Genomic DNA, 46,020 nt, shown 5'->3' on the forward strand with positions numbered 1-46,020 from the left:
AGATTCCTTTTCGGTAGTTGGCATTTGACTTGGTTCGCCAACAATTTATAGATTTTTATAAGAATTTTAAACCAGGATGGATGATGTCAGCATATAACAAGTTAGTAAGAGATCGTGTTCCAGAGAAAATCTTAATGTCTGGAAAAACATATACAGCACAAAAATTAACAGGACAAGCATACATACAAGCTTTGGCGAAAATTGGAACAGAAGAAATTCGTGAATTTGCTTCTATGAAAGAGCGTGAACATGCGCTTGATTCTCTTGCGGATGCACTGGAAGTAATCATATCATTAGCGCGTGCAGAAGGTGCAACAATTGAAGATGTAGAACGTCTTCGTAAGCAGAAAGAGATAGAGCGCGGTGGGTTTGAAAGAGGTATTTACTTGTTGGATGTTTCAGAAGAATAGATTTGTAGGGAAAGCATAGCATTACTCATTAACGCTATGCTTTTTTGTTGCAATTAAACTAATAATGAAGAAGATAGCTGTTAATACCCAGCCGATTGTAATAGAAGTAGTAGTATGAACTGCATAAGAAACTTGTAAACAAAGTAATGATGCTAGAAACCAAATGAGTGCAATGTGTACATATTTTTTTGATATATTCATATTGTATAACTCCTTTTATATACTAAAGTGAATTTTAATATAATTTAGAAAATTAAGCTATATGAGTAGAGGATTTATAGTAAATTCGGTATACTAAATAATAGGAAAAATGAGGAGGAAATGACAATGGCACATCATACGAAAGAAACGATGGAATTGATTAAGGAGCTTGTCTCTATTCCAAGTCCATCTGGAAATACAGAGAAAATTATTCGTTTTATTGAAAACTATGTAAGTGAGTGGAATGTAGAAACGAAGCGTAACAATAAAGGTGCTCTTATTTTAACGGTAAAAGGGAAAAATGATGCACAGCATCGTTTATTAACAGCACACGTTGATACGTTAGGTGCGATGGTAAAAGAAATTAAGCCAGATGGTCGTCTCAGTCTTTCTATGATTGGCGGATTTCGCTGGAACTCTGTAGAAGGGGAATATTGCGAAATTGAAACATCAAGTGGTAAGACGTATACAGGAACGATTTTAATGCATCAAACATCTGTACATGTATATAAAGATGCAGGTGAAGCGAAACGCGATGAGAAAAATATTGAGGTTCGTATTGATGAGCGCGTATTTTCAGCTGATGAAGTACGTGAATTAGGGATTGAAGTAGGAGACTTCGTTTCATTTGATCCACGCGTTCAAATTACAGAGAGTGGATACATAAAATCACGTCATTTAGATGACAAAGTAAGTGTTGCAATTCTATTAAAATTAATTAAGAGATTACAAGATGAAAACGTAACATTACCATATACAACTCATTTCTTAATCTCTAATAATGAAGAGATTGGATACGGTGGTAACTCTAACATTCCAGAAGAAACGGTTGAATATTTAGCGGTTGATATGGGAGCGCTAGGTGATGGACAAGCATCTGACGAGTATACAGTATCTATTTGTGCAAAAGACTCTAGTGGTCCGTATCATTATGCACTACGTAAACATTTAGTAGAGCTTGCGAAAACGAACAATATTGAATATAAAGTAGATATTTATCCGTACTATGGATCGGATGCATCAGCTGCGATTCGAGCTGGATTTGATGTGAAGCATGCATTAATTGGAGCAGGTATTGATTCTTCTCATGCATTTGAGCGTACACATGAAAGTTCGATTGCTCATACAGAAGCGTTAGTATATGCGTATGTAATGTCTCATTTAATTGAAGAATAATTTCGTAGAAAATAAAGAGGGCTGATTGAAAATGTTATTTTTAATCAGCTTTTCATTTGGTGGGTAATGAATCGCTTTTTGAATTTTTATATTTATTCTTCCTTATATATTCATATTTAATAATTCAGGCAGGAAACGTATTTACTACAGTGGTAGAATGTTATAAACTATTATAGGAGTTATTTTCCAATTGGTATTTTTTATATTAGTTTGATTAAGAGAATTGTATAACGTGAGATTTTGAGAGGAGATTTAATTTTTATGAAGTACAAGGCAATCGCTGCTGGTATGTTAGCAGCAAGTTTACTAGCTTATCCAGTTAGTAGTTTAGCAGAAACAAAGAAGTTTTCAGATGTTCGAGACGACTCATTTGCAAAAGACGCAATTTACTATTTAGTAGAGCGAGATGTAATTAGCGGTATGACAAGTGATACGTTTGCGCCAAAAGGTCTTTTAACACGTGCGGAAGCAGCGACAATTATAGCGAAAGCAATTGGATTAAAAGTGGATCCAGCTGGGAAACCATCTTTTAATGATTCAAAAAATCATTGGGCAACTCAGTATATTGCAGCAATTGAAAAAGAAAATATTATTGCAGGCCGAGGAGCAGGCGTATTTGATCCTGATGGAAAAGTAACGCGTGCTGAAATGGCTTCTATGCTTGTGAAGGCTTATAAACTACAAGGGTTAGTACAATCCCCAATTACGAATAAATTTACTGATTTGGAAGGTCATTTCGGTAAAGAAGCAGCAAATATTTTAGTAGCGTTAGAGATTTCTGCTGGTACTGGTAAGATGATTTGGAGCCCAGATCTTTATATACCGCGTGAACAAGCAGCGCAAATGACGTATAAAGCGGACAAGCTAAAGAAACATAATGATAATACGAGCAAACCAGAGGAAACAAAGAAAGAAATGTATATAGATCGTAAGTTCATTACATATCATCAACCATCATTATCATCAGGAATTACTGACTTGCAGCATGATCCACAAAAAGTTGTAGTAAAAGAAGAGCGAGATGGATGGATTAAAATTGTAACGAGCAAAGGTGAGAAGTGGACACCTTTAAAAGAAAAAACAGAAGTTATTAATGAAGGATTTACAACATATGCAGAAGCGTCACATTCTTCTAAAGTACTAGGGAAATATGGAGCACAAACAGTAACGGTTATTGAAGAAAAAGATAGCTGGATTCGTATCCGTACAAATAGTGGTTTCCAATGGGTTGATAAAAATCAATTAAACCCAGTAAAACAAGAGAACTTCTTAGAAGGTAAAGCAATTATTATTGATCCAGGTCACGGTGGAATTGACTCGGGTAATGTTGGGTATTACGAGAAAGAAAGTGAAATCGTATTAGACACATCTTTACGATTACAAAAACTATTTGAGAAAAAGACACCATTTACTGTTAAGTTAACACGTACGAACGATACACGCCCAGGAGTAGATTCTAGTGATTCTTTAAGAAAAAGAGTAGAATTTGCTAATGAAAATAATGGTGATATTTTCGTAAGTATTCACGGTAACGGTTCTACAGGTAAAGATGGACACGGTACAGAAACATTCTATTATGCAGCAGCACCGACAAAATCAACGAATCCACATACGGAAGACAGTCGCTTATTAGCAGAAAAAATTCAAAAGCGCCTTGTAGCAGCTCTTGGAACAAAAGATCGTGGTGTGAAAAAGGATAATTGGTACGTAGTAAAATATAATACAATGCCAGCTGTATTAGCAGAATTAGCATTTGTAGATAATAAGGATGATGCAAATAAACTCGCTACACCAGCACAGAAGCAAAGTGCAGCAGAAGCGATTTATCAAGGTATTTTAGATTATTACGAAGCAAAGGGTAATAACGTATCTTCTTTCCGTTAATACATTAAAAGAGATTGCCAATAGGCAGTCTCTTTTATTTATTAACGTTTCTCTTTATTTCAGGCATGTGATATCATTTAATTTTATACAAAAAAGTATTGTAATTATAACGATATAGAGGATGATCATAGATTGAATAATCATAGGAAAACACCTGCATGTATATATACGTATGCATTTCGTGAGGAGGAGCGTGCTTTATGTTACTTGGAAATGCGCTCGTTCTTTGGAATGGAGTCCCACGTTAATATTTTGAAAAGTGATGTCAAAATTGACCCGAGTAGAAGTCCTTTTATGAAAGAACGCGTTGAGGTTATGTATGAAGGAGACGACTTAGAAAGTATTTTGGAACAAGTAAAGGAAATTGAATTAGGAGAAATGACGTTTAAAGTTATCTTCGTGAAAATCAATGATCTTGAGGGAGAAAATAAAATAGAGTATGCGGAAAGACGTATCATTGAACGACGTATTGGGGATTGTATTGATGCGGAAGCAGATGTGCGCAATCCAGAGCGTACTTTTGGTATTGTTCCATTAGGCGGACGTTGGTATTTTGGACATTATGTAGAGAGTAAACCAGTTTGGTACCATCATATAAAAAAACCACGTAGCTATTCGACATCTCTTAGCACACGCGTTGCAAGATCCGTTGCAAATATTGCGGTGCCAAATCCAGAGGGAGTAAGAGCGATTGATCCGTGCTGCGGCATTGGAACGGTTGTAGTAGAAGCTCTTTCGATGGGAATTAACATCGTTGGTAGAGATATAAGCCCGCTCGTTGCGATTGGAGCGAGAGAAAATATTGCGCACTTCGGATTCGATGGGACGATAACGAAAGGTCCGATCGAGGAGATTACGGAGAACTATGACGTCGCAATTATCGACATGCCATATGACTTATTTACGCACGCAACACCAGAAAATCAGCTCTCCATTCTTTCAAGCGCACGCCGCATTGCTAAAAAGGTAGTTGTTGTCACAATGGAAACAATGGACGATATGATTCATGAAGCAGGATTTGAAATTATAGATCGTTGCACTACAAAAAAAGGAACATTTTCTAGACAAATTCTTGTTTGTGAATAAGGAAGAAAGGTCACCCGTTTGGGTGACCTTTTTTATGGTGGTTTGATGTGTGATTGGTTGGTGGAATGGAGGAGGGATTTGGCGAAATTTGTCGGTAAGTCGATATTCCATGTCGAATCGTCGATAAATTTAAAAAATCGCCGATATATTGTGTGGAATCGCTGATATATTCCGAGAATCGTCGATATCGTTACATTAGTATATTACTGTTCTTTTAATTTCTCTTGTTGTGCAAGTAGTAAATTGCGCAAGATGTGTCCGCGGTAATTTTCTAGTTTGCGTCCTTCATGATAACGCACGCCTAATTTTTTTAGTTCAGCTACGTACCAGCCTTTTGTTCCGTAATACATTGGATCACTTCCTTTTTGCTTTTGAACAGTATATGTTGGGGATGGAAGTAACTTTCCATTGAAAATAATAAGCCTGGCTGTATCAAGTGGTTCCATAAAATGGATTCTGGATTGTGTATAAAAAAATAGACAGTACTGTATGCTTTTTCAAACAATATATACAAATTTATCCCGCATTAACGGGCAGTAAGACCCCCCACCTCAAAAGTCAGCGGAAGCAAAGAAGTTAGGTGGGGATCAACTGCCCGTAAAAGCCCGATTGGTTCAACTAATAATCAGTGGGAGATGAACAAAATCCCCACTGATTAACGTTTCACTTTATACCCTATGCGTTGGCATGATATTTGCAATGAAAAGAGTATCAACATATAGGGGAGAGATAGAAATGAAGGTTAGTAAAGTGTATACGACAATTGATGCGCACGTAGCTGGAGAGCCACTTCGAATTATTACGGGTGGTGTGCCAGAAATAAAAGGAGACACGCAGCTAGAAAGACGTGCATACTGCATGGAACATTTGGATCATCTTCGCGAAGTTCTTATGTATGAACCGAGAGGACATCACGGTATGTACGGTTGTATCATTACTCCGCCTGCCAGTGCTCACGCTGACTTTGGCGTATTATTTATGCACAATGAAGGATGGAGTACGATGTGTGGACACGGCATTATCGCTGTTATTACAGTTGGAATTGAGACAGGTATGTTTGAAGTGACAGGTGAGAAACAAAAGTTCATTATTGATAGCCCTGCTGGGGAAGTCATTGCGTACGCAACATATAGGGGGAGTGAAGTAGAGTCCGTATCATTTGAAAATGTTCCTTCATTTGTATACAAAAAAGACGTTCCTATTAAAATAGATGACTATGAATTTCAAGTAGATATCGCATTTGGCGGAGCATTCTACGCTGTTGTGGATAGTAAAGAATTTGGTTTGAAAGTTGATTTTAAAGACTTAGCTGCTATTCAAGCGTGGGGCGGTAAAATTAAGCACTACATCGAGAGCAAAATGGAAGTAAAGCATCCACTTGAAGAAGGGTTAAAAGGAATATACGGCGTTATTTTCTCAGATGAACCGAAAGGGGAAGACGCAACGTTACGAAATGTAACAATCTTCGCTGATGGGCAAGTAGACCGTTCTCCTTGCGGCACAGGAACTTCCGCAAGAATCGCAACTCTTTTTGCAAAAGATGCTTTACAAAAGGGAGAAATTTTCGTCCACGAATGTATTACTGACGGGAAATTCGAGGGAGAAGTATTGTCGGTAACAGCGGTACATACATATGAAGCTGTCGTTCCGAAAGTAACGGGACATGCATTTATTACAGGATTTCATCAGTTCGTTGTAGACCCGAGAGATGATTTGAATCGGGGATTTTTGTTAGGATAGAAGGAGGAGGTGGAAAGATATGCTAGTCATAAGCGCGAACGAACAAAGAAACTTAGTAAATATGAACGAAGTCATTACATACGCGGCGCTTGCTTTACAAGAGTTTTCCGCAGAAAGAACGATCACACCAATACGTACTTCATTACCATTTGCGAATGAGCAAAATACGGCATTAATTATGCCTTCCGTAGCGGAAGGACTTGAAGCACTTGGCTTAAAAGTAGTAACAGTAGTCCCCGAGAACAAAAAGATAGGAAAGAAAACGATAAACGGGATTGTGATACTATCAGACTTTCAAACGGGAGAACCGCTCGCACTGTTAGAAGGATCGTACTTAACGATGGTTCGAACAGGAGCCTTATCAGGAGTAGCGACAAAACATTTAGCTCGTCATAACGCAAAAACGTTATGTATTATCGGGACAGGAGAACAGGCGAAGGGAATTGCCGAAGCTGTATTTGCGGTAAGAGATATTGAAAAAGTCATTTTATACAATCGAACAGAAGAAAAGGCGTATGCATTCTCGCAATATATACAAGAGAAATTCAATAAACCTGCGTACGTTTACACAAGTGCAAATGAAGCAATAAGCGAAGCAGACATCATCGTCACAACTACGAACGCATCCACACCAGTCTTCTCAAAAAAACTACAAAAAGGCGTCCACATAAACGCCGTCGGCTCATTTAGGCCGAACATGCAAGAACTACCATCACACGTCATCGCGGGCGCAAATAAAGTAGTAGTTGAATCAAAAGAAGCAGTATTAGAAGAAACAGGAGACCTTCAAGTTCCGATACAGGAAGGTTTATTCAAAGCAAACGACATCCACGCCGAACTTGGTCAAATCATAAGCGGAGAAAAAGCAGGCCGCGAAAGTGATGAAGAGATTACTATTTTTAAATCGGTTGGTTTGGCGGTAGTGGATATTATTGTTGCGAAGTATTTGTATGAGAGAGCGGTGGAGCGCGGCGTGGGGAATAGGATTGAGTTTTGAGAGAGACTGCCTTTTGGTGGTCTTTTTAATTTTGGGTTGAGGGGTAATAACATTTGGTCCTTTCCAAGAAAAATAAAGAGTTGCATCAAAGTTATTTTAGGTGTTATGAAGAACTGAGTCATTTATTTCTACAGGTTTCTAAATTTTATAACTGCTGTACAGTATCGCCATAACCACTACTAGCATTTCCATCGTCTTAAAAAAGATTTATAGTTATATTATAAATCTTCTTAAGGAGAGGGTATATTGAATAAGAAAAACAGGATGAATATTGCTATTTTAACAATTTTATTATTAATAATAGGCTACATATCTTATACAATGTACAGCAAAAATATTACGCAAGATAAAGCTTCGAAAGTAGCAATAAATCACATGAAGGATAAAGAAAATATAGATCTTGTAGTTACTAAAGCTGAGATTTTACATGGAGTTCGTGAGGGTTTTATTGATGTAGAAGGTTATTCTAAAAATGATAAGAAGAAGGTAATCCGTGTTACAATAAACAAAACGCAAAACTATTTAGTCTCTGGTTGGGGATTTAAGAACCAAAGGTAATAAGTTAGATTACTCCAATAGAACTACCACTGGCATCTGTTTTATGAAGCCATTGGTAGCTAATCCGCTGATTTTCCTATTAAGATTAGGATCTCAAACGGTGTCCTTTGTTAGACCGCCGTGCATTTCATTATTAGAGGTGTAGCTGTTTACCATTCCCGCCATTCTTCTGTTATATCTTCTTCCGATTCTAAGCCAGCTATTCGTGCTGCTGTATCGATAAATTCATAGAGATCTTCTCTTTCCATTGTTTCGATAAAATGGTCATGTTCGATATTTAGTTCATTTAATTTAAGAACTACCTCTTTAACAACTTGCATTACTTCGACTTCGTTTGGGTTCTCTCCTAATTGCTCTAGATGGTTAATGTAAGTGTCAAGGGCCGTATTTGTTGCACTTATATTTTCTTCAGTGAAAAATTCCCCGTCTTCATCATACTCAACCCATGATGTTGTTGGTTTGGTTTTTTTCAATTCATCAAATGTCATGATAACCTCCTAAAAAGTGTTTTTTATCTTTAATCCCATTCTACATTTTCGATCATATATAACAATCATTTAAGAGGAATTTTTTAGGATACTAGTTTTTTAACTTATTTTGCTCTTCGCATCAATATAGTTTATCGCAAGAATGCATAAATAGATTTCAAACCTTCTAGTTTTACAAAAAAGTTTGACTTTATATAGAGGTAGTGGTAATTTAAAACTTATAAGAAAACTCGGAATTAATTCCGAGTTTTCTTATGGGTATAACTAGTTTGAGGGGGCCGAAAGATGAAACGGAAATTATTTGCATTACCATTTGTCCTAATACTACTTATTGCATTAGCGGCTTGTTCTGGAGGAAAAGATTCTTCGAAGCAAGCGGGCACTAGTAAATCAGGGACTCCGAAAGATGGAGGAACGTTAACGATTGGTGTTAGCGATAACCCAGAGACGATGAATCCGCTTTATGCGAATGATCGTGTGTCGTTAACTGTGCAGCAAGCTTTATATGCACCGCTGTATCATATGGAAGACGGTAAGAAAAAGTTTGTTCTTGCTGAAAGCTTTACGCCTTCAGAGGATCAATTAACGTGGACATTGAAGTTAAAAGATAATTTGAAATGGCATGATGGTAAGAAAATTACATCAGACGACATAGCATTTACATTCCAATCTATTTTAGATGAGAAGCAAAATAGTTCAAGTCGTGAAAACTTTGTTTTTAAAGGAAAACCGCTTGAGGTGAAAAAAGTAGACGAGTTAACAGTTCAATTCGTTTTACCACAAGTAAGCGCATCTTTTGAAGGTGTGATGAATGATTTTTTCCCAATTCCGAAACATGTATTTGAAGGGGAAGCAGATTTAGCGAAGAGTAAGAAAAACTTACAGCCTGTAGGATCAGGTCCATTTAAGTTTAAAGAGTATAAATCAGATGAGTACGTTGCATTAGATCGATTCGATGATTATGTAGGTGGTAAAGCGAAGTTAGACTCTATCGTATACCGCGTTGTAAAAGACCGTAATACAGCAAATGTTTCACTACAAAATGGTCAAATCAACATGAAGATGATTGAGCCGCAAGACTTTAAGAAATTAGATAGCACTGGGAACTTCTCAATGGTGACATTCCCAGAAGGTAGATTATTCTACTTATCTTATAACATGAATACAGATTTGATGAAGAAAAAAGAAGTGCGCCAAGCAATTGCGCATGCGTTAGATAAGAAAGAAATGATTAACTCTGCATTCGTTTCTAGTCAATTTGCAGAACCAGCAAATTCAATTTTAACGCCGGATGCTATGTATTATGCAAAAGACATTAAAGATTATAAGTATGATAAGAAAGAAGCGAAAGATTTATTAGCGAAAGCTGGCGTGAAAGATAAAGAAAAAGTACGCGTGATGTATGTAACGAATAATAAAATTATGGAAAGCTTAGCGCTTTATACACAACAAAAATTACAAGAAGTTGGCTTAGAAGTTGAACTGAATGCATTAGATGCTAGTGCAGCAAGTGAAAAAAGCTTAGATAAAGAGAATAAAGAATTCGATATTACATTCGGTGGTTACATAATGGGACCTGAGCCAGATTCATATAAGAGCTTACAACTATGCACGTTATAAAAACGCTGATTTTGATAAGTTATGGGAAGAAGCTGCAGTTGAAACAGATAAAACAAAACGAGCAGAACTATACCATAAAATTCAAGAGACAGCTAGAGAAGATTTACCTTATCTACCAATTGCGTATCCGAAAGCGGTTATTGCAGTAGATAAAAAGTTTGATGGATTAAAAGAAGCAAAAGCAATTCCTGTCACAATGTTTGAAGATTTATCTAAGATTTATGAAGTGAAATAAGAAACAAACAGTAAAGAAGCTGGTGGAAATCAGCTTCTTTAGCTTGAGGGGGGAAGTTTTTGTATAAAGTAATTGCGAAGAGGCTTTTAAATGCAATTCCGCTTTTATTTGTTATTTCTATTATCTCTTTTTTATTAATAAAACTAGCACCGGGTGATCCTGTTCGAAACTTTGTCACGCCGAATATGAGTCCAATTGATGTTGAGCGTATTCGTAGAAGTTTAGGGCTCGATCAACCAATTTATATGCAGTATATTTTATGGTTAAAAAATATTGTAACAGGGAACTTTGGTTATTCACTTCAAAACCATCGTCCAGTTTTAGATCTTATTGTAGAAAGGTTACCTGCGACAATCGGCTTAATGGGATCGTCTTTACTCGTCTCATTTGTAATTGCAATCCCGCTTGGACTACTTACAGGTGTGAAAAAGAATTCTATCTTTGATCGCATTGTAAACTTTATTTCTTATGTGGGAATCTCAATGCCAGTCTTTTGGTTCGCTTTACTATTAATCTATTTATTCTCTTTAAAGTTGAACCTTCTTCCAAGTATGGGTATGCGTACAGTCGGTCAAGATTCCTTCTTGGATATTGTGCAGCACGGTATTTTACCTTGTATGGTGCTTGCGTTCCAAAACGTTTCTGTTTATATGAGATATATTCGTTCCAGTACAATTCAACAATTAGAAGAAGACTATGTACAAATTCAATATGCGTACGGTGCTTCGAAGAAAACCGTTTTATTTAATCACGTACTTCGAAATGTATTAATACCAATCATTACAATTTTCGGATTATCTATTCCAAGTTTAGTAGGCGGAGCGTTCATTACGGAAACAGTATTCTCATGGCCGGGTCTTGGTTCACTTGGGGTAAATGCTATTTTTAGATTTGATTATCCAATTATTATGGCAATTACATTACTATCGTCCTTCATGTTAATTCTCGGTAACTTAATTGCTGATATTTTATATGGCGTAGTAGATCCGCGCATTCGAATGAGGGGGTGATTTGGAATGAATAATAGGAGATTTCAAACGATAAAAAGTAGTTTTACGAAAAATAAGTTTGTACTAATGGGAGTTATTATACTGGCGGTTTTAACGATTGCATCGATATTTGCATTTGTATCACCGTATGATCCTAGTAAAATGTCGATTCCAGATCGTTTACAAGAACCGAGTATGAGTCATCCTTTCGGAACGGATGATTACGGAAGGGATTATTTAACGAGGGCGTTATATGGCGGAAGAGTTTCACTTGCGGTCGGTTTTCTAGCGATGGTTGTTTCTATTACAATCGGTACCGCAGTTGGAACAATTAGCGGATATTTTGGCGGAAAGTTAGACAACTTTTTAATGCGAATTGTTGAAGTACTTATGTCAATTCCATCATTTTTCTTAATGCTGTTATTAAATGCTTATTTAAAACCAGGGATTACGACGTTAGTTCTTATTATTGGATTACTAACATGGATGGACACCGCTCGTATTGTAAGGGCAGAAACGCTATCCGTAAAAGAGCGGGAGTATGTTTTATATGCAAAAGTATCAGGACAAAAATCACTCACAATTATTGTAAGACATATCATTCCAAACATTTTATCAACCATTATTATCGCTGCGACATTAACAATTGCGACATCGATTTTAATGGAATCATCACTTAGCTTCTTAGGGTTAGGTATTAGAGAACCAGATTCTTCTTGGGGCAGCATGCTAAACAATGCGCAAGGATATATTGGTGAAGCTTGGTATTTAACACTCTTCCCAGGATTCCTTATTCTTTTAACGGTACTTAGCTTTAACGTAATTGGTGAAGCATTGAAGAAAGCTTTCGCGCCAAAAGGAGCTGGAAATGAAAACTAAAGTGTTACGTGAAAGGAGTGAGAAGCGTGTCTGAAAAACTATTAGAAGTGAATAATTTAAAGACTTCTTTTTTCATAGAAAGCGGAGAAGTAGAAGCTGTTCGAGGCGTTACATTTCGCTTAAATAAAGGAGAAGTAGTTGGTATCGTTGGGGAATCTGGAAGCGGGAAGAGTGTAATGGCGAAGTCTGTTATGTCTCTCGTTACGTCACCAGGAAAAGTGAAAGAAGGGGAAATCCTTTTTCATAATGAAAACATCCTTTCTAAATCTGAGAAAGAATTGCGTTCTATTAGAGGAAATCAAATTTCACTTATATCCCAAGATCCAATGTCGGCGCTAAATCCAGTCGTGAAAATTGGAAAGCAAATGACGGAAGTAATTATACGGCATCAAAAAGTAAAAAAGAAAGAAGCAGAGCGAATTGCGATCAACTTGTTAAAACAAGTCGGTCTTTCGTCACCAGAAGAAAGGATAAAACAATATCCGCATGAACTAAGCGGCGGTATGAAGCAGCGGGTTATGATTGCGATGGCGATGTCTTGTAATCCAGACCTTCTCATTGCGGACGAACCGACGACAGCGCTTGATGTAACGATACAAGCACAAATACTAGATTTAATGAAAAACTTAAAAAACGAAACGAACATGGCGTTACTTCTTATTACGCATGACTTAGGAATAGTCGCACAAAACTGTACACGCGTTATCGTTATGTATGGCGGGCTTATTATGGAAGAAGGACCTGTACTTGATATTTTCCAATCACCGAATCATCCGTATACGAAAGGGTTACTAAACTCTTTGCCAAAAATATCGAACGGCGTAAAAGAAAGACTCGCGCCCATTCAAGGTGTAACACCAAACTTATTAAACCCGCCAAAAGGTTGCCCGTTCGCAGAGCGTTGCCCGCATGCGATGGACATTTGTGAAAAAGAACGTCCGCCATATTTTGAAATTGGAAATGAAAGACGCTCTATGTGCTGGTTAAACGATAAGACAGTAGGTGATTCCCATGCATGAAGAAAACTTAATTGAAGTTCGGAACTTAAAAAAGTATTTTCCTATTAAAAAAGGACTATTCGGCAGAAAAACGGAGCAATTAAAAGCGGTGGATGACTTAAGCTTCACAATTAAAAAGGGTGAGACATTCGGGTTAGTAGGAGAATCGGGCTGCGGAAAATCAACGACAGGAAGAAGTATCATTCGTTTACACGACGTTACTTCAGGTAACGTTTTATTCGACGGAAAAGATATCGCAAGTTTAAAAGAAAGTGAACTAAAAGAATATCGAAAACGAATGCAAATCATTTTCCAAGATCCATACGCATCATTAAACCCGTCGATGAATGTATTCCAAATTATTAGTGAGCCAATGAACATTCACGGATCTTATGAAAAAGAAGAACAAAAAGAAATCATCTTAGACCTGCTCAAAAAGGTAGGCTTAAAAGAAGAACACTTATACCGCTACCCGCACGAATTTAGCGGAGGCCAGCGCCAGCGCATCAGCATTGCGCGTGCACTATCTGTAAAACCAGATTTTATTTTATGTGACGAACCAATCTCAGCACTAGATGTCTCAGTCCAAGCACAAGTCGTAAACATGCTGCAAGACATACAAGAAGAAACAGGCGTCACATACTTATTCATCGCATATGACTTATCTATGGTAAGACACATATCAGACCGAATCGGGGTCATGTACTTAGGAAACATAGTAGAAATTGCCGACAGCGAAGACTTATATACAAAACCGGCACATCCATACACACAAGCACTACTCTCATCCATGCCAGAACCAGATCCAACAAACATAGGCAAAGAACGGATCATCCTAGAGGGAGAAGTACCGAGCCCACTAAACTCACCGTCCGGCTGCAAATTCAGAACGCGCTGCAAATTCGCCACTGAAAAATGCGCGCAGGAAGTACCGAAGATGGTAGAGATTGCGAAAGGACATGAGGTGGCTTGTCATTTGTTTTAGAGTGGGGGAAAGCACTGGGGGGACCTGGTGCTTTTTTCTTTTGTAGGGGGCGTGGATGCTGGTGTGGGATTGGTTGGTAGTTTTGGCGCTAGTTTTTGCGAAATTTGTCGGTAAGTCGATATGTTGTGTCGAATCGCCGATATATTCGGAGTTGCGGTCGATATAATTGAATAATCGCTGATATATTTTTGTAAAGAGTGGGATTGGGATTGGTTGTAGATTAATGGTCAGCGACTGTCTATATTTGCATCTCCTATCATATAATTCCCTTTATTTTCTAACTATAATTTTAATGACGAACTTTTTTTGTTGGGAAAGTACGTAAAGTAAGACAGCGTATTAAAAATCATCGTGATGAAGTATATCGTATTGATGTATGTATTGTAGAAGATCCGATGGAAAGAGAAATTTACGAAACATATATGATTAACGAATTTCAAGCAAAGTATAATGTGGATAAAGTATTTTATAAATAACACCAACGTAAAACATGATCTTGGTACTACATCAAAATCATGTTTTTTATATGCAATAAAAACAATTGATTACTCTTAATCATTCGACAAGATGCAACAATTTAAGATTGTATTTTTTGCTATGATAAGTAAGGAATTTACATATCGTGTTATTGGGGGATAAAAAGAGATGTTGAAAAAATTTACTACATGTATTTTAGGTGGCGCTTTAGTATTCAATTTATCTGGTTGCGGCAATACATCCGACAAAACTTCTTCAGAATCTAAAGAAACTAATTCTAAACAAGAAGAAAAGAAAGTGCAAACAACTGATGAGGCGAAAACGAAAGAGAATACAAAGCAGAAAAATACAGAACAAACAAAAGAGAAATCAAAAATAAAAGAAAAAGAGTATACTGTAAACAAGGATTTTCATACACCTAAATTTGATGTAACTGTAAAAAGAGTTGTAGAAAGAGATAAGGTTGGTAAAGAAAGTATAGGATTCCAAAAACCTGAAGATGGACATGTCTTTATTGTTGTAGAAGCAGAAGGGAAAAATATCACAAGCGAACCGATGAAATTAGCCTTTTTACCATCAGTGGATTTAGTGGATGAAAATGATAATGCTTACCAAAGTGATGTGTGGGCAGCTAGTAGTTATGATGTTGAAAAAGGTGAGACATCTAGTATTACTAAGGAATTAAAACCAGGGGAAGTAAAGAGACAAAATAAAGTTTATGTGATTAATAAAGAAAAATTTGATACAGGAAAATGGTATGTAGTTGTTAACAATGAGTATAAGGAACAAATTAAATAGTGTTTATTTATGAAGAGGAGAGGGCTCCTCTTTTTTGTTATAAGTTAACATAGAATTTTATTTTAACATGATATCAGAGAACGTTTATTGAATAGTGAATTAAAATTAAATAAACCGAAGAAAGAGTAATCTTATTTATACTAGAAAAATAGCAAAGGAGAGTAAAAAATGAAAATTTGGGAATTAAAGAGTTCATTTGATGGCTATGAATCCTTTCAATTATTGAATTTAGAAGAAGATTCTAAAAAGTATTTTGAAGGAAAAATTGACTCGGCAGCAAAAGCATCTAATTCATGGGGAGAAATACGTATTAAATGTGTAGAAGAAGGAAATCAAAGTGATTTGCCTCATTTTTGGGGAGAAGTTGGTACACCAATGGTTAGTCGGAAAGCTAAAAAATTCTTAGAGTCTATACTTGGTGATAATGTAGAATTTCTTCCCCTAATTCATGATGTGACGGGAGAAGTGTATTATATAATTAACGTTTTAAATGCAATAGATGCTATTGACTATGAGAAAGCTATACTAAAGAAACTACGTTCTGGCTTAGTAATAGATTTCAAAAAATACGCATTCTTACCTAATATGGTTAAGAACCAAACAATATTTAAAGTTTACTTAAATGAAATATTACATATTCCTTCCGTTTTTGTATCAGATGAATTTAGAAATACAGTGTTAGAAAGTGATTTAAAAGGTTTTGAATTTATAACGGTATGGGATTCAGAAGCAAACATGTAAAAGAAAGTCCTAAAATAATTGATAGGAGTTCGTGATATGGATGCAAAGGTTTTAGAAGTTCTAAGAATGTTAAACAATTATGAGGGAAATGAAAAAGAAATTTTTGAATTGATTCAAGCTGAAGTAATGGTGAAATTTATATGTGGAAAAATCTGATTTTAGAAATTGAAAAAATAGAGAAAAGTTTTAATGATAAACTGAATACACCAGCAACAGATAGTGAGGTTCAGAAATTAAGAGAACGCATGAAAGAGAGTTTTAATGTTGACCTGCCGAGTGAATATGAGGAGTTTCTTAAAAATGTAAATGGATTAGATTTTAACGGGCTAGTATTTTATGGAGTTGACTCTTATTTGTTAGATACAGAAAGGGACGAATCAATTTGCGGGCTTATAGAAACCAATGATATTTGGTATGAAAATGAATTTCAAAAAGAGTATCTTTTCTTTGGCGATTCAAATATTGCGTGGTTTTGTAAAAGCTTATCAGACGGTACTTATTTAGAACTTGATAAACCATCAGGTACGGTAATGAACACATATAATGATTTTAATACAATGCTTGAGGAAGCGTTAAAAATAACCCTTCTTTAATAGAAATAGAGAACCTGGTGGGTACCATCATGAGAGTATGATGGGAGGCGGAAAAATAAAACCTGGAACTGAGTCACTACCTAATCGTTTTGGTGTATATATTGCTGAAATCGAAGTTAATGGGGTTCTAAAGGAATCACCATCGACCTTTTTCCAAAAACATTGGGATAGAACTAAAGTAATGGAAGCCATTCATGAGGCTTTTAATAATAAAAGACATCGACATGGCAATGTATATTCTGGTAAGACTTCTGAGGGAATGGAAATTAGGTTTGTTCTTATTAATGATAAAATTATAACTGTTTATCCAAAGTACTAAAGATGGTGAGGTACCAAAAATGAAATATGATTATAAAATAACAAAATATGAAGATGTAGATTCTTTAAAAATAGAATTACCTAAAGAAATAGAAATTGTAGCCACATTTTTAGAAGATGATATCCAAGGAATTCCTATTAAATGGTGGTTACAACAAATCGATGAAGTATTAAACAATATAAAAGAATATAATGAATTTCAAGGTAATCTATGTGCAGTTCAAGTGAAAAAAGAAGAAACTCTACTAGTCGATTTATATTCTAATTATGATCCTAATATATGTAAAATAGAAACAACTGAACTTAGAGATTTAATTGAGATATGGGGACAAGCAAAAAAATGTATAAAAATAACAATTAAATAATTAATTTTTATAAAAACGTTTAAATTAAGACCCTTCTTAAGTGTGGGCTAGATAGCTCACGCCTTTTATTTTGGGTGACTATAACATTTATTTTTTAAATTTATAATCATGTTATTTATTACGGACAAACTTTAGAGGATGGAAAAACGGTAAAAGTAAAAAGCCTACATATGCGGATGATAGTATAAGACCTTCTCAATTTAAAATAGCTTATGAGATTAATGGAGAAATTAAAAAAGTTAGGATAAAAAATCAATCTGGAGGATAAGTATGGAAACTGAAAAAATGGAAATAGTTTATCAAGAAATAGGTACAAAAATAGATGAAATTATACCAGGGGAATGGAACGAAATTTATCTATATGCTGAATTATTAGAGGATTCAACAGAAGCGTACTTCTTCTTTACTACTCCTAAAAAAGATGGTTTTATTTATTCGAATAATATTCCAAAAGTATATGATGTAGATGAAGAGATTTATGATGACTTATTATTCGAACTATATGATGCATTAGAAAAATTACGTGAAGAATTTAAGGGAAATGAACAAGAATTATGGACAAACTTAACATTAATTCTACATGATTCAGGAAAATTCAAAATAGAATATGATTATACAGATGTGTTATCCCCTGAACATAATCCTACAGAAAGGGAGATAATATGGAAATACAAATATTTTGGTATTACTCCCGATAATGAAATTGATAAAAAGTTTTTAGATAATTATCTTAAAAATATAGAAGATAAATAAAAATATTGATAATTGTATTATGTTATCCTCTATGAATTATCATTCATAGAGGATTTTTTATTAAATTCAATAGTTAAAAATGAATAATTCGCATACTTAATTATGAGAGGGAGTAGATAGGAACAGAATATAGTCCCGTTCGGAACAATGACGTTTGAGGGTTTACTTCATATCTTTGACCTCTTTATTTTCAATGTCTTGAATGTATACTTTTGTTGTGTATTTTGGGGATATTAGGGGAATTGGTGGGGAGTCAACTTTTACCTTCAAATTAGAAATACACTTATTAGACACTCTAAGTAATAAATTTTTTCCACTTTAATGAGGAGGGAGAATTTTTGGTTTGTAAAATAACAATAGAACTACGTGTTTTTTCGTCATACAAAAACCTCTACATATAAGTAGAGGTTTTTAAATTATATCTTAATGAATTATGCTTTTTTAGATAAAGCAAATCGAGTTCAGATAAACGAAGAACATAGAATACATAATTTTAACTAGATTTATTATTAACTAAACTATCCCCACCACCAAGCTCCGCCTCAATCTGCGAAGTCTTCGATGACTCATCCATACGCCAATACGTAATAAAGCTGATTGCGATACATCCAGCTACGTAGAAGTAGAATAGTGATTCCATACCGATACTCTTTAGCCATAGTGCGATGAACTCGGCGGTTCCACCGAATATTGCAACGGTTAATGCATATGGTAAACCTACGCCTAGTGCGCGGATTTCAGTTGGGAAGAGTTCTGCTTTTACAATTGCGTTAATCGAAGTGTAGCCGGTAACGATAATGAGACCGACCATCATAAGTAAGAATGCTACGATTGGTTCTGTCGTTTTTTCCATGAAGAAGAAGATCGGTGCTGTTAGTAACGTTCCGAGAATACCGAAAGCCATTAATAGTGGGCGGCGTCCAATTTTATCAGATAGTAGCCCCGCAATCGGTTGAAGTACGACGAAAATAAGTAGTGCGACAAAGTTAATCCAGCTTACAACTTCTTTCGGAAGGTCGACTGTGTTTACCATGAATTTTTGTAAATATGTTGTGTACGTATAGAAAGCGACAGTGCCTCCTAAAGTTAGGCCGACTACTGTTAATACTGCTTTCGGGTGTTTCATAAGAGCGCGAACGGTTCCTGCGCTTTCGCGTTTTTGTGATTTTATGTTTGCGAATTGCTCCGATTCATCCATCGTACGACGAAGCCATAATACAGCTACTGCACCCATCGCTCCAATAATGAATGGAATACGCCATCCCCAAGCTTTCATATCTGGTTCGCTTAGCAATTGCTGAAGAACAATTTGAACGCCTAACGCAACCATTTGTCCAGCAACGAGCGTTACATATTGGAAACTTGAATAAAAGCCTCGGCGACCACTACTAGCCATTTCAGATAAATACGTTGCGGAAGTTCCGTACTCTCCGCCAAGTGATAATCCTTGCAGTAAACGAGCAAGAACTAAAATAATAGGCGCCATAATACCGATGCTTTCGTAACTAGGGGTACAGGCGATAATTAAGGAACCACCGGCCATAACCGTAATGGAAAGCGTTAATGCTGCTCGGCGTCCGTGCCGATCTGCATAGCGTCCCATTAATAAACTTCCGATAGGGCGCATTAAAAATCCAACTGCGAAAATAGCTGCTGTGTTCAGTAACTGACTCGTTGGATCTCCTTTAGGAAAGAACTCTGCTGAAAAATAAACAGCAAAAGCAGAGTAAACGTACCAGTCGTACCATTCAATTAAATTGCCGACAGAACCTTTAAAGATATTGCCGGCGACTCGATTAGATTTTGCTTTAGCCATAATCATTCCTCCTCTTGCTTATAAATAAAATGATAATTATGAAAGCGTGTTCATTGTAGTTGAATTGTACTTTCTTCGTTACGAAATCTCAATATTATGACAATTTTATTCTTTTTGTACTTTATGTACATGGATATTTTAATAGTTGCTTCATTTTCAGTTTTGTCATAATAATAGAAAAAGGAGATTGATAGTTTTGAATATTTTATCAAAGGATATGAAGCATGAAGAAATCACGCAAAGTGTCATTACAAACGAAAATAGTAAGCTTAATTATCGCGTTAATTTTATTTGTCGTTCTCCTATTAGCGGGAATATTTGTGTACATTCAGTCCGTTGATACGAAGCGCCAAGTAGAACAGTTAGCACTGCAAACAGCGAAGTCGCTTTCTTTTATGCCAGCTATAAAAGAAGCTTTTCAAAATAATGAGCATAAAAGTACGATCCAATCCATTGCGGAACAAGTTCGTGAGCAAGCTGGTGCCGATACTGTCATTATAGAAGATCGCTTTGGGGTTATGTACTCCCATTCTAATTCGGAGTTAATTGGCACAAAGAGTAACAATCCATATAACTATGAAGCACTCACTTTTGGTGGCTATTATACGCTTGAAGGAAATGGTACAAGTGGTCCAGCTTTAATGGCGAAAGCACCTATTATTGTTCATAACGGAGACTATGATCAAGTAGTAGGCGTTGTGACAGTAGAGTTTTTAATAAAAGGCATTGAATCTAACATATTGAGTAGAACGAAAGAAATTATCCTCTTCTCCTTAGCGGTGTTATTAGCCGGCATTGTAGGTGGCATCCTTTTAGCGCGTAGCATTCGTAAGGATACACTCGGTTTAGAGCCGAATGAAATAGCAGCGTTATACCGAGAACGAAGCGCGATACTACTATCTATAAAAGAAGGAATTATCGCCATTGATCAAAATGGTTTTATAACGATGATGAATACGTCGGCAGAAGAAATGCTACATGTAAATGGTGATTATATGCAGCAACACATTTCAAAAGTTTTACCAGAATTTCATATGGAGAGAGTACTAGAAAACGATCAAGAAATCGCATTTCAAGATAAAGTGTTTATTTTAAACATGACGCCAATACTCGAAAATAACAGTACGGTAGGCGTTGTATGTAGTTTTAGAGATAAAACAGAACTGCAAAACTTAGTGAATACGATATCTGAGGTAAGAAAGTATTCCGAGGACTTACGCGCTCAAACACATGAATTTACAAATAAGCTTTTCGTCTTATCAGGATTACTTCAGTTAGGGCACTACAAAGAAGCGATTGAATTTATTCAACAAGAATCTAACATTCATCAAAGCCAAAACCATATTTTATTTCATCAAATTCATGATGCGAAAGTACAAGCCATTTTATTAGGGAAAATCGGAACAGCGTCTGAGAAGAAAATTGATTTTCATATTGAAGGAGATAGTGCGCTTCATCCGCTACCAGACCATATAAAAGTTTCGCACCTTATTACGATTCTTGGAAACATAATCGACAATGCGTTTGATGCGGTGAGTGGGCAAGAGGAGAAGAATGTTTCCTTCTTTGTTACGGATATTGGACATGACATTGTGTTTGAAGTGATAGATAGCGGGATAGGGATACCAGAAGAAAAAATTACGACCATTTTTCAAAAGGGATTTTCAACGAAAGGAAATGATCGTGGTTACGGGCTAGCGAACGTAAAAGAAATGGTAGATGTACTAGAGGGAACAATTGAGATTCAAAATGAGAAAAATGGGGGAGCTATTTTTACAATTTACCTTCCGAAAACATTGAGAGAAAGTATATGACAAACAGGGGGATGGGCATATGTTGAAGGTTGCAATTGCAGAAGATGATTTCCGCGTCGCGCAAATTCAGGAAGAGTTTTTATTAAAAATAAAGGATATAAAAGTGATTGGAAAAGCATTAAACGCAAAAGAAACGATGGAACTACTACAAAGGGAAGAAATCGATTTACTTCTATTAGATAATTACTTACCAGATGGAATCGGTACGGACTTATTGCCGAAAATCCATGCCGATTTTCCAAACGTTGACGTCATTATGGTAACAGCGGCAAATGAAAACCATATGCTGGAAAAAGCAATTCGAAACGGCGTAAGCAACTACCTTATAAAACCGGTTACGTTAGAAAAATTTGTTCGCACAATTGAAGACTATAAAAGAAAGAAACAACTATTACATAGTAACAATGAAGTAAATCAAGCACTCATCGATAACTTCTTCGGCATTTCACAAACACAAGACATAAAAAACTTACCGACAGGTGTTGATCCGTTAACACTGCAAAAAGTGAAAGGAATTATAAAAGGATTCGAAGAGGGCATTACAATAGAAGAAATGGGTGAACAAATGGGTGCCTCCCGAACAACCGCAAGAAGATATTTAGAATACTTAGTAGCGACAAACGAATGTACAGTAGAGTACACATATGGCATTATCGGGCGACCAGAACGAAAATATCGAATAGGACGAGGACTATGAAAAAACGATTATTACTATGTATATGGATTATGGCAGGAGTAATAGCTGGTTGTTCCTCGGAAAAATCCCATACGAATAAAGTGAACATCGACAAAGTAGAAATCGTTGCGCCAAACGTTCAAGGAGCAGGATGGGACTTAACAGCGCGAGCGATGCAAAAAACGCTGATGGAAGAAAAAATCTTCACAAAACCAATCACAGTCACAAACAAAGTAGGTGGCAGCGGTGATGTTGGATGGAAATATACGAAACAAAAAGGCGGTCACGTACTGGCGATTAACTCAAGCTTACTCATAACGAACAACTTACTAGGCCACAGTAAACTAACATATAAAGACTTCACACCGATCGCAACATTAGCGTCGGATTGGGAAGTTGTGGTCGTATCAAAAGAATCAAACATTGAAAACGCAAACGAACTAATGGAACAACTAAAACAAGACAAGAAAAACTTCAAACTCGGCGTTGCCCCCGGCCTAGGAAACGACGATCACCTATCCTTCGTACAAGTAAGCAAAGCATTCGGCATAAACCCAGCTGAACTACAATTCTTCGTCTACGAAAACAAAGAAAAAATCATAAACGCCCTAATGAACAAACAAATAAGCGCCGCAACTATGACCCTATCCGAAGCCGAAAAACAATACAAAGCCGGCAAAATAAAAATACTAGCCGTATCCGCACCAAAACGGCTAGACCGACTACCAGAAATCCCAACTTGGAAAGAACAAGGAATCAACGTTATCTTCCAACACTGGAAAGGAATCATGGGCCCGAAAGATATGACGGAGGAAGAGGTTGCTTATTGGGATGGTGTTATTAAGAGGATGGTTGAGAGTGATAGTTGGAAGGGGATTTTGAGGGAGCGGGGTTGGGAGGATTTTTATAAGGGAAGTGGGGAGAGTAGGGGGTTTTTGGAGGAGAGTAGTGGGTGGTATGGTGGGATGATTGGTGGGAATTATGACTTTAGTAATAAGCTAGAAATAAAGTGACAATTAGTCACTTTATTTTTGAAAATTAGAAAAATAATTTTAATTACCGCAAATACTGCCACAATTAATGTTATGATTTAGTTATTGTATAGTAAATTTATCTAATTTTAGTTTGTTTCTGTACAAAATGTATTGAATGGGAGGGAGATAGTATTGCAAACAAGAGAAATAAAAGAAATGATTTATTTTATTGCAAAGGGGCTGGAGCAATGGGAGAAGAAGGGATGGACAGAAATTCCTGAGACATTGCATAAAGGGCATTTACTATTTATGAAAAATACATTGCAGTCTAATATGCCTCCGAATAATATTTTTGATTTAATCAAGGTACTTCACAAACCTGTTGAAAAATGGGGAATGGCTGGAATAGAAAAGTTACTCCCGGGTGATTCCACCTTTTTAGTTGAAGGGTTTGGTCTGTCTATTGATATAGAGGATTTTCTTGAAGAATATAAATTTCCAGCAGAATTTGATCAATCTGTAATGAAGGAGATATTAAATTATTGTAGGGACAATAGTTTAGATGAGGAATATAGAAAAATTCGTTCTATTATAGCGAGTCCGGATAATGCAGTTTTAACATATGTGCGACTGCGTAAAATATTATTTTCAATTAAAGATAACGTGTTACATCAGCTGTTTGAAAGTTGTTATGAACAGGTTCCGCATAACATAGATAATTATAAAAAATGCCCTCATTGTGGATGGACTGTATCATTTGTAAAAGGAAGTTGGAGATGTAATAAGGAACAAATATGTGGCCACTTTCAATCGTTTGAGCGTTTAGAATCGTATAAATTTTCGGAGGGTGAATCGGTGTATAGAGTTCGACCGGGAATACAAAGATATGTGTTATTAACCGGAATGATAGAAGAGAAAATATGTAAACGTTTAAAACAGTATGATGCAGTATTATATCCGAACGTTGACGAGTTTGATATAAGGATTAATGTAAATGATACGTTAATAGATTTAGATGTAAAAGATTACAGATCGCCAAGAATGCTTGCGAATGCTTTTAATAATAAGAATTCAGGTTATTTGGAGAAGTATCATAAAAATGCTTATGTTATTATTCCAAATTATCGATTGAAAATGAATCCTAACTATAAAGAATTAGTATGTTCTTCTTTAAGCAAAGAATCCAGTGTCTATATACAAATTATGACGGAGCGTGAACTGTTTAAGTGTTTAAAGGAGGAGACCTTATGCAGCACAAATTAATATATGATCTTCAAAAATAGTTTGAAGAATTCAATGTAGAAAAAGAAGAAGCGCTTCAAATTATCAAAACGGAACTCCTTATATACGGTGGGAAAACAGCAGATCATCAAGTGCCTATTGAGGAAGCATGGGCATTATTAGTTGGTTATAATGAACCAGTATTAGAAAAGTATACAGATAAGTCTATTGTTATGAATTTAAGGTTGTTACTAGCTGAGTTTTCTAATGAAAGAATATGGAGAGACAATCTTGCATCTTATTTGCAAATAGAAAAGAAATACCGTTTATTTCATGAAGAGAATGGAGAAATCATACAAGTAATCCCTCAGATAGTAACTTATAGAACGAAGGTATATGCAAAATTAATACTTGATGTATTAGAGCAAGAAGAGAAAGATTATGAATTCGCTGTGGAGGGAGATTTTTCATATTCCCGGACGGTGGAAACCATGTTACACAAATACACAGGTTCAATTCCAAAAATTAAAGTGAAATATCCTATGTTGCCGAAGTATCGTGAAAAAATTAAGTGCTCCTCAGATTTGAATACTAATTGGGTAAATGCAGCTACTGAGATGGAGCTGATATCAAAAAAATCCTATGTAGACCGTGCTAAAAGGATTAAGTTTCAAAGTCTCCACGTATATCAGCAAAATACGTTTGATTATCATGAAACGCAGCATATTGCAGGTGGATTAGCAGCTGGAAAATCAACTTGGATGATGTTAGAAACCTATCATCAAGTGAAAGAAAAAGGGGCCAAAGTTGGTTTTATTGAAAATAGCGTTTTTCAAGTTCTAGATCGTGTACAGGAATTACGTGATCTTGGTATTAAGGCGGTTCCTATTATTGGAAAAGGAAGTCGGGCAAATCATGAAAAACGTTTTTTAGAAAGTTATGTAGATCCCTCTAAAGACGTGTCGCAGTTCTTAACACAGACGTTTCATTCGTTAGCTTCTATCTCGGATTCATGTACATTAAAAGCTTTAGCTAATGATTTTGAACGTAATAATTATTATCCATGTAAGTCTATAAAGCAAGGTGATAAAACGGTTTTATGTCCTTTAGCTAATACATGTGGTGTATATAAGGAGTGGACAGAGCTAATAGATGCCGATGTATGGGTAGCAACAACTGCAAGTTTAATAACTTCTAGTATTCCTGCGGTTATAGATCCCCTTGAAAGAACAATTTATGAAGCAATGTATGATTTATTAGATATTATTTTTGTGGATGAAGCAGATGCAGTTCAAAAGCAGTTCGATGAGCAATTTACGGTTGAAATCGATGCTTTTGGTAATAATAATTCTTTTTTTGAAAAATCACTTTATGCAATGAGTAATAACATTACAGGAAGATATACTGAGTTTGCTAATGATAAGCTTATTCAGCGTTGGCAACTCAATTCCAGGGAGTTAGAGAAAGCTGTTTGGTCATTATATGCAAAATTAAGTCACACACCAAAAATACGGAATTCTTTGAAAAATAAACTGTTATTTCCTAATAAGCTAGCGTATGAATTATCTAAAAAAGTTACAAAAGATGAAGAGGAACAAAGAAAAATTGAAAAACAGTTAAGGAAATTTGCTGTAGATCCAAGGAAAACCGTTCAAATAAAGCGTAAGTTGGATCAGTTACTTGCGAAAGAACCGAATAAAAATCAAATTTTACAAGAAGTAGCTAAGCTCTTTAAAATGGATAATCAAATTACACGTGATGCGGTAGACTTACTAGAATTTTATTTATACTTTTCATACTTAGACTATAATATTAAGTTTCTACTTTCTTATTATCCTGCTGTGCAAAGTAGATTAGGAATTGGATATGATGTATCACCTCTTTTGACAAAAGCAAAACAGTATAAGCCCTTTTTACTTGATGCTATGACTGGAAAGTTGTTTGGATATAGATATGAACAAACTGAAGATGATAAGTTTGGTAATTTTAAAATCCTTGAATATTCAGGGATTGGAAGAAAGTTCTTATATGACTGGTCTAATATGTATGAAATAGCCTTTAAGAAAAAGGGTCCAGCGGTTGTTTTACTTTCTGGTACAAGCTTAGCGCCAGGGTCAGACCATTATGATATAGCAATGAAACCTAAATGGTTAATTCAATCGGAATTGCCTCCTTCTAAAATTAAACAGTCATACGTACCAACTTTTGATGAAAAAGATGGAGAACTTCTATGTATTTCAGGAAAACGTGAACAGAAGAGGGCTGAAAATTTAAGTAAACTTACAGCATCTTTAGAAGATAGGTTGTTAGTTGAGTTGAAAACATTACAAGTAGAAAACAGGCGGATTTTACTTGTAGTTAATTCATATGAGGATGCTAAAACTGTTGCGAATACATTAGAAATGATTCCGAGATTATCAAAACAATATCGTGTATTAACACGGGAAAATGATAAATTAAAAAATGCCTTTCCTAGGAGTCAAATTGAAATGTTTAGGAAAGAAGAACAGAAAATACTAATTGTGCCGTTAATGTCTGTCGGACGTGGTTTTAATATTTTAGATGGAGGTACAGGTGCTTTATTTGGCTCGGTATTCTTTCTTGTAAGGCCTTATCCGGTACCAAATGATTTTAATTATATGATTCAAGTTTTACATGCAGCATTTCCAGTCTTTATGAATCAGATTGAAAGTAGAGGTCTTCATTACGGTAAGGCTATAAAGCAGTTACGTAAACTTAGTATGGGGCGTTTTGAGTCAATGTATAAACGAGCAGATTTTTGGGCGGTGTTAACTTCGAAAGAAAGAGAAGTTTTATCTTGGTTTATCTTTATTCCAGTTTGGCAAATGATAGGTAGATTATTACGTGGTGGGAAGAATGCTCGTGTATATTACTGTGATGGGAGCTTCCATAATAAAAACCCTAATGTACCATCTTTACTGGAATTTTGGAGAATGAAGATGCAAAAATACAAAGATGATGAGATTTTTATGGCTTTATATGGGCCTTTTGTTACAAGTATAGAGAATATGTGGAAAGTAGAGGATTGATTTATAATGAAGCAACTTCAATTGTTAGCGTTTAAGGATGTAGTATCTGTCTTAGAAAAAGAAAACGTCTTTTATACATATTGGCCTGAGGATTGGATTAACTTACTCAGAAAGCCTGCAGAACAATGGAAATTAAAAAAGAAGTTAGAAGGATTGACGGAGAGATTGTTCGTTATGTTCTCTGACATTTTATTTATTCAAAACGATGCACAAGCATTAATGGGAAAAAGACCTTGGATTGTGACGAAACGTCCTTTACATCAAGAGCAATTTGAATACGTATGTAAGGCCTGGCTTAAAGTCCTTGATGAGAATAATGAAATGCCTATGTTAATAGATAGTGAAATGAAATGGCATAATGGTAGTGTTAAGGACGTATTTGAAGGAGATGATAATGCACATTTCAAATGGGTTCCAGCTATAGTTACGGATAAAATATGCGAGGAACCACTTCATTTATCTGTGTCGCCAGAAATAGCGAGTGATGTTACATTCTATAGAATTCAATCCGGGAAAGTCTTTGAAGCGATATCAGAGCCTATTAGAAAAAATAATAGACAAGATTATTTTTCTTACGTATATCGATTTGAGGCCATTACACGCGGAGTTGAAAATAAACCTTTATTAAAAGTATCATTTGGAATTAGACGTTACTATCAAAAAGGAACGAAATTAGTAAATTTAATTCGTAATAGGCAAAATGTCACGGTGTATGTCTCTATTCCGAATCCGTTTATGAATGAGGAAAAAAGAACCTTTGCAAAATTGAAGATAGAACAAGGGAAATCAGGGGTGAAATGGGAGCAGAATTCGTTTAAGTTACTAGATGATTTAATCTTAGGAGATTTGCCAGAATTAAACGAGGTGATGAAGGATCCGAAATCATATATTGAGGGAGCAGATAAGCAAATATTATGTGTGTACAATGAAAGTACATTTTCAATTGTGGGAACAAAAGTACAACGAGGGATCGGATTGCCTGAAAAAGAGGAATTATTAAATGTGTTTATGAATAAATTTCCGAATTTTGAAATTATGAATCCTGGTAAAGAAGTGAAAACTTCATTTAACGATCACATTTTACCTTTATATGCTCCTAGTAGGGTAGAAGAGCTACAACTCGAGATATGTTCTCACCATATGGTAGATAAAGTGAAAGAGGTTTTAGTAAAAAAAGAATTGGCAGTAAAAACAGAGGATGATAATTGTTTTGTATTAAAGACAGAGCCTGAAGTGACCTTGAAAATAGTAGCAAAATCACCGGAAGGAATTGTACAGGATTTAGACTATGATCAGTATAAAGAAAAAGCAGCTGCTAGGCATATACAAACTTTAGTACGTAATATCGAGAGGTGTGAACAGAACACTTTATCGTTAATAGAAATAGATGCATATGAAAATAAAAAAATTGACCCGAAGCATGCGATACGTGAAGGCTTAGCACGCACAGGAAGAATTACGCAGTTTATTCATCCGCTAGAGTATGATGCAGGGGATGAAAGAATATTTAATTCACTATTAGATCTATTGGCTGATAAAGGGTTTCGAAGACGAAATTGGAATAAGTTTCATTACAAAGGAACGATTGTAAGCCTGTCATTAATGAGGATAAAAAGGGGAAGAGGGACGGAATTTTTACCTGTTCTCACAAAAATTCAAGGGGAAAAGCTTGAATATAAATTGTATGGTGATGATAAGTGGAGATCACTAGATGATAGTGTTTTAAATGTATACAATCATAAAAAATTCTTGCAATACAAAGAAAACGAGAAACTAAAACCATTCATTGTAAATGAGTTATTACATATTTTAAATAGAACAGACGAGCAAGTTTGCTTCATTGCAGAAGCTACTTTAAGATATGGATGGATTCCGGAATTAGCCAACCCAAAAATGAAGTTGGAGGAAATAACGCAATTTGATGACATGCTTGCTACATTCCAGAACCTTCGTGTAATTCGAATCAATCAGACAAGTGATGTACCACAGTACTTTATTCATGAAAAAGACAGCTATATTAATAAAAAATCGGGCTTATATCGAGATGAAACAGGTATATATTATAGCGTTGGCTTACGTCCTTCCACAATGAAAGGTGTTGCCAATACCGCTAAAAAAATTGATGCACCTAAAAAAATGATATTCCAACAACGAGCCGTTGAGATTATTGTTTCAGGAGCGGAAGAGGATGAAAGAGACGAGCTAGCATGCATGGTGGATTACTTGCGACGTATGGTAGTTACATTTGAAAAGCATACGCAATTACCGCTGCCTATGCATATGGTAAGGTCTATTAAAAAATATATTGCGCAAGATGATGTATATATACAACAAGATGATTGGGAAGATGATATAATTTTGGAAGAAGATGGACAGCTTGCCGTTGTATTTTAATATTGTATACATAATGCGAGGGTGTTTATCAATATGAATAATTCAAAGAAAGTTGGCATGAATTTTATGCCAACTTTTTTATAGAGAAGGAAGAGATTGATGAGTAAGATAAGTAAGGCCCTCCGTATGATTGAATTGCTACATGCAAGGGGGAAAATGAAAAGTAGTGAACTAGCATACGAATTAAAAATAGATGCAAGAACGGTTCGTGATTATAAAAAGGACATTGCAGATGCAAATATTGATATTAAAAGTGAACGTGGGAGATATGGCGGGTACTATATTTCTAATACATCCCTATTTCCGATTAAGAACTTATCTCCAAAGGAATTAACTGCGTTAACATTTTCAGTTGAGCAATTGGTTGCTAAGGGAAATCCTATCTATTCGAATGATGCACAAGTAGCTCTCGATAAATTAAAAGCCCTGAGGAAAATTGAAGCGGATAAAGCACGTTATATTCATTTTGTTCAGCGATCTAGACCAAATTATGAGTTTTGGGGAGAAAATAGGAAATATTTAAAGCTGCAAGAGGCTTTTAGTAGAGGGAATAAGGTAAGAATTAAATATGAAGATAGCCATGGTAAAAAATCAGAACGCACTATTGAGCCGTATGGATTTGTACATTATAACGAATTTTTTTATTGTATAGCTTTCTGTAATGATAAACATGACATACGTAAGTTCAAATTAGTGCGAATTAAGGATATTCAAGTATTGTTTGATAGATATACGATCCCGGAAAATTTTGATTTGGAAGGGATATGTCCAAAGTTAGGTATAGTAAATGAAACGTTTGGAGTAGAATTAATTATTTATCCGCCATTTGCTAATTCTGTACCGGAGTCGATTTGGGGAGAAGAGCAGAAAATAGAACAAAATTCAGATGGTAGTATCAATTTCAAAGCAATAATGAGTGGGAAAAGTTCGGTTAAGAAATGGATTCTGGGTATGGGTGGTTCTGTGAAGGTTATTAAGCCTGAGGGAATGAGGGATGAGATTGTTGAGGAGGGGCGGAGGATGTTGGGGTTGTATGAAAACCTTTAATCCTGAAGAATAGGTAGAGTTTGTTGAAAGGTGAACAAACTAAGTTTTTTGATTGGAGCCTTTTTTTATTAAAGTTGAAAAATGTCAAACATAAATAGGGAAAAGGAGTGAAATTAAATTATGTATGGAGGAATGTCAGGGAATACATTTATGAAAAAGGAAGGATATTCCTCTGAAATCATATGAATCATGATTATTCTACAAAGTATGATTATGATAAACTAAAAACAAAACCGGAGTTTTATGCCTGTTTTGTTTTTAGTCCTTTACTAAAGGGTTAATCCTGAAATATAAATATCAATAGGTTTAATAATAGGGTTTTCTTTACAAGGGTTACTAGTAATCCCTTGTAATTTATTTATCCACTCATCTTCCACGTTTGTAGTAGTTGTAATTTTAAGTTCCCATAGATTTTCAATGGAATTTCGTAATTCATGGTTTTCTTCTGCTGCTATATTATTCAGTATTTTCTTTATATCATTAGAATAATGGAAGAGTTTTGCGTAAATTTGAGAAATTAGATATACATTAATTTGGTTTTCTTTTTTTATAGAGAGATGTTCCCGTCCCCCGGCTGTATAAGCATCTCTTAGGGAAGGATTATAGACGTTATATTTAGATAACCAGTGAATTGTCACAGAATCATATGTACTCGTTAAAATTTCTTCAGGAAATAGAATGAAAGATTCTAAAATCATTCTTCTTTGCTGCACAGAATCTAATTGATTAAATGCAGTTAATTTAACAGGGATTGCTTCATCTGCATCGGCAGTATGATTTATCCACCAAACTTTTTGACCAGGTTTTAAAGTTTCTACAAAATATTGTTGAATATAATCTGTTTTTTTTTCTTTGCTAGAAGATTTAAATTCACTATAGTTTGTGTTTATGATTTTAAAAACATTTTTTTCACAGTCCATATTGATCATGAAACGGGGCGAATGAGTAACTTTAATTTCCTCTAAAACATCATCATATAGTCGTACCTTTGTTTCAATACGTTCTGTTTCTGTATTTTTTTGCCCAAATAAAACGTATACGCATTCGACGCTATCTATTTGGGTGCCTTCGAATATACTGTTCCCCATCGATTGCCAGTTTCTTTTTTCAGAGTATTTTACTTCAACTCCATACTCCTTCAAGGAAGTCTTATCCTTAATTATAACGTCCGGAAATGTTTGGGCACCCGTTTGATAAGAAGAATGATTAGGAAAAGAGCTTTCAATTACTTTCGTAATAAGCATAGAAACTTTTTCTTCAAATAAAACCCCCTTATTCCCCTTTTTGGAAGTTATTTCAGTGTAAAGATCTTTATTGTTATTTATTAATTGTGAAACTTCTGTCAGTATAGTTGTTATCATGGGTAGCTCCTTTGTATACCATTAGATCATTTAATGAAATAGATCTATTACTTAATTGATTAATAGTATTTAATATGTTTATAAGTGTGTGTATTTCTATTCTTTTAGTTTGTCCTTTGCACATATCATTGATTGTATTTGGCCGAACGCAAGCTAACTTTGCGAAACGTGATTGTGATATATTAAATTCTTCAAGTATCTTGTGTAAGTGAAATTCAATCATCTTATAATCTCCTTGACTTATAACTCCTGTAGTTATAAAATTTATATACTAATTAAGAGGATTTTTAAGTGTGGTTTAAATAGATTATAGATGTTTTTGTTAAAGAATGGAAGGTGTTAAACTTGGAAAAAAAGTATAAAGTAATATCTTTATTTTCTGGATGTGGGGGATTGGACCTTGGCTTTTTAGGTAACTTTGAAATTTTCGGGAAACATTTTGAAAGTAATAATTTTGATGTTATTTGGGCAAATGATATTTATAAGCAAGCTGCTGAGACATATCGGCATAATATTGGTAACCATATAGTAATTGGAGATATCACCGAGATTAAGGATGAAGAAATACCAAAAGATGCAGATATTGTTCTAGGGGGGTTTCCTTGTCAAGATTTTAGCGTAGCAGGAAAACGCCAAGGTATTACAGTACAACGTGGACAACTATATTTGCAATTAAAGCGTGTTATTGATCATGTTAAGCCAAAAGTTTTTGTTGCTGAAAACGTGGAAGGTTTAGTGAATTTAGAAAATGGGTTAATATTACAGACTATAAAGAATGACTTCGAGGAAAGCGGATATAAGGTGTCACATCATTTATTAAATGCAGCTGATTATGGAGTTCCTCAAACAAGAAAACGTGTATTTATTGTAGGGGTTAGGGAGGAATTAGACGTTGAGTTCTATCCACCTGTTCCAACGCATGAAGGTAGATGGATGACGTCCCAAGAAGCGATTGGAGATTTATGGGGAAGAGAAGATGATGAGACTTTATTTAATCATAATCAACGTTCTAATGCTAAATTCTATCCGGGGCGACGGATGCAAGGGAATAATCGTATTAAAAAAGACGAGCCGTCTTGTACAATTAGGGCAGAACATCATGGGAATATTGAAGCACATTACCAATCGTCGAATTCAGAGAATCCAGAGGATATGTCTGGATGGAGAAGGCTAACGGTACGTGAATGTGCTAGAATACAAACATTCCCAGATAACTTTGAACTTTTAGGACCAGGAACGCATACTTACAAGATGGTTGGTAACGCAGTACCACCTGTTTTGGGGTGGAATATTGCCCAAGCCGTTTACCATGTTTTAGAAAGAGTTGAAATGAGAAAAATCAAGGAATGTGTATAAATAATTATGATATGATCTTCTCTAGTGAACAGTAAAAAGTACTTTGTTTTACTATTAATTGACTAAAAAAGTGGATCATGGATCAAAACACCTAAACTACCTGTACTCTACATTCTTTTGGAGACGGGTAGTTTTATTTTTCTTGGATTCGCAATTGTAGTAATGAATGTGTCCTAGTACAATTCTTAGCACGGTTGGATTGAATGATTTTTATGTTTTGTGAATATTAATCCGCAATTTTTACGAGACTAAAGAATATTTCCATTACAGGATTATGATAATAGTTACTTCTTTAGGATATGTTTTTGAAAATTTTGTTAGCAAAAAATTAAAGTTTATTGATCACGGTTAAGGATGAAATCTTTTATAATTTGCTCTCTTATTACTCCTTTTTATGTATTCATGCCCAACGAAAGTGTTTGGGATACGCTTCATCTGTAAATAACCTTTCTTTTTTGGTTGATGCTTCAAATTGAAGTTCCAAAAGATGAGAAGATACGATTGGTTCAGTGCTACTTGATAGGCTTTTTTCTTGCGAAATATTTACGAGGGTACATAAAACTGTTTCATAATAATGTAGTACTTGAAGGAGATTTTGATTTTAAAGTTATATTGGATCCTCATACATTAAGAGGAGAGATTATTGAGAAACGTGGCGGTAGGCTATTAGCAGGTTATGCTTGGGGGTGGACTAAAAATACTAAGGGAAAAGAATTGGCACATGATGTTGTAATTAAGGAACAAAATTTTACTATACTATGGAATGATCCAAATCGAATTGATTGTGCACATACTGTGCAAGGCTTAGAAATGGATTATGCTGGTTCCATAATTGGTAATGATTTAGGATATGACAAAGGAGGTAGCACTCTGATTATTAGAAGAGATGAATTTAAAGATAAAGGTGCAAAACCAGCTAAACCGAAGAAAGGTCAAATTGATCCGCTAATTACTCTTGTTAAAAATACATATAAAACTCTAATGGCACGTGGAATGAAAGGGGGTAATGTGTATTATTGTGATAAAGAGTTAGAAAGGTTTTTAATAGATTAATGCTTATTTCATCAGTACTCCCAGGGGATATAGCACACAAAATCGTGGTTTTTTATTCATTAGAATATTGAATTGTATAATAGAAAAAAAGTCCCATGTGAATAATATTATGAAGTTGGTTAGAAAAGAAAGTTAAAGATATGGTAGTGAAAATTAGGTTTTATTGAAATATCTATAAGACCTAATTTTATTTAGGATTCATTGTATTGAATCGTAATATATCTAAGTGAGTGTGGTTTTTTACGGATATATAATTGCAACTAAAAAGAACGAGTTATTTTAGCATAACTCGTTCTTTTTTAGAAGATTTCGTCGTTTCCTTCAACTACAAAAATTTTATTTTTAAGAATTTCATATTTAAAGAGAGTATCGAATTCTTCTTTAAAATAGTCAGGGACGCCATTTGAAGGGATATAAATTATAAAACTTTGATTTTTATAATTTTCATGTTGTACAGTCTGTAAGAGAATTAGATCTAATTTATACCTTCTACTTCTGAAAAAATCCCAGCGATTTATATAAATTATTATACTAGCACATTTATCACAAATATTTAAATATGTATCTGGATTTGTGATGAAATTATAATTTATTGAACTTATTTGAACTTCGCATTCTTCAGAAATATTAATAAAACTTTGCTCTTTTGGGAATATCGAATAGATATTTTTTTCGTTTTTTCTGTTATAAGTAATCTTAAAGTCAGGATGTTTCACAATAAATTCTTTAAATGTTTGTGTTCCACCATGGCTATTAAGTGGGAAATCCCCAGTAAATTCAATTGCCTTATTTAAAAAGTTAAACTCTATACCATCTTCAGAAATTATTAATTTACTATGATTATAGCTTAAACTAAAATTATGAGCCTCTCCATGCGTAATGGCATTCATATATAATTCATTAACTAAGGCATTAAAATCTATCAATTGTTCAGTTTTTATCATACTTATATTTGATAGCGTTCTATAAATTTGTTCTGATGCATTATCATGTGAGAAAATCTCTAAAGTTTGTGGTGAATATAGAGGAATCTTAAGCCAATCATATCTTAAATCCAAGTACTTGTAATCTAACTTCCAACTTATATCACTGTTACTGTATGCTTTAAAATTAATATTTTTACTTTTACATTTCTCTTTACACTCATTTAATTTTTCTGGGTTAGGCTCGAAACTCAAGAATAGTACAACCCATTTAGTTGAAAAATCAATTTTATCTAAAAAGTCTATCGCTTTTTCAGTATCTTTTATTAATTTACTATTATCGCTATCAGTGGTAACTTCAACAGCATATGCTTCATTGGGTGTATTAAAATATATATCTGGTTGTCCAGGTCTAGTTTTACCAGTGCCTTCAACAGCACCATAATCTGTTAGAAATTCAATATTTCTATAGTCGTTTCTCAAGAAGGATTCTGCAAACTGTTGAAATTGACCACCATTCATTGCTCTTAATTTTAGTTGTGTTAAATTAATATCATTCATCTGGGCAATCACGACTTTCTATATAGTATCTTTTTAATTATAAGATTGAAGTTGCTCTATTACTAGTTAAATTAAACTTCGTTTAGCAAGGTCGCAGGGAACTGTATTATAAGTAAGTGCGGAATTAGAAGAAAGTCAGTTCTTACGCCACCTTGGGTACTCAAATTATAGTATCTTAATAAGTTAATCGGGATGTATCTTTTTTGAAATATTAAGCTCTGAAAAGGATGCAGTTATCGTTAAATACTATAACTCCTCCTAAGAACCTGAATAGATTAATGATCTCGAACTTGTTATACTAAAAGTAATTAACATCCAAAAAATTTTAATTAAATTGAAAAGATGGTAAAATTGAGAAATACTTTAGAGGTGACTGTGAATGGAACAATTACATGAATTTTTCAACATACCTCCTTACTATAGCAATTTAAATTTAGAGATTCATAGTGAAAATTTAATGCAGCTATTAAATGAAAATCCAATTGACTATATGCGTCATTTATACAGTACCGATAGTAAGCTATTCTATAACGTTCGAGATGAGCTAGTGCTACGTGGAATTGGGTTTCAGCCTGAATACCAGAGTAATTACTTATTAGACCGAAAGTATGAAATTCAGCATATTCTTTACAAAAATGATAATACATACGCTTTTGAAAAAATTGATTTTGCGATGTTAGGGGCAAATAATTTTATTGAACGGTTTAACGTACGTTCAGATTTATTTTTTAAAAATATGCCGCTTGAGGGGATGTTACATTTTACGCAAGGGGCTTCATTTGTGCTGCTTCAAGAAATATTTAAAGAAGCGGGTTTTTTAATTGTTCCTGTGAATGAATACATGGCTTCACCAATTCATACGGTTGGAATACCTTATGAATTAGAGAGGGTACAAATGGAATGTTGTGAAGAAAAATCTTTAGACATAGTACCAACAAATGATGTTTCTATGCTAGATGCGCCTGTCAAGTATTTTTATGAAGATACAATCTATTCAACATTTCTTAAATATTGTCATGTAAACGACATTCGGAAATTTTCGGAATTAACTGTTGACTTTGTTGAGAAATACAGATATCAGAAACATGTAAGAACAAAGACAGCGATAAGAGTAATGGAGCTTTATCACGAAATTCATCGTAAGTTTAATGCTTTGCAGTTCGATGTGAGTGATGCCGTTACTTTATTACAAAACAACTCATTTAAATCTATTGTGGAATTTATCAATCTTGATTATTTAAAATTTATTGATGATTTTTATGCAGCAGATGAGCTAGGAATGTATCAAGCAGATTTCCCATTTGAAAAAGCAGAAGAAGTATGTCAACAAGTGATTGATTCTTCAGATGAAATACTAGCTGAAAGGCAGCAACAGCAATTTAATCAGCTTATTAGTGAAATTGGAGACCATCCTAAATTTAAATATGTTTTAAGTTATTCGTTAGCTGAGATGCAAGAAATGTTCGAAATCACATGGGACAATTCACTCGACTTGCAGCTATGTTTATTTGACGTGCTGGATGATATGGATTATAAAAAAGTGTTTAGTGACATTTTAGTGGAATTAAATCATATGAAGGACATACAAGAAGTTTTGGGAAAAGTCGTTAGTGTTATAAATCCACGTGAGCTTGAGATTTTACTGTTACGGCGAACAAAAACACTTCAAGAAGTAGGCGATGCGATTGATGTGACACGTGAACGTGTTCGTCAAATTGAAGCAAAAGGTCGCAACCGATTATCGGCTTATAAAAAGCAATTGAATCTAAAGCAATACTTCCAATATTGTACTGAGCATTCAAAGTTGTTGACGCTTGATGATTTTATGCAAGCATTTGAGATAGAAGGAGATCTATATAAAACGCTACTGGATATCTTCTTTGATATTGATGATTCAATTACATATTTAAGTGAATTAGATCGTTATATTTTAACTTCGGACTATGAAGAGATTCGTGAAAATATTGAAAAGATCGATTACTCACAGCCGATTATTGAAATAGATGAGCTAAAGCAATTATTTGATGAAGACATATTTAATTTTGCAAGAGAAGTGGTAGATTTACTCATCCGATCACATAACTACAAGCGAGTAAATAATATCTATGTGAAGAAAACGATTAGTATAATTGCACGTATTAATTACTTATTTAAGAATGTCATAAAAGAGCCAATTGAGATGGATGATGCTGGATACGGACTGTTCAAACAGTACATGGAAGATACATTTGATATTCCGTTTGACAGTAGTAAAAGGTCGGTGACAGCTCGAATTGCAGCAGGTGAAAACGTAATTCTAGTAGATCGTAATACATTTGCTCTGCACAAAGGTGAGACTATTACGGACGATTTATTAGCGAAGATTGAGCAAGTGATCGATGAACGTTTAACGGTTTTGGAATATGTAGATCCACGATGGGTCTTTAAAGAGTACACATCATTAATGCAGGAAATTGGAGTACATTCACCAGAGCATTTATACAGTATTATTCAACTTTATTTAGGTGATAAGTATGAAACAGGTCATCGAAATACGCTCTATATTTTCAAAGCGAATGCTGATCGACTTGATGCTGAAACGATTTTATTAAATTACTTACGTTCACATGGACATGAGGCAAAGCGAGAAGCAATTTTAGAAGATCTTAACTGGAAACATGTTAAATTAGATCAATTAATTCCACGCTTGAAAACGGTTGTCATGGTAAGTAACAATATTGTTAAAACAATCGAGTCCTTTAAATTCACGGATGAAGAATTAGTAGCGCTGAAAAATGTAATAGAACGTGAGTTAGAAAAAGGTTATGTATTCACATATGATCTGTCATTTGAACTCGCATTCAATGAAAAACTCTCATCATTAATTGAACGTTGTAAATTAACTGAGGATGTTACGTTGGCAGCCATTATAAAATGGTTATATCCAAACATTAATGGCTATTCGAAATTGTTATATTGGTCAAATAGTTCAATTACGAAAATTGAGCAGGTGATCTCTACTGAATTCCCAGAGTTTATTGTGAGAAATGAAATGTTAGAGTTTGTTGAAAGCAAGGGTTACAGTGGACAAACGGTTGCTCGCTTGCCTGCTGATATTTTAAGGGATGGCTTATTTTATAACTATACGAATACGAGATATATTAATGCAAATTTGCTAATGTTTACCGAAGAAGTGAAACAGAGCCTAGCAAGCTATTTGCAGCAACAGTTTGAATCGCAAGTATATTGCCCAATATTTGGTTTCGTTGGCTACTCCCAGGCCCTAACACCGATTTCATCATATGAATGGACGGAGTATTTGATTGGTCAATTTGCAGAACATATAGGCTATCGTAAAATTCAAACGCATATTGACTACCGATTTGATAAGCCGTTTTTAGTGAAAAGTGATATGCCGATTGAAAACTTCGAGCAATTAGTCCTTCATATAGTGAAGACAGAATATACAGGTCGATATCATGAGGAAGATTTAGCGAAGTATTTAGTTTCGAAAAAAATTGCACATAACCCGCGTCGGTTAACGAATGAAATTTATAATAGTCCATTATTCAAATTTGATTCATTTGGATTTTTTGAAATAAGAGGTGAAAACGATGGTACTAACTGATATTCGCTTTAATTTGAAATATCGTTCAGATAATGATCAGCTACATGAAGATTTTTATTATCCTTGTTTAGTCGAGAGTCTGAAGTATGATCGTGCCGCAGGCTATTTTTCAAGCCATAGTTTAAAGACGTTAGCGAGAGGGTTTGAAGTTTTCTTATTTAATGGCGGGAAAATTCGAATTGTAGCAAATCCGATGTTATCCGCCGAAGACATTTTAGCAATTGAAAAAGGATATAAGGCAAAACATGATGTCATTGAACGTGCCTTGTTACGTGAAATTGAAGTGAGTTCAGCAACGTTGCAGGATGAAACATTAAATGTGTTAGCTTGGCTTATTTATAAAGATCAACTTGAAATTAAAATTGCACATACAGATAATAACGCAATATATCACGAAAAATTTGGTGTTTTCACCGATGAAGAAGGAAACAGTGTTGCTTTCTCCGGGTCAGCAAATGAAACATTTGGCGGTATCGTTAGTAATTTCGAAAAGATTGATGTGTACTCAGGTGTGCAAGACCAACGCCGTATCCAGGGGGCAAAGGAAGATTTCGAATTACTTTGGTCGAATAATACGAATGGCTTAAGTGTTATTGATGTACCGGCATCTGTAAAAAATAATTTATTAGAAAAGCGTGGTCCTATGCCTAAGCCATCACAATGTGTAGTCACAATTGAGCCTCGCAAATATCAGCAAAATGCTATTCAGATGCTGAAAAATAACAATTGGCAAGGGATTTTAGAAATGGCGATGGGCACTGGGAAAACCATTACGAGTTTGTTAGCAGTTACAGAATATAAAAAAATAAATGGTCGTTTATTTCTAGTTATTTATGCACCGTTCACGCATTTAGTCGAGCAATGGAAACAAGAATGTGAAAAATTTGGCTTTGAGTATATAACGCTTTGCTATGATTCAAAAAAAAAGTGGCTAGATGAGCTGGAGAAGGAAATTCGGAATTTTAATATTGGTATTTTAAATGTGCATGTTGTCATTACGACATACAAGACGGCAGCAACACCACATTTTAACGCTTTAATTAACAAGGTTGCGCATCATTCAGTATTAATTGCAGATGAGTGCCATTATATTGGTTCTTGTGCTTTTCGTAATATTGAATTCCAAAACTTTACTGCAAAAATTGGACTTTCCGCGACACCGGATCGTTGGTGGGATGAAACTGGGACAGCCTTCTTAAAAGAAATATTTGATAAAGTGGTCTATCAGTATTCATTAGAAGCTGCGATTGGGTCAGGGAAATTAACACCTTATGAGTACTTTCCACACGTCATTTCATTAACGGAATCCGAAATTGAAGCTTATAAAAAATTAACACTGCAAATTATTCGTTTATACAACAGTGAAGATGCTGATAAAGAGAAGATTGAGCAATTAAATCGTAAACGCTCTTTAATTCTTGCGAAAGCGTCTGGGAAAATCCCACTTTTACTTTCATTATTAAAGAAAAGAAATGTGGAGGTCATTCAGCATACATTAATTTATTGTGCAGAGAGACAAGTAAGTGTCCTGACAAAAGCATTAAGTGATATGGGTTTGCGAGTACATAAATTCGACTCAACTGTCGCAAATAAAGAACGTAAAAAAGTGCTAGAAGCCTTTGCTGATGGCACGATTCAAGTTTTAGTCGCCATCAAATGTTTAGATGAAGGTGTCGATGTACCTAGTACGCGTAGCGCCTATTTTTTAGCTAGTACATCAAACCCGCGTGAATTTGTTCAACGGCGCGGTCGTATTTTGCGAACAGCCAAGGGGAAAACGTTAGCCGAAATTCATGATTTCATCGTGTTTCCAGACGGTATTGATGCTGATACGTTTACAATGATCGTAAAAAAAGAGCTACCTAGATTTGCAGAATTTAGTGGTGCTGCGATTAATCAATCAACAGCAAAAAATGAAATTTACCCTTACTTAGATCCATACAATTTAAATTATCTAATGGATATGAAACCATGGGATGTATATTACAAAATGAAGGAGGCATATGAGGATGGCGTATTTGAATAAAGAATTACAGGAGCGGATTAATAACCTCTCTCCATTAAATAAAAAATTACTAGAGCAATTTTTATTAGACATTAATGCTGCGAAGTTAGAATCGGAAAAACGTGATGCCGTAACGAGATTACGTTCGAAAATTAGAGAAATTGTGGCGGCGGGTGAAAAAAAATGAAGATTTTAGCAATGGAACTTGAAAACTTTAGACAATATTATGGGAGTCAAAAAATTAATTTCGCTTCAGGAGATCGTAATATCACAATTATTTTCGGTGAAAACGGTAAAGGGAAGACAGGTATTTTTAGAGCGCTAATGTTTGCTCTTTATAATGCTACGCATATTCAACTGGATGACCCATCACAAAAAATTCATTTAGTGAATTTACGATTATTAGATGAAAAGCTTGGTACAATGTGTAAAGCGAGTGTGACAGTGCTATTTGAGCATAATGGCAACAAGTATGAAATTAGCCGTTCGATCGCAGCTGTTAAGGTAAATAATCGTATCCAAGAACGAAATGGCTCGGTTAAATTTTATGAGATCGACTGCGATGGGAATTATTCACCAACACCAATCGAAGATACGGTTGAAATAGGAAAAATAATGAACCAAATTTTAGATGAAGATATTAAAGATTTCTTCCTATTTGATGGTGAAAAAATTGATACGCTTGCTAAAACAAATGATCAAGTGAAACGTGAGGTAAAATCAGCTATATTTAAGCTATTACAAATCGATAATGTTGAAGAAGCACGCATACTATTAAACAATTTAAAAAATACAGAGCAGCGCAACGTTGTAAACAGCACAACAGATTTAAATACTCATCGTAAGCAAGAAGAAATTGATGGAGTGGTTCAAAAAATCGCACAACAAAAAGAGATTTCATCGAAGCTTACAGAAGAACTAACTGTGAGTAATGAACTTATTCATAAATACGAGCTGCAGCTATCGCAAAATAGAGAAATTGGTATTATTCAAGATAAGCTGAAGTTACAAGAAGATATGCGTACAGCACTTGTAGAGCATTTGAAATTAATCAAGTCTGAAATTGCTAAATTAGCTTACGTGAATATGCCGTATTTACTTCTGAATGATGTATTTCATAATGTTTCAAACTATTTACAAGGTACCATTTTAGAAAATGACAGTAATGTACCACTAGAAGTCATTGAAGAATCATTACAAAAAAATGTGTGCTTATGCTGTAATAATAACTTAGAAATCCATCAAGAAAACCGGGCATTTATTGAACTGCTTAAACGAAATTTCAAGCGTTCACAAACCAATGAAGATTCAAAAGCGATTTTACGAATGATTAATAGTAGCTCATCCACTGCGGATGAAATAAAAGAAAAAGCGATTGAACTATTACGTGATTTTGATGCGAAAGAACGCGAAATTCGAAAAGTTGAAGAAATCATTAACAAAGTTCAAAAGGAACTTGGAAATAAGACGAATGAACAATTAAATTTAGAACAAACAAACACGTCTCTACAAAAGCAAAAACAACACTCAAAAGAAGTAGAAGCAAAAATTGTGCAATCTACAGTTCGTATTGAGGATTTAAAGGTAAAAAAGGAAACCTTGCAACAACAGCTTGACCGCATTATTAAGGAAAACCAAAACAATGCATTCGAGCAACAAGTCATTGATATTATTAGATCTTTGAGTTATGACTTAAGTTCTATTGCAAAGGAATTTAGTACGGATATGCGTATTAAGTTAAAAAATTCAGCAACAGAAATTTTTAAACGCTTGATCGATCAAAAAGACGTTAATTTAATTAAACAAATTAATATTAATGACAAGTTCGAGCTTGAAATTTTCAGTCATGATGACATTGAAATCACCCAAGATATTTCACAAGGTCAACGTCAGATTGTTGCCCTGGCATTCATTACAGCATTAGCGCAAGTAGCAGCAGGTGACTATGAACAAATCACTTTCCCATTATTTATGGATTCTCCATTTAACCGTCTAAGTGGCGTAAACCGAGACCAGTTAATTGAAAATATTCCTTGGTTAACTTCGCAATGGATTTTATTATTAACGGATACAGAATTAACAACTAGTGAAGAACGTGTTGTTAAAGAGGGAGGACGATTAGGTAAGTGGTATCGCATAAATCAAATTGATACATACCATGCAGAAATTGAAGAAGTATCATTAGAAAATTCAATGACAACAAGGGGGGTGTAGTAAATGGGTTTTTTACAAGAAGCAGAAATGCTAATTTATTCGAGTCAAAAATATGAAGAAATTTATATGAAGATTAACAAAGATTTAAAAATTACATATAAAAACATTTTCTTACTATGTGCAGCTTTAGGCGCTCGTAATGGGCGCACTACACCAGTCACTAAACGCGGACGCGAATTCCGCGCAAGTTATTTTAATGAATCAGAAGAAAATCTCGTGTATACAATTATTTTGAATGATGAGACAAATGGAAAAAATATTGAGCTATTCAATGATCCAGAATTCCGCAAAGAAGCGCGTAAAATTATTGAAGAATATGCGGAAGGTGGCATGGATATTTTAGTCGAGGAAGTATTTAAGGAGAAATGGAATGGTATTAAGCTCGATGAAAAATACGATAATTATGATGTAGATATCATGAAGTATTTAATTGCTAACTTAAATAAAGTACCATTTTAATGTAAGAGGTCAGAGGGTTCTCTAATAAGTTTATAAAATAAAACGCAAGTAGAAAAATAATTTGTTTTTCTACTTGCGTTTTTAATTTTTTTTGATTAAAAATAGCTATTTTACATTGTGAGCTAATACTATAATCCAGAACTCTATTTATTGATAGCAATGATAGAGCATCTTATCCCTCATTGAATCTAGCATTAGTAAATGGGGGAAACCTGTCAATGATTATTAAAGTGAGAAACTGATTAGTTTAATGCAGTGCCTAAGATAAATCTTATGTAACATAGAATCCAGAATATTCTATTGAATTTGTCGCAAAAAATAAAGTCATCACTCAATTTATTTATAAAAGTAGTGATCTGTTCGTATATCATAATGGAAGATAAACATGAGAAAAAATTTACTGTTGATATAGTTAAATAGTATTAAAAAGAATTAATTCAAGTTCCAGGAGAGGTAAATGGCAAAGATAGAAGAAACATATAGTATATAATATGGAGAAGTAATCGATGCTGATAAAGCTTATGAACGACATTAGGATGGTTTGATATTAGAGAGCATCGAAGAAGTGAAGCAAAGAGTGTTTATAAAGGAAGAACTAAGAAGTAAACAAAAGATTACAATATGATCTCGGAGAGGAGGCCCTATTACGACCTTCCCCCTGTCAAAGTAAAAGTCTAATTTTCTCTACATTCCCCTTGTACCTCCCCCAACGTCACCCCCTAATCTAAAGAAGACAAATTAGAAAGGGGGGACCAAACCACTCATGAAAACCACCACAAAAGAAAAAAGAAACACCATCATCATGTTACTAATCTCAGTCACAATAGGAATCTTTTCACCACTACTCATGTACATTACACTGGCACGTAAAAATGAAGTGTACAAATATCATTGCCGAAAGGCGTTCAATTTTCATTTGTTAATCTTTCTTCTATTTAATATTGGTTCGCGTATTAGTGATGTTTTGTTTTGGATTGTGTTTGCTTTTGAGGTAGTTCAAGTGATTATTGTCGCGTGGAAAGTAATACGAGATGAGCCATATTACTATTTCATTCGAATACCGTTATTTAAAGAAGATAAGTATGTAGTGGAAGGAGAATAGGTGATGAAAAAAGAAGTGGAGTGGTCATCTCCCTGTCAAGTAGACAGTCATAAAAAGAGTATTATGCCACGGCCTTTTCCCGATATTCTATCGGGG

Annotated in this window: 38 protein-coding genes and 3 pseudogenes; 34 read left to right on the plus strand and 7 right to left on the minus strand. The window is 34.8% G+C overall.

Going from position 1 to position 46,020, the window contains the following annotated elements:
• Positions 1-83 precede the first annotated feature (83 nt).
• The gene (locus PDQ68_RS24000) at positions 84-410 is read left to right on the plus strand and encodes a nucleoside triphosphate pyrophosphohydrolase (RefSeq protein WP_001277353.1); all 327 of its coding nucleotides are present in this window, start codon (positions 84-86) and stop codon (positions 408-410) included.
• Positions 411-431: 21 nt separating this feature from the next.
• On the opposite strand, the gene PDQ68_RS24005 is transcribed toward PDQ68_RS24000, so the two are convergent.
• Positions 432-611: a hypothetical protein gene (locus PDQ68_RS24005; RefSeq protein WP_001995412.1), complete on the minus strand. Its 180-nt coding sequence runs from the start codon at positions 609-611 to the stop codon at positions 432-434.
• A gap of 126 nt (positions 612-737) precedes the next feature.
• On the opposite strand from PDQ68_RS24005, the gene PDQ68_RS24010 reads away from it, so the two are divergent.
• From PDQ68_RS24010 to PDQ68_RS24020, 3 genes are all read left to right on the plus strand, one after another.
• Positions 738-1,787, plus strand: a complete 1,050-nt coding sequence (locus tag PDQ68_RS24010) for a M42 family metallopeptidase (RefSeq protein ID WP_061182633.1) — start codon at positions 738-740, stop codon at positions 1,785-1,787.
• Between the two features lie 261 nt (positions 1,788-2,048).
• Positions 2,049-3,671: an N-acetylmuramoyl-L-alanine amidase gene (locus tag PDQ68_RS24015; RefSeq protein WP_270787010.1), complete on the plus strand. Its 1,623-nt coding sequence runs from the start codon at positions 2,049-2,051 to the stop codon at positions 3,669-3,671.
• A gap of 132 nt (positions 3,672-3,803) precedes the next feature.
• A complete protein-coding gene (locus tag PDQ68_RS24020) occupies positions 3,804-4,757 on the plus strand; it encodes a TRM11 family SAM-dependent methyltransferase (RefSeq protein WP_001059298.1) in 954 nt (317 codons plus the stop codon).
• Positions 4,758-4,960: 203 nt separating this feature from the next.
• Here the strand turns inward: PDQ68_RS24020 and PDQ68_RS24025 are convergent, their stop codons facing one another.
• Complete coding sequence (locus tag PDQ68_RS24025) at positions 4,961-5,203, minus strand: YflJ family protein (RefSeq protein WP_153016921.1); 243 nt, start codon at positions 5,201-5,203, stop codon at positions 4,961-4,963.
• Between the two features lie 241 nt (positions 5,204-5,444).
• Here PDQ68_RS24025 and PDQ68_RS24030 point away from each other — a divergent pair, with 241 nt between their 5' ends.
• From PDQ68_RS24030 to PDQ68_RS24040, 3 genes are all read left to right on the plus strand, one after another.
• A complete protein-coding gene (locus PDQ68_RS24030; protein WP_201027239.1) occupies positions 5,445-6,497 on the plus strand; it encodes a proline racemase family protein in 1,053 nt (350 codons plus the stop codon).
• Between the two features lie 19 nt (positions 6,498-6,516).
• Entirely contained in the window at positions 6,517-7,494 is a 978-nt protein-coding gene (locus PDQ68_RS24035; protein ID WP_061182631.1) for an ornithine cyclodeaminase family protein, read from the plus strand.
• A gap of 264 nt (positions 7,495-7,758) precedes the next feature.
• Entirely contained in the window at positions 7,759-8,052 is a 294-nt protein-coding gene (locus PDQ68_RS24040; protein ID WP_373925900.1) for a hypothetical protein, read from the plus strand.
• A gap of 149 nt (positions 8,053-8,201) precedes the next feature.
• Here the strand turns inward: PDQ68_RS24040 and PDQ68_RS24045 are convergent, their stop codons facing one another.
• The gene (locus tag PDQ68_RS24045; RefSeq protein ID WP_061182629.1) at positions 8,202-8,540 is read right to left on the minus strand and encodes a hypothetical protein; all 339 of its coding nucleotides are present in this window, start codon (positions 8,538-8,540) and stop codon (positions 8,202-8,204) included.
• A 285-nt stretch (positions 8,541-8,825) separates the two neighbouring features.
• On the opposite strand from PDQ68_RS24045, the pseudogene PDQ68_RS24050 reads away from it, so the two are divergent.
• The 12 genes and pseudogenes from PDQ68_RS24050 to PDQ68_RS24105 all read left to right on the plus strand — a co-directional run bounded on the left by PDQ68_RS24050 (position 8,826) and on the right by PDQ68_RS24105 (position 18,291).
• Positions 8,826-10,395: pseudogene (locus tag PDQ68_RS24050) on the plus strand (ABC transporter substrate-binding protein).
• Between the two features lie 59 nt (positions 10,396-10,454).
• A complete protein-coding gene (locus PDQ68_RS24055) occupies positions 10,455-11,405 on the plus strand; it encodes an ABC transporter permease (protein ID WP_016716609.1) in 951 nt (316 codons plus the stop codon).
• Between the two features lie 6 nt (positions 11,406-11,411).
• Positions 11,412-12,263 (plus strand): ABC transporter permease, encoded by an 852-nt coding sequence (locus PDQ68_RS24060; RefSeq protein ID WP_001065306.1) that lies wholly within the window; start codon positions 11,412-11,414, stop codon positions 12,261-12,263.
• Positions 12,264-12,289: 26 nt separating this feature from the next.
• Positions 12,290-13,282, plus strand: a complete 993-nt coding sequence (locus PDQ68_RS24065) for an ABC transporter ATP-binding protein (protein WP_016716610.1) — start codon at positions 12,290-12,292, stop codon at positions 13,280-13,282.
• Positions 13,275-14,246, plus strand: a complete 972-nt coding sequence (locus tag PDQ68_RS24070) for an ABC transporter ATP-binding protein (RefSeq protein WP_061182628.1) — start codon at positions 13,275-13,277, stop codon at positions 14,244-14,246. The genes PDQ68_RS24065 and PDQ68_RS24070 overlap by 8 nt, the downstream gene beginning before the upstream one ends.
• A 270-nt stretch (positions 14,247-14,516) precedes the next feature.
• Positions 14,517-14,722: pseudogene (locus PDQ68_RS24075) on the plus strand (GIY-YIG nuclease family protein); the annotation flags it as partial.
• 169 nt (positions 14,723-14,891) lie between these two features.
• On the plus strand, positions 14,892-15,521 hold the full coding sequence (locus tag PDQ68_RS24080; RefSeq protein WP_227585356.1) for a hypothetical protein: 630 nt from the start codon (positions 14,892-14,894) through the stop codon (positions 15,519-15,521).
• Between the two features lie 168 nt (positions 15,522-15,689).
• Positions 15,690-16,262 (plus strand): imm11 family protein, encoded by a 573-nt coding sequence (locus PDQ68_RS24085; RefSeq protein WP_270709964.1) that lies wholly within the window; start codon positions 15,690-15,692, stop codon positions 16,260-16,262.
• A 140-nt stretch (positions 16,263-16,402) separates the two neighbouring features.
• Complete coding sequence (locus tag PDQ68_RS24090; RefSeq protein ID WP_270694578.1) at positions 16,403-16,855, plus strand: YrhA family protein; 453 nt, start codon at positions 16,403-16,405, stop codon at positions 16,853-16,855.
• A gap of 13 nt (positions 16,856-16,868) precedes the next feature.
• Positions 16,869-17,174: pseudogene (locus tag PDQ68_RS24095) on the plus strand (EndoU domain-containing protein); the annotation flags it as partial.
• A gap of 19 nt (positions 17,175-17,193) precedes the next feature.
• Entirely contained in the window at positions 17,194-17,538 is a 345-nt protein-coding gene (locus PDQ68_RS24100) for a hypothetical protein (protein ID WP_227585360.1), read from the plus strand.
• Between the two features lie 270 nt (positions 17,539-17,808).
• A complete protein-coding gene (locus tag PDQ68_RS24105) occupies positions 17,809-18,291 on the plus strand; it encodes an antitoxin YezG family protein (RefSeq protein WP_270787011.1) in 483 nt (160 codons plus the stop codon).
• A 493-nt stretch (positions 18,292-18,784) separates the two neighbouring features.
• Here PDQ68_RS24105 and PDQ68_RS24110 read toward each other — a convergent pair whose 3' ends face one another.
• Positions 18,785-20,107: an MFS transporter gene (locus PDQ68_RS24110; RefSeq protein ID WP_270787012.1), complete on the minus strand. Its 1,323-nt coding sequence runs from the start codon at positions 20,105-20,107 to the stop codon at positions 18,785-18,787.
• Between the two features lie 224 nt (positions 20,108-20,331).
• Here PDQ68_RS24110 and PDQ68_RS24115 point away from each other — a divergent pair, with 224 nt between their 5' ends.
• The 7 genes from PDQ68_RS24115 to PDQ68_RS24145 all read left to right on the plus strand — a co-directional run bounded on the left by PDQ68_RS24115 (position 20,332) and on the right by PDQ68_RS24145 (position 31,283).
• Positions 20,332-21,921, plus strand: coding sequence for an ATP-binding protein (locus tag PDQ68_RS24115; RefSeq protein ID WP_270787013.1), 1,590 nt, complete (start codon positions 20,332-20,334; stop codon positions 21,919-21,921).
• 19 nt (positions 21,922-21,940) lie between these two features.
• A complete protein-coding gene (locus PDQ68_RS24120) occupies positions 21,941-22,618 on the plus strand; it encodes a response regulator (RefSeq protein WP_049113193.1) in 678 nt (225 codons plus the stop codon).
• On the plus strand, positions 22,615-23,610 hold the full coding sequence (locus tag PDQ68_RS24125) for a tripartite tricarboxylate transporter substrate binding protein (RefSeq protein ID WP_270787014.1): 996 nt from the start codon (positions 22,615-22,617) through the stop codon (positions 23,608-23,610). Before PDQ68_RS24120 ends, PDQ68_RS24125 begins: the two co-directional genes overlap by 4 nt.
• A 153-nt stretch (positions 23,611-23,763) precedes the next feature.
• On the plus strand, positions 23,764-24,834 hold the full coding sequence (locus tag PDQ68_RS24130; protein WP_270787015.1) for a restriction endonuclease-related protein: 1,071 nt from the start codon (positions 23,764-23,766) through the stop codon (positions 24,832-24,834).
• Between the two features lie 59 nt (positions 24,835-24,893).
• Entirely contained in the window at positions 24,894-27,842 is a 2,949-nt protein-coding gene (locus PDQ68_RS24135; RefSeq protein WP_472926915.1) for a pPIWI_RE_Z domain-containing protein, read from the plus strand.
• Between the two features lie 6 nt (positions 27,843-27,848).
• Complete coding sequence (locus PDQ68_RS24140) at positions 27,849-30,236, plus strand: pPIWI_RE module domain-containing protein (RefSeq protein WP_270787016.1); 2,388 nt, start codon at positions 27,849-27,851, stop codon at positions 30,234-30,236.
• A 99-nt stretch (positions 30,237-30,335) separates the two neighbouring features.
• On the plus strand, positions 30,336-31,283 hold the full coding sequence (locus tag PDQ68_RS24145; protein WP_270787017.1) for a helix-turn-helix transcriptional regulator: 948 nt from the start codon (positions 30,336-30,338) through the stop codon (positions 31,281-31,283).
• 269 nt (positions 31,284-31,552) lie between these two features.
• Here PDQ68_RS24145 and PDQ68_RS24150 read toward each other — a convergent pair whose 3' ends face one another.
• Together PDQ68_RS24150 and PDQ68_RS24155 are read right to left on the minus strand one after the other, a co-directional pair.
• Entirely contained in the window at positions 31,553-32,644 is a 1,092-nt protein-coding gene (locus tag PDQ68_RS24150) for a hypothetical protein (RefSeq protein WP_270787018.1), read from the minus strand.
• Positions 32,601-32,867: a helix-turn-helix domain-containing protein gene (locus tag PDQ68_RS24155; RefSeq protein ID WP_270787019.1), complete on the minus strand. Its 267-nt coding sequence runs from the start codon at positions 32,865-32,867 to the stop codon at positions 32,601-32,603. Before PDQ68_RS24155 ends, PDQ68_RS24150 begins: the two co-directional genes overlap by 44 nt.
• Positions 32,868-32,989: 122 nt before the next feature.
• Here PDQ68_RS24155 and PDQ68_RS24160 point away from each other — a divergent pair, with 122 nt between their 5' ends.
• Both PDQ68_RS24160 and PDQ68_RS24165 read left to right on the plus strand, forming a co-directional pair.
• Positions 32,990-34,000, plus strand: a complete 1,011-nt coding sequence (locus tag PDQ68_RS24160) for a DNA cytosine methyltransferase (protein WP_270787020.1) — start codon at positions 32,990-32,992, stop codon at positions 33,998-34,000.
• Between the two features lie 462 nt (positions 34,001-34,462).
• Positions 34,463-35,053: a DNA/RNA helicase domain-containing protein gene (locus PDQ68_RS24165; protein WP_270787021.1), complete on the plus strand. Its 591-nt coding sequence runs from the start codon at positions 34,463-34,465 to the stop codon at positions 35,051-35,053.
• A 299-nt stretch (positions 35,054-35,352) separates the two neighbouring features.
• Here the strand turns inward: PDQ68_RS24165 and PDQ68_RS24170 are convergent, their stop codons facing one another.
• Positions 35,353-36,537, minus strand: a complete 1,185-nt coding sequence (locus PDQ68_RS24170; protein ID WP_270787023.1) for a hypothetical protein — start codon at positions 36,535-36,537, stop codon at positions 35,353-35,355.
• 379 nt (positions 36,538-36,916) lie between these two features.
• Between PDQ68_RS24170 and PDQ68_RS24175 the strand changes: the two genes are divergently transcribed.
• The 6 genes from PDQ68_RS24175 (at position 36,917) to PDQ68_RS24200 (ending at position 45,924) form a co-directional block, all read left to right on the plus strand.
• A complete protein-coding gene (locus tag PDQ68_RS24175; RefSeq protein ID WP_270787025.1) occupies positions 36,917-40,144 on the plus strand; it encodes a sigma factor-like helix-turn-helix DNA-binding protein in 3,228 nt (1,075 codons plus the stop codon).
• Positions 40,131-42,170: a DEAD/DEAH box helicase family protein gene (locus PDQ68_RS24180; RefSeq protein WP_270787027.1), complete on the plus strand. Its 2,040-nt coding sequence runs from the start codon at positions 40,131-40,133 to the stop codon at positions 42,168-42,170. Before PDQ68_RS24175 ends, PDQ68_RS24180 begins: the two co-directional genes overlap by 14 nt.
• Entirely contained in the window at positions 42,154-42,336 is a 183-nt protein-coding gene (locus tag PDQ68_RS24185; protein WP_270787029.1) for a hypothetical protein, read from the plus strand. The genes PDQ68_RS24180 and PDQ68_RS24185 overlap by 17 nt, the downstream gene beginning before the upstream one ends.
• Positions 42,333-44,363, plus strand: coding sequence for an AAA family ATPase (locus PDQ68_RS24190; protein ID WP_270787030.1), 2,031 nt, complete (start codon positions 42,333-42,335; stop codon positions 44,361-44,363). The genes PDQ68_RS24185 and PDQ68_RS24190 overlap by 4 nt, the downstream gene beginning before the upstream one ends.
• 3 nt (positions 44,364-44,366) lie before the next feature.
• Complete coding sequence (locus PDQ68_RS24195) at positions 44,367-44,822, plus strand: hypothetical protein (protein ID WP_270787032.1); 456 nt, start codon at positions 44,367-44,369, stop codon at positions 44,820-44,822.
• A 763-nt stretch (positions 44,823-45,585) separates the two neighbouring features.
• Positions 45,586-45,924, plus strand: a complete 339-nt coding sequence (locus tag PDQ68_RS24200; RefSeq protein WP_270787034.1) for a magnetosome magnetite crystal formation protein family — start codon at positions 45,586-45,588, stop codon at positions 45,922-45,924.
• Positions 45,925-46,020 lie beyond the last annotated feature (96 nt).

The sequence above is a fragment of the Bacillus cereus group sp. Bc010 genome (genome assembly GCF_027716745.1).
In the GTDB taxonomy this organism is placed as follows: Bacteria; Bacillota; Bacilli; order Bacillales; family Bacillaceae_G; genus Bacillus_A; species Bacillus_A pacificus.

Coding starts and splice junctions, on each gene's coding strand:
- PDQ68_RS24040 (WP_373925900.1), top strand. CDS start 7,759: ATGAATATTGCTATTTTAACAATTTTATTATTAATAATAGGCTACATA.
- PDQ68_RS24165 (WP_270787021.1), top strand. CDS start 34,463: ATGCTTCAAATTGAAGTTCCAAAAGATGAGAAGATACGATTGGTTCAG.
- PDQ68_RS24110 (WP_270787012.1), bottom strand. CDS start 20,107: ATGGCTAAAGCAAAATCTAATCGAGTCGCCGGCAATATCTTTAAAGGT.
- PDQ68_RS24070 (WP_061182628.1), top strand. CDS start 13,275: ATGCATGAAGAAAACTTAATTGAAGTTCGGAACTTAAAAAAGTATTTT.
- PDQ68_RS24200 (WP_270787034.1), top strand. CDS start 45,586: ATGAAAACCACCACAAAAGAAAAAAGAAACACCATCATCATGTTACTA.
- PDQ68_RS24025 (WP_153016921.1), bottom strand. CDS start 5,203: ATGGAACCACTTGATACAGCCAGGCTTATTATTTTCAATGGAAAGTTA.
- PDQ68_RS24185 (WP_270787029.1), top strand. CDS start 42,154: ATGGCGTATTTGAATAAAGAATTACAGGAGCGGATTAATAACCTCTCT.
- PDQ68_RS24060 (WP_001065306.1), top strand. CDS start 11,412: ATGAATAATAGGAGATTTCAAACGATAAAAAGTAGTTTTACGAAAAAT.
- PDQ68_RS24155 (WP_270787019.1), bottom strand. CDS start 32,867: ATGATTGAATTTCACTTACACAAGATACTTGAAGAATTTAATATATCA.
- PDQ68_RS24190 (WP_270787030.1), top strand. CDS start 42,333: ATGAAGATTTTAGCAATGGAACTTGAAAACTTTAGACAATATTATGGG.
- PDQ68_RS24125 (WP_270787014.1), top strand. CDS start 22,615: ATGAAAAAACGATTATTACTATGTATATGGATTATGGCAGGAGTAATA.
- PDQ68_RS24195 (WP_270787032.1), top strand. CDS start 44,367: ATGGGTTTTTTACAAGAAGCAGAAATGCTAATTTATTCGAGTCAAAAA.
- PDQ68_RS24000 (WP_001277353.1), top strand. CDS start 84: ATGTCAGCATATAACAAGTTAGTAAGAGATCGTGTTCCAGAGAAAATC.
- PDQ68_RS24120 (WP_049113193.1), top strand. CDS start 21,941: ATGTTGAAGGTTGCAATTGCAGAAGATGATTTCCGCGTCGCGCAAATT.
- PDQ68_RS24115 (WP_270787013.1), top strand. CDS start 20,332: ATGAAGAAATCACGCAAAGTGTCATTACAAACGAAAATAGTAAGCTTA.
- PDQ68_RS24045 (WP_061182629.1), bottom strand. CDS start 8,540: ATGACATTTGATGAATTGAAAAAAACCAAACCAACAACATCATGGGTT.
- PDQ68_RS24175 (WP_270787025.1), top strand. CDS start 36,917: ATGGAACAATTACATGAATTTTTCAACATACCTCCTTACTATAGCAAT.
- PDQ68_RS24145 (WP_270787017.1), top strand. CDS start 30,336: ATGAGTAAGATAAGTAAGGCCCTCCGTATGATTGAATTGCTACATGCA.
- PDQ68_RS24035 (WP_061182631.1), top strand. CDS start 6,517: ATGCTAGTCATAAGCGCGAACGAACAAAGAAACTTAGTAAATATGAAC.
- PDQ68_RS24140 (WP_270787016.1), top strand. CDS start 27,849: ATGAAGCAACTTCAATTGTTAGCGTTTAAGGATGTAGTATCTGTCTTA.
- PDQ68_RS24090 (WP_270694578.1), top strand. CDS start 16,403: ATGTGGAAAAATCTGATTTTAGAAATTGAAAAAATAGAGAAAAGTTTT.
- PDQ68_RS24005 (WP_001995412.1), bottom strand. CDS start 611: ATGAATATATCAAAAAAATATGTACACATTGCACTCATTTGGTTTCTA.
- PDQ68_RS24010 (WP_061182633.1), top strand. CDS start 738: ATGGCACATCATACGAAAGAAACGATGGAATTGATTAAGGAGCTTGTC.
- PDQ68_RS24150 (WP_270787018.1), bottom strand. CDS start 32,644: ATGATAACAACTATACTGACAGAAGTTTCACAATTAATAAATAACAAT.
- PDQ68_RS24030 (WP_201027239.1), top strand. CDS start 5,445: ATGATATTTGCAATGAAAAGAGTATCAACATATAGGGGAGAGATAGAA.
- PDQ68_RS24170 (WP_270787023.1), bottom strand. CDS start 36,537: ATGAATGATATTAATTTAACACAACTAAAATTAAGAGCAATGAATGGT.
- PDQ68_RS24015 (WP_270787010.1), top strand. CDS start 2,049: ATGAAGTACAAGGCAATCGCTGCTGGTATGTTAGCAGCAAGTTTACTA.
- PDQ68_RS24085 (WP_270709964.1), top strand. CDS start 15,690: ATGAAAATTTGGGAATTAAAGAGTTCATTTGATGGCTATGAATCCTTT.
- PDQ68_RS24105 (WP_270787011.1), top strand. CDS start 17,809: ATGGAAACTGAAAAAATGGAAATAGTTTATCAAGAAATAGGTACAAAA.
- PDQ68_RS24080 (WP_227585356.1), top strand. CDS start 14,892: ATGTTGAAAAAATTTACTACATGTATTTTAGGTGGCGCTTTAGTATTC.
- PDQ68_RS24180 (WP_270787027.1), top strand. CDS start 40,131: ATGGTACTAACTGATATTCGCTTTAATTTGAAATATCGTTCAGATAAT.
- PDQ68_RS24100 (WP_227585360.1), top strand. CDS start 17,194: ATGAAATATGATTATAAAATAACAAAATATGAAGATGTAGATTCTTTA.